The sequence below is a fragment of the Enterobacter sp. LM3 genome, assembly GCF_046622475.1.
GTDB classification, from domain to species: Bacteria; Pseudomonadota; Gammaproteobacteria; order Enterobacterales; family Enterobacteriaceae; genus Enterobacter; species Enterobacter cloacae_P.
In genome coordinates this window covers 239,761-296,402 of sequence record NZ_JBJURN010000003.1, presented here as the reverse complement: position 1 = coordinate 296,402, position 56,642 = coordinate 239,761, and the positions used below count along the sequence as shown (strand labels likewise).

58 protein-coding genes, 1 tRNA gene and 1 other RNA gene (1 of these 60 running past the window's edge) are annotated in these 56,642 nt (G+C 53.7%); 35 read left to right on the top strand and 25 right to left on the bottom strand.

The window, feature by feature from the left end; translation table 11 throughout:
- The 3 genes in view from trmB to ACJ9N4_RS05515 are tightly spaced (at most 53 nt apart) and all read left to right on the top strand, a layout consistent with a single transcriptional unit that may run on beyond the window.
- Positions 1-633 carry the 3' portion of a tRNA (guanosine(46)-N7)-methyltransferase TrmB gene (gene trmB, locus ACJ9N4_RS05525; RefSeq protein ID WP_182272595.1) on the top strand. Its footprint begins 87 nt before the window's first position, so the window shows 633 of its 720 coding nt (coding positions 88-720); its start codon lies beyond the left edge, outside the window; the stop codon is at positions 631-633.
- Complete coding sequence (locus ACJ9N4_RS05520) at positions 633-959, top strand: YggL family protein (RefSeq protein WP_182272594.1); 327 nt, start codon at positions 633-635, stop codon at positions 957-959. The genes trmB and ACJ9N4_RS05520 overlap by 1 nt, the downstream gene beginning before the upstream one ends.
- Positions 960-1,012: 53 nt before the next feature.
- Positions 1,013-1,732, top strand: coding sequence for a DUF2884 domain-containing protein (locus tag ACJ9N4_RS05515; protein WP_182918924.1), 720 nt, complete (start codon positions 1,013-1,015; stop codon positions 1,730-1,732).
- Positions 1,733-1,798: 66 nt separating this feature from the next.
- Here the strand turns inward: ACJ9N4_RS05515 and ACJ9N4_RS05510 are convergent, their stop codons facing one another.
- The 6 genes from ACJ9N4_RS05510 to ACJ9N4_RS05485 form a co-directional block, all read right to left on the bottom strand.
- Complete coding sequence (locus tag ACJ9N4_RS05510) at positions 1,799-2,137, bottom strand: endonuclease domain-containing protein (protein WP_411500313.1); 339 nt, start codon at positions 2,135-2,137, stop codon at positions 1,799-1,801.
- A 63-nt stretch (positions 2,138-2,200) separates the two neighbouring features.
- On the bottom strand, positions 2,201-3,343 hold the full coding sequence (hemW, locus tag ACJ9N4_RS05505) for a radical SAM family heme chaperone HemW (RefSeq protein WP_182918923.1): 1,143 nt from the start codon (positions 3,341-3,343) through the stop codon (positions 2,201-2,203).
- Positions 3,336-3,929 (bottom strand): XTP/dITP diphosphatase, encoded by a 594-nt coding sequence (locus tag ACJ9N4_RS05500; RefSeq protein ID WP_182272590.1) that lies wholly within the window; start codon positions 3,927-3,929, stop codon positions 3,336-3,338. Before ACJ9N4_RS05500 ends, hemW begins: the two co-directional genes overlap by 8 nt.
- A gap of 4 nt (positions 3,930-3,933) precedes the next feature.
- On the bottom strand, positions 3,934-4,230 hold the full coding sequence (yggU, locus tag ACJ9N4_RS05495; RefSeq protein ID WP_014885193.1) for a DUF167 family protein YggU: 297 nt from the start codon (positions 4,228-4,230) through the stop codon (positions 3,934-3,936).
- Entirely contained in the window at positions 4,227-4,793 is a 567-nt protein-coding gene (locus ACJ9N4_RS05490) for a YggT family protein (protein ID WP_182272589.1), read from the bottom strand. The genes yggU and ACJ9N4_RS05490 overlap by 4 nt, the downstream gene beginning before the upstream one ends.
- A 21-nt stretch (positions 4,794-4,814) precedes the next feature.
- The gene (locus ACJ9N4_RS05485) at positions 4,815-5,516 is read right to left on the bottom strand and encodes a YggS family pyridoxal phosphate-dependent enzyme (protein WP_411500312.1); all 702 of its coding nucleotides are present in this window, start codon (positions 5,514-5,516) and stop codon (positions 4,815-4,817) included.
- Positions 5,517-5,533: 17 nt separating this feature from the next.
- On the opposite strand from ACJ9N4_RS05485, the gene ACJ9N4_RS05480 reads away from it, so the two are divergent.
- Positions 5,534-6,517 (top strand): type IV pilus twitching motility protein PilT, encoded by a 984-nt coding sequence (locus tag ACJ9N4_RS05480; RefSeq protein ID WP_411500311.1) that lies wholly within the window; start codon positions 5,534-5,536, stop codon positions 6,515-6,517.
- A 55-nt stretch (positions 6,518-6,572) separates the two neighbouring features.
- Here ACJ9N4_RS05480 and ruvX read toward each other — a convergent pair whose 3' ends face one another.
- The 8 genes from ruvX to metK all read right to left on the bottom strand — a co-directional run bounded on the left by ruvX (position 6,573) and on the right by metK (position 13,741).
- Complete coding sequence (gene ruvX, locus ACJ9N4_RS05475) at positions 6,573-6,989, bottom strand: Holliday junction resolvase RuvX (RefSeq protein WP_182272587.1); 417 nt, start codon at positions 6,987-6,989, stop codon at positions 6,573-6,575.
- Positions 6,989-7,549, bottom strand: a complete 561-nt coding sequence (locus tag ACJ9N4_RS05470) for a YqgE/AlgH family protein (RefSeq protein ID WP_182272586.1) — start codon at positions 7,547-7,549, stop codon at positions 6,989-6,991. Before ACJ9N4_RS05470 ends, ruvX begins: the two co-directional genes overlap by 1 nt.
- An 83-nt stretch (positions 7,550-7,632) precedes the next feature.
- Positions 7,633-8,580, bottom strand: coding sequence for a glutathione synthase (gene gshB / locus ACJ9N4_RS05465; protein ID WP_182272585.1), 948 nt, complete (start codon positions 8,578-8,580; stop codon positions 7,633-7,635).
- Between the two features lie 31 nt (positions 8,581-8,611).
- Entirely contained in the window at positions 8,612-9,343 is a 732-nt protein-coding gene (gene rsmE, locus ACJ9N4_RS05460; RefSeq protein ID WP_182272584.1) for a 16S rRNA (uracil(1498)-N(3))-methyltransferase, read from the bottom strand.
- A 52-nt stretch (positions 9,344-9,395) separates the two neighbouring features.
- Positions 9,396-10,103 carry a deoxyribonuclease I gene (gene endA / locus ACJ9N4_RS05455; RefSeq protein WP_411500310.1) on the bottom strand — a complete coding sequence of 236 codons (708 nt, stop codon included), beginning with the start codon at positions 10,101-10,103 and terminating at the stop codon, positions 9,396-9,398.
- 94 nt (positions 10,104-10,197) lie between these two features.
- Positions 10,198-10,695, bottom strand: coding sequence for a SprT family zinc-dependent metalloprotease (locus ACJ9N4_RS05450; RefSeq protein ID WP_182272582.1), 498 nt, complete (start codon positions 10,693-10,695; stop codon positions 10,198-10,200).
- 58 nt (positions 10,696-10,753) lie between these two features.
- Positions 10,754-12,151, bottom strand: coding sequence for a galactose/proton symporter (galP, locus tag ACJ9N4_RS05445; protein WP_182918919.1), 1,398 nt, complete (start codon positions 12,149-12,151; stop codon positions 10,754-10,756).
- Positions 12,152-12,586: 435 nt separating this feature from the next.
- Positions 12,587-13,741, bottom strand: a complete 1,155-nt coding sequence (metK, locus tag ACJ9N4_RS05440) for a methionine adenosyltransferase (protein ID WP_182272580.1) — start codon at positions 13,739-13,741, stop codon at positions 12,587-12,589.
- Between the two features lie 662 nt (positions 13,742-14,403).
- Here metK and yqgB point away from each other — a divergent pair.
- From yqgB to speB, 3 genes are all read left to right on the top strand, one after another.
- A complete protein-coding gene (yqgB, locus tag ACJ9N4_RS05435) occupies positions 14,404-14,535 on the top strand; it encodes an acid stress response protein YqgB (RefSeq protein ID WP_182918918.1) in 132 nt (43 codons plus the stop codon).
- An 8-nt stretch (positions 14,536-14,543) separates the two neighbouring features.
- Positions 14,544-16,520 (top strand): biosynthetic arginine decarboxylase, encoded by a 1,977-nt coding sequence (gene speA, locus ACJ9N4_RS05430; RefSeq protein ID WP_182272577.1) that lies wholly within the window; start codon positions 14,544-14,546, stop codon positions 16,518-16,520.
- Positions 16,521-16,732: 212 nt separating this feature from the next.
- Complete coding sequence (gene speB / locus ACJ9N4_RS05425) at positions 16,733-17,653, top strand: agmatinase (RefSeq protein WP_182918917.1); 921 nt, start codon at positions 16,733-16,735, stop codon at positions 17,651-17,653.
- A gap of 76 nt (positions 17,654-17,729) precedes the next feature.
- Here the strand turns inward: speB and ACJ9N4_RS05420 are convergent, their stop codons facing one another.
- Positions 17,730-18,488, bottom strand: coding sequence for a M48 family metallopeptidase (locus ACJ9N4_RS05420; RefSeq protein ID WP_182918916.1), 759 nt, complete (start codon positions 18,486-18,488; stop codon positions 17,730-17,732).
- 272 nt (positions 18,489-18,760) lie between these two features.
- On the opposite strand from ACJ9N4_RS05420, the gene tkt reads away from it, so the two are divergent.
- From tkt to ACJ9N4_RS05385, 7 genes are all read left to right on the top strand, one after another.
- On the top strand, positions 18,761-20,752 hold the full coding sequence (tkt, locus tag ACJ9N4_RS05415; RefSeq protein ID WP_182272575.1) for a transketolase: 1,992 nt from the start codon (positions 18,761-18,763) through the stop codon (positions 20,750-20,752).
- A 387-nt stretch (positions 20,753-21,139) separates the two neighbouring features.
- Positions 21,140-22,159, top strand: a complete 1,020-nt coding sequence (gene epd / locus ACJ9N4_RS05410) for an erythrose-4-phosphate dehydrogenase (RefSeq protein ID WP_182272574.1) — start codon at positions 21,140-21,142, stop codon at positions 22,157-22,159.
- Between the two features lie 49 nt (positions 22,160-22,208).
- Positions 22,209-23,372 carry a phosphoglycerate kinase gene (pgk, locus tag ACJ9N4_RS05405; protein ID WP_134348805.1) on the top strand — a complete coding sequence of 388 codons (1,164 nt, stop codon included), beginning with the start codon at positions 22,209-22,211 and terminating at the stop codon, positions 23,370-23,372.
- A 92-nt stretch (positions 23,373-23,464) separates the two neighbouring features.
- Positions 23,465-24,544, top strand: a complete 1,080-nt coding sequence (fbaA, locus tag ACJ9N4_RS05400) for a class II fructose-bisphosphate aldolase (RefSeq protein ID WP_182272573.1) — start codon at positions 23,465-23,467, stop codon at positions 24,542-24,544.
- Between the two features lie 186 nt (positions 24,545-24,730).
- Positions 24,731-25,585 carry a small-conductance mechanosensitive channel MscS gene (gene mscS / locus ACJ9N4_RS05395; RefSeq protein ID WP_196390453.1) on the top strand — a complete coding sequence of 285 codons (855 nt, stop codon included), beginning with the start codon at positions 24,731-24,733 and terminating at the stop codon, positions 25,583-25,585.
- A 146-nt stretch (positions 25,586-25,731) separates the two neighbouring features.
- Positions 25,732-26,367, top strand: a complete 636-nt coding sequence (gene argO, locus ACJ9N4_RS05390; protein WP_395122976.1) for an arginine exporter ArgO — start codon at positions 25,732-25,734, stop codon at positions 26,365-26,367.
- Between the two features lie 92 nt (positions 26,368-26,459).
- Positions 26,460-27,191, top strand: a complete 732-nt coding sequence (locus ACJ9N4_RS05385) for an oxidative stress defense protein (protein ID WP_182272570.1) — start codon at positions 26,460-26,462, stop codon at positions 27,189-27,191.
- 42 nt (positions 27,192-27,233) lie between these two features.
- On the opposite strand, the gene argP is transcribed toward ACJ9N4_RS05385, so the two are convergent.
- Positions 27,234-28,127 carry a DNA-binding transcriptional regulator ArgP gene (argP, locus tag ACJ9N4_RS05380; RefSeq protein ID WP_008499727.1) on the bottom strand — a complete coding sequence of 298 codons (894 nt, stop codon included), beginning with the start codon at positions 28,125-28,127 and terminating at the stop codon, positions 27,234-27,236.
- Positions 28,128-28,253: 126 nt separating this feature from the next.
- On the opposite strand from argP, the gene rpiA reads away from it, so the two are divergent.
- Positions 28,254-28,913 (top strand): ribose-5-phosphate isomerase RpiA, encoded by a 660-nt coding sequence (rpiA, locus tag ACJ9N4_RS05375; RefSeq protein WP_047347933.1) that lies wholly within the window; start codon positions 28,254-28,256, stop codon positions 28,911-28,913.
- 265 nt (positions 28,914-29,178) lie between these two features.
- The gene (serA, locus tag ACJ9N4_RS05370; protein ID WP_182272568.1) at positions 29,179-30,411 is read left to right on the top strand and encodes a phosphoglycerate dehydrogenase; all 1,233 of its coding nucleotides are present in this window, start codon (positions 29,179-29,181) and stop codon (positions 30,409-30,411) included.
- A gap of 82 nt (positions 30,412-30,493) precedes the next feature.
- On the opposite strand, the gene ACJ9N4_RS05365 is transcribed toward serA, so the two are convergent.
- From ACJ9N4_RS05365 to zapA, 3 genes are all read right to left on the bottom strand, one after another.
- A complete protein-coding gene (locus ACJ9N4_RS05365) occupies positions 30,494-31,093 on the bottom strand; it encodes a 5-formyltetrahydrofolate cyclo-ligase (RefSeq protein WP_182918911.1) in 600 nt (199 codons plus the stop codon).
- A 24-nt stretch (positions 31,094-31,117) separates the two neighbouring features.
- A non-coding RNA gene (ssrS, locus tag ACJ9N4_RS05360) (6S RNA) lies at positions 31,118-31,301 on the bottom strand.
- Positions 31,302-31,342: 41 nt separating this feature from the next.
- Positions 31,343-31,672: a cell division protein ZapA gene (gene zapA / locus ACJ9N4_RS05355; RefSeq protein ID WP_006811891.1), complete on the bottom strand. Its 330-nt coding sequence runs from the start codon at positions 31,670-31,672 to the stop codon at positions 31,343-31,345.
- 168 nt (positions 31,673-31,840) lie between these two features.
- Here zapA and ACJ9N4_RS05350 point away from each other — a divergent pair, with 168 nt between their 5' ends.
- The 8 genes from ACJ9N4_RS05350 (at position 31,841) to ACJ9N4_RS05315 (ending at position 41,911) form a co-directional block, all read left to right on the top strand.
- On the top strand, positions 31,841-32,419 hold the full coding sequence (locus ACJ9N4_RS05350) for a YecA family protein (protein WP_028016963.1): 579 nt from the start codon (positions 31,841-31,843) through the stop codon (positions 32,417-32,419).
- A 31-nt stretch (positions 32,420-32,450) separates the two neighbouring features.
- A complete protein-coding gene (gene pepP, locus ACJ9N4_RS05345; RefSeq protein ID WP_182920064.1) occupies positions 32,451-33,764 on the top strand; it encodes a Xaa-Pro aminopeptidase in 1,314 nt (437 codons plus the stop codon).
- Positions 33,761-34,939, top strand: coding sequence for a 2-octaprenyl-6-methoxyphenyl hydroxylase (ubiH, locus tag ACJ9N4_RS05340; protein WP_182918910.1), 1,179 nt, complete (start codon positions 33,761-33,763; stop codon positions 34,937-34,939). The genes pepP and ubiH overlap by 4 nt, the downstream gene beginning before the upstream one ends.
- A gap of 12 nt (positions 34,940-34,951) precedes the next feature.
- On the top strand, positions 34,952-36,154 hold the full coding sequence (gene ubiI / locus ACJ9N4_RS05335; protein ID WP_411500309.1) for an FAD-dependent 2-octaprenylphenol hydroxylase: 1,203 nt from the start codon (positions 34,952-34,954) through the stop codon (positions 36,152-36,154).
- 436 nt (positions 36,155-36,590) lie between these two features.
- A complete protein-coding gene (gcvT, locus tag ACJ9N4_RS05330) occupies positions 36,591-37,685 on the top strand; it encodes a glycine cleavage system aminomethyltransferase GcvT (RefSeq protein ID WP_182272564.1) in 1,095 nt (364 codons plus the stop codon).
- 23 nt (positions 37,686-37,708) lie between these two features.
- The gene (gene gcvH / locus ACJ9N4_RS05325) at positions 37,709-38,098 is read left to right on the top strand and encodes a glycine cleavage system protein GcvH (RefSeq protein WP_182272563.1); all 390 of its coding nucleotides are present in this window, start codon (positions 37,709-37,711) and stop codon (positions 38,096-38,098) included.
- Positions 38,099-38,224: 126 nt separating this feature from the next.
- Entirely contained in the window at positions 38,225-41,098 is a 2,874-nt protein-coding gene (gene gcvP, locus ACJ9N4_RS05320; RefSeq protein WP_182918908.1) for an aminomethyl-transferring glycine dehydrogenase, read from the top strand.
- A gap of 69 nt (positions 41,099-41,167) precedes the next feature.
- A complete protein-coding gene (locus tag ACJ9N4_RS05315; RefSeq protein ID WP_182918907.1) occupies positions 41,168-41,911 on the top strand; it encodes an SDR family oxidoreductase in 744 nt (247 codons plus the stop codon).
- Between the two features lie 34 nt (positions 41,912-41,945).
- On the opposite strand, the gene ACJ9N4_RS05310 is transcribed toward ACJ9N4_RS05315, so the two are convergent.
- On the bottom strand, positions 41,946-43,379 hold the full coding sequence (locus ACJ9N4_RS05310; protein ID WP_182272560.1) for a 6-phospho-beta-glucosidase: 1,434 nt from the start codon (positions 43,377-43,379) through the stop codon (positions 41,946-41,948).
- A gap of 116 nt (positions 43,380-43,495) precedes the next feature.
- Entirely contained in the window at positions 43,496-44,227 is a 732-nt protein-coding gene (locus tag ACJ9N4_RS05305) for a MurR/RpiR family transcriptional regulator (protein ID WP_182274570.1), read from the bottom strand.
- Positions 44,228-44,278: 51 nt separating this feature from the next.
- Between ACJ9N4_RS05305 and yqfB the strand changes: the two genes are divergently transcribed.
- Entirely contained in the window at positions 44,279-44,590 is a 312-nt protein-coding gene (yqfB, locus tag ACJ9N4_RS05300; protein WP_182272559.1) for a N(4)-acetylcytidine aminohydrolase, read from the top strand.
- 165 nt (positions 44,591-44,755) lie between these two features.
- Positions 44,756-45,415 carry a PAQR family membrane homeostasis protein TrhA gene (gene trhA, locus ACJ9N4_RS05295; protein WP_182272558.1) on the top strand — a complete coding sequence of 220 codons (660 nt, stop codon included), beginning with the start codon at positions 44,756-44,758 and terminating at the stop codon, positions 45,413-45,415.
- Between the two features lie 107 nt (positions 45,416-45,522).
- On the opposite strand, the gene ygfZ is transcribed toward trhA, so the two are convergent.
- Positions 45,523-46,503, bottom strand: coding sequence for a tRNA-modifying protein YgfZ (ygfZ, locus tag ACJ9N4_RS05290; protein ID WP_182272557.1), 981 nt, complete (start codon positions 46,501-46,503; stop codon positions 45,523-45,525).
- A gap of 295 nt (positions 46,504-46,798) precedes the next feature.
- Between ygfZ and sdhE the strand changes: the two genes are divergently transcribed.
- Positions 46,799-47,065, top strand: a complete 267-nt coding sequence (gene sdhE, locus ACJ9N4_RS05285) for an FAD assembly factor SdhE (RefSeq protein WP_411500308.1) — start codon at positions 46,799-46,801, stop codon at positions 47,063-47,065.
- Positions 47,046-47,456 carry a protein YgfX gene (locus tag ACJ9N4_RS05280; RefSeq protein ID WP_182272555.1) on the top strand — a complete coding sequence of 137 codons (411 nt, stop codon included), beginning with the start codon at positions 47,046-47,048 and terminating at the stop codon, positions 47,454-47,456. Before sdhE ends, ACJ9N4_RS05280 begins: the two co-directional genes overlap by 20 nt.
- A 7-nt stretch (positions 47,457-47,463) precedes the next feature.
- On the opposite strand, the gene fldB is transcribed toward ACJ9N4_RS05280, so the two are convergent.
- Positions 47,464-47,985: a flavodoxin FldB gene (gene fldB / locus ACJ9N4_RS05275; protein WP_182918906.1), complete on the bottom strand. Its 522-nt coding sequence runs from the start codon at positions 47,983-47,985 to the stop codon at positions 47,464-47,466.
- Between the two features lie 101 nt (positions 47,986-48,086).
- Between fldB and xerD the strand changes: the two genes are divergently transcribed.
- The 5 genes from xerD to lysS all read left to right on the top strand — a co-directional run bounded on the left by xerD (position 48,087) and on the right by lysS (position 54,179).
- The gene (gene xerD / locus ACJ9N4_RS05270) at positions 48,087-48,983 is read left to right on the top strand and encodes a site-specific tyrosine recombinase XerD (protein WP_196390448.1); all 897 of its coding nucleotides are present in this window, start codon (positions 48,087-48,089) and stop codon (positions 48,981-48,983) included.
- A 28-nt stretch (positions 48,984-49,011) separates the two neighbouring features.
- Entirely contained in the window at positions 49,012-49,725 is a 714-nt protein-coding gene (gene dsbC, locus ACJ9N4_RS05265) for a bifunctional protein-disulfide isomerase/oxidoreductase DsbC (protein ID WP_182272552.1), read from the top strand.
- A 5-nt stretch (positions 49,726-49,730) separates the two neighbouring features.
- A complete protein-coding gene (gene recJ / locus ACJ9N4_RS05260; RefSeq protein WP_182272551.1) occupies positions 49,731-51,464 on the top strand; it encodes a single-stranded-DNA-specific exonuclease RecJ in 1,734 nt (577 codons plus the stop codon).
- Between the two features lie 89 nt (positions 51,465-51,553).
- Positions 51,554-52,652, top strand: a protein-coding gene (prfB, locus tag ACJ9N4_RS05255) for a peptide chain release factor 2 (RefSeq protein ID WP_182272550.1) whose coding sequence is annotated in 2 segments (ribosomal slippage) — positions 51,554-51,628 and positions 51,630-52,652 — 1,098 coding nt in all. Because the reading frame shifts where the segments join, the coding sequence is not laid out codon by codon here.
- Positions 52,653-52,661: 9 nt separating this feature from the next.
- Positions 52,662-54,179, top strand: a complete 1,518-nt coding sequence (lysS, locus tag ACJ9N4_RS05250) for a lysine--tRNA ligase (protein WP_182272549.1) — start codon at positions 52,662-52,664, stop codon at positions 54,177-54,179.
- Between the two features lie 38 nt (positions 54,180-54,217).
- Here the strand turns inward: lysS and idi are convergent, their stop codons facing one another.
- Positions 54,218-54,760, bottom strand: coding sequence for an isopentenyl-diphosphate Delta-isomerase (idi, locus tag ACJ9N4_RS05245; RefSeq protein ID WP_411500307.1), 543 nt, complete (start codon positions 54,758-54,760; stop codon positions 54,218-54,220).
- Positions 54,761-54,944: 184 nt separating this feature from the next.
- Here idi and actS point away from each other — a divergent pair, with 184 nt between their 5' ends.
- The gene (gene actS / locus ACJ9N4_RS05240) at positions 54,945-55,694 is read left to right on the top strand and encodes an amidase activator ActS (protein WP_411500306.1); all 750 of its coding nucleotides are present in this window, start codon (positions 54,945-54,947) and stop codon (positions 55,692-55,694) included.
- Positions 55,695-55,774: 80 nt separating this feature from the next.
- Positions 55,775-55,848: transfer RNA gene (locus ACJ9N4_RS05235), tRNA-Gly, on the top strand.
- Positions 55,849-56,055: 207 nt separating this feature from the next.
- Here ACJ9N4_RS05235 and ACJ9N4_RS05230 read toward each other — a convergent pair.
- Positions 56,056-56,472: a hypothetical protein gene (locus ACJ9N4_RS05230; RefSeq protein ID WP_182918903.1), complete on the bottom strand. Its 417-nt coding sequence runs from the start codon at positions 56,470-56,472 to the stop codon at positions 56,056-56,058.
- Between the last annotated feature and the right edge of the window lie 170 nt (positions 56,473-56,642).

The following is a 56,642-nucleotide window of genomic DNA, read 5'->3' as shown; positions in this document are numbered from 1 at the left end:
CTGACAAAAGGGCAGCAACACGCGCTGGATAACTACTGGCCGGTGATGGGCGTTGAGTTTACTGAACAGCCTGTTGACTTCACCGAGCTGTTTGGCCGCGATGCGCCTGTTACGCTGGAGATCGGCTTTGGTATGGGGTCGTCACTGGTCACGATGGCGAAAGCCCGCCCGGAACAAAATTTTCTCGGCATTGAAGTACACTCACCAGGCGTAGGTGCCTGCCTGGCAACGGCCCATGAAGAGGGCGTTGAGAACCTGCGCGTGATGTGTCACGACGCGGTAGAAGTGCTGCACAAAATGATTCCTGACAATTCTTTGAACATGGTTCAGCTCTTTTTCCCTGACCCGTGGCATAAAGCACGTCATAATAAACGCCGTATCGTTCAGGCTCCATTTGCAGAGTTGCTGAAAAGTAAGTTAAAACTGGGCGGTGTCTTCCACATGGCGACCGACTGGGAACCTTATGCGGAACATATGCTGGAAGTGATGTCGTCTCTGGATGGTTATAAAAACCAGTCTGCAAGCAACGACTATGTACCGCGTCCGGATTCACGTCCGTTAACGAAATTTGAACAGCGTGGTCATCGTCTTGGCCACGGTGTATGGGACTTAATGTTCGAGAGGGTGAAATAATGGCAAAGAATCGTAGCCGTCGTCTGCGTAAAAAAATGCATATTGAAGAATTCCAGGAAGTGGGTTTCTCCGTTGCATGGCGTTTTCCGGAAGGTACCAGTGTAGAACAGATCGACCAGGAGGTTGATGCGTTCATCAACGACGTTATCGAGCCAAACAAACTGGCCTTTGACGGCAGTGGATATCTGGCGTGGGAAGGTCTGATCTGCACGCAGGAAGTCGGTAAATGCACCGAAGAACATCAGGCTCTTGTGCGCAAATGGCTTGAAGACCACAAACTGGAAGATGTCCGCATCAGCGAACTTTTTGATGTTTGGTGGGACTAATAAAGAAGTCATGGGCCAGCATTAGCTGGCCCATTTTGTCTGAGGGAATGTTTATGATGCGCAAAACGTTGCTGGCTGTTGCACTAATGGCAACCGGATTCACCGCCCATGCGGACTATCAATGTAGTGTCACCCCGCGTGACGATGTGGTGTTAAACCCGCAAACTGTGCAGGTCAAAGGCGAGAACGGCAATCTGGTGATTACGCCAGAGGGTAACGTCACGTTTAACGGTAAACCGCAAAACCTGACTGCCGCGCAGCGTGAACAAGCGAAGGATTACCAGGCCGATTTGCGTGCCTCGCTGCCGTGGATTGATGAAGGTGCGCTAACCCGCGTCGAGAAGGGGCGTGTGGCGCTGGACAAGATCATCACCAAAGAGGTGGGTGAGAGCAGCAATATGCGTACCCGCCTGACTAAGCTGGATAAACAGCTGAAAGAGCAGATGAACCGTATTATTGAGCATCGCACCGACGGCCTGACGTTCCATTACAAGGCTATCGATCAGGTGCGGGCCGACGGCCAACAGCTGGTGAACCAGGCGATGGGCGGCATCCTGCAGGACAGCATCAACGAGATGGGGGCTAAAGCCGTGCTGAAAGGCGGCGGTAACCCACTGCAGGGGATATTAGGTAGCCTGGGCGGGCTGCAGACCTCGATTCAGAACGAGTGGAAGAATCAGGAAGATGATTTCCAGCAGTTCGGTAAAGACGTGTGTAAACGCGTGGTGACGCTGGAAGACAGCCGTAAGGCACTGGTGGGGACGCTTAAGTAAGATCTCCGCTCGCTGGGACCCTCTCCCACGGGAGAGGGAGTCAGCCTCCCCTCCCGTGGGAGAGGGTTAGGGTGAGGGCATCAGGCATCGCAGTCGTTGCAAAATAGCCATCAGCACGTTCTCTTCATTGGTCCTGAATTCATTATTCCAGAACCGCATAACTTCCCAGCCATTCACTTTCAGAAATTCAGAACGATGGGAATCATAGGCCTGTTTGTCCTGATGTTGTCCACCGTCCAGCTCAATGATTAGCTTCGCCTTAAAACAGGCAAAATCCACGATATACGCCCCAACTGGCATCTGGCGGCGAAACTTATATCCAAAGAAGCGGCGACCTCTGAGCAAATACCACAGACGTAATTCTTCGGGTGTCATTTCTTTGCAGAGTTGTTTTGATTTGTCCATCCCCACACTCTGCCAGCCTTTCCCTCAGCCGGCAGAACGGGATGCAAAATCCTGAAGCCGCCTTCAGAGATCTTCGGCGAGGAACAGCTCAAGAAGGGAGTTTAAGAACAGTTTGCCGTGCTCGGTGATCTGCCAGTATTCATCACACTCGGTGAGATATCCCTTCGCCAGCGCGTCGTCAATCTGTGGGCGAATCACTGACTCCGGCAGCCCGGTATACCGCGAGAACTCCGCACGCGGTGCGGCTTCAAGCAAACGAAAACGGTTCATAAAGAACTCAAACGGCTTATCCACCTCCTCGACATCATGCTGACGTTCAAGGTAGCGGCCTTCCATGTACCCACGCGGGTGGCGAGTTCTGGCGGTGCGCAGAATGCGCCCGTCCGGGAACGTTACTTTGCCGTGTGCGCCGCAGCCAATTCCCAGATAATCACCAAAGCGCCAGTAGTTCAGGTTGTGCTGACACTGGTACCCCGGCTTTGCATAGGCGGACGTTTCGTACTGCAGATAGCCTGCGGCGGTCAACAGCTGGTGACCTTGCTCAAAAATATCCCACAGCGCGTCGTCGTCCGGCAGTACCGGAGGGCGAGAACCAAACAGCGTGTTAGGCTCAATGGTCAGTTGGTACCAGGAGAGATGCGGCGGGTTTAGCTCAATCGCCTGGCGCAGGTCGTCCAGCGCCTCTTCCAGTGACTGATCCGGCAGGCCGTGCATCAAATCGAGGTTAAAGCTACGCAGACCCAACCCTGTCGCCAGATGCGCGGCGCGCTTTGCCTCTTCCGGGCCGTGAATACGTCCCAGACGCTTTAATTTCGGCTCGCTGAAGCTCTGCACGCCGATGGAGATACGGTTCACCCCCGCACGCTGATACTCGACGAAACGGTCAGCCTCAACGGTGCCAGGGTTGGCTTCCATTGTAATTTCTGCATCTGCTGCAAGAGTAAGGCGCGCCCGCACGCCATCCAGCAGCGTTTGCATCGCCGGGCCTGAGAGCAGGCTCGGCGTACCGCCACCAATAAAAATGGTCTTAACTTCACGTCCCTGTGCGTAAGGTACATCAACATCCAGGTCGGCCAGCAGATGCGCAACGTAATCATCGTGCGGCACTTCACCTTTCAGCGCGTGCGAGTTGAAATCGCAGTACGGGCATTTCTGCACGCACCACGGGATGTGAATATAAAGACTCAGAGGTGGCAAATTAGCCATTACGTAATGCTTCCAGTAACAGTTTCAGCGCACGTCCACGGTGGGAAATCGCGCTTTTCTCTTCGCGGGTGAGTTCCGCAGCAGTTTTGCCCTCAGACGGGACAAAGAAAATAGGGTCGTAGCCAAAGCCGCCGTTGCCTGCTGCCTCACGGGCAATCACACCCGGCCAGCTACCGTGGCAGACGACTGGCGTTGGGTCTTCTGCATGACGCAGATAGACCAGCACGCAGTGGAACTGTGCGGTGCGCTGGTCGTCGGGGGCATCTTCCAACGCGACAAGCAGCTTTTCCAGATTCTGCTGGTCGGTGGCGTCTACGCCGGAATAGCGTGCGGAGTAGATCCCCGGCGCACCACCAAGAAAATCCACGGCCAGGCCGGAGTCATCGGCTATCGCGGGCAGACCCGTGATCTGCGCGGCATGGCGCGCTTTCAGGATCGCGTTTTCGATAAACGTCAGCCCTGTCTCTTCGGCGGGATCCACGCCAAGATCGGTCTGGGCAACCACATCCAGCCCAAAATCATTTAATAACGAGGCCAGCTCGCGCACTTTACCGGCGTTACCGGTCGCGAGAACAACTTTCTGCATGGGTTTAGTCCTGTTCTGTCAGAGCCGCGACTTCCGTCGGGATGGATTGCGGGTTGAGGATTTTTACCTGTTTATGCCGCCCAAGTTCACCTTTTTCAATGATGACCTGGCTTTTGGCGACGCGAAACTGTTTTGCCAGATATTTGGTCAGATGTGCATTCGCCTGGCCATCAACCGGTGGGGCAGTGATGGCGACTTTTAATTCGTCGCCATGCAATCCAACAATACTGTCGCGGCTGGCTTTCGGCTGAATATACAGCCGTAAAACCAGCCCGTCGGCGCAGGTGCTTACTGCACTCATAACGCCATCCACAGCCCCGGCAGTAACATATCGCCAGTGGACTGTAACAGCTCAGCGATCCCCATATTGACGACGTACAGCAGCAGTACGAGGATCATCGGCGAGAAGTCGATACCGCCCATTGACGGGAGCAGGCTACGAATCGGGCGCAGCAGTGGTTCAGCTAACTGGATCAGCGCGTATTCCACCGGGCTACGACCCTGGCTAACCCAGCTCATCAGCGCCATGACCAGCAGCACCCAGAAAATCAGCGACCCGACGGTTTTAACCAGAATCAGGACGGCGGCGATCCAGATAATCGGCTGGAAGGTGATGACCATAAACAGCACGATCGCTTTGATAACGCTCAGAATAAACGCCACCAACAGAGACGAGCTATCAACAGGACCCATTGCCGGAATAATGCGACGCAGTGGTCCTACAACAGGTTGCGTGATTTTCACGACAAACTGTGAGAACGGATTGTAAAAATCACAACGAGCCCACTGCATCCAGACGCGCAGCAAAAGCGCCATCGTATACAGCTCAAGGACCGTTGAGAGCAGGAATGTCAACGTCTTCATGGCGTTCCTCAGGTTTCCTTATTATTTGGTGTAGTCGCGCGCACCGAAAATTGCCGTGCCGATGCGCACCATCGTGCTGCCTGCCGCGATTGCGGCTTCCATATCATCCGACATGCCCAGAGACAGTGTGTCTACCGTCGCATAGCGCGCTTTAAGCGCCTCAAATGCTACAGCCATTTGCTGTGCCACGGCAAACTGCCTTTCATAACTTGACTCAGGTGCCGGAATTGCCATTAAACCACGCAGGGTTAAACGTGGCAGCGCCGCCACGTCTGCCGCCAGCGCATCCAGTTCGCTCAGCGCAATACCGGACTTGCTGTTTTCGTCACTGATGTTGACCTGAATCAGCACGTTTAGAGCAGGTAATTCCGCTGGACGCTGTTCGTTCAGCCGTGTGGCAATACGCAGACGGTCAATGGTATGGCACCAGTCGAAGTGCTCTGCTACCAGACGGCTTTTGTTCGACTGCAATGGGCCAATAAAGTGCCATTGCAGACTGGTATTTCCCTGCTCCTGGAAGTGGCGAATTTTATCCACGCCTTCCTGCACGTAGTTTTCACCAAACGCACGATGGCCAGCGGCAATGGCTTCTGCGATGGCGCTCGCAGGCTTAGTTTTGCTGACTGCAAGTAACGTAATTTCTTCTGAAGCACGGCCGCAACGTGTTGCAGCGGCTGAGATTTTGTCCCGGACCTGTGCCAGGTTATGCGCAATGTCGTTCATTTTCCGAGGAGAGTTGTATGGTATTGGAAGAAATCGTGGCCCTTAGTGTAAAGCATAATGTCTCCGATCTACACCTGTGCAGTGATTCGCCACCGCGCTGGCGCAGGTTAGGTTACCTTGAACCTGCGCCATTTTCTTCTCCTGATGTTGAAGCCTTATTAAAAACCTGGCTTAGCGATGAGCAGCAAGGGGTGTGGTGGGCGAACGGGCAGGTGGATTTTGCCGTCACGCTTGCGGGAAATCAGCGTCTGCGTGGCAGCGCATTTACCCACATGAAAGGTATCTCGCTAACGCTACGGTTGCTGCCGCTTGCCTGTCCACAACTTGCCTCCCTGGGCGTGCCGAGAGCGATCCCGGAACTGTTGTCCAATGACAATGGGCTGATTCTGGTGACGGGCGCGACCGGCAGCGGAAAATCTACCACCCTCGCAGCGATGGTGAATTTTCTCAATCATCATACTGACGGACACATTCTGACACTCGAAGATCCGGTGGAACTTATCTACCAAAGTGAGCGCTGTCTGATCCATCAACGGGAGATAGGTCAGCACAGTCCGTCATTTGCCGAGGCGCTACGCAGTGCGTTACGTGAAGATCCGGATGTGATCCTGCTGGGTGAATTGCGTGACAGCGAAACGATCCGTCTGGCGCTGACGGCGGCAGAGACCGGACATCTGGTGCTGGCAACGCTGCATACGCGTGGTGCATCGCAGGCCATCGAGCGGCTGGTGGATACCTTCCCGGCCCGGGAGAAAGAGCCAGTACGCAATCAGCTGGCAGGCAGCCTGCGGGCTGTACTGGCGCAAAAACTCCGTCAGGATGTGCAGGGCGGGCGTGTGGCACTTTATGAGTTGCTGGTGAACACATCGGCGGCGGCAAATCTCATCCGCGAAGGGAAAACGTGGCAATTGCCCGGCATCATTCAAACCGGTCAACAGGCAGGTATGCAGAATTTTGAGCAGAGCCTGGCCGAGCGGCGGGCGCAGGGGCGGTTGTTATGACGCCGAAGTCGGGTAGCCGCCAATGGGCTACCGTCCGGTATCCGTCTGAAGAGGGTCAGTAACCCTGTTCGAAATAGCTTTCGAGGATAATCACGGCGGAGGCCGAGTCAATGCTGCCTTTATTAAGCGCCCTGAAACCACCGTGTTCAAACAGGCCTGCGCGTGCTTCTACAGTGCTCAGTCGTTCGTCGTGCAGTTTAACTGACACGCCAAAGCGGCCGTGGATTTTATTGGCAAACTTTCGCGCACGGGCGGTGAGCGGCTGTTCGGTGCCATCCATATTCAGCGGTAATCCAACGATTACGTCGTCCGGCTGCCACTCTTTGAGCAGGCGCTCTATCAGCGTCCAGTCTGGTGTGCCGTCGTTGGCTTTTAGTGCCGTGAGTGGGCGGGCGGTGCCGGTGATGCGTTGACCAACGGCGACGCCGATACTCTTCGTGCCAAAATCAAAGGCAAGCAGTGTTCCGCTCATTATGCGTGCCCCGCTACGCCAGGCATGGTCAGAATATCAATGCCAATCAGTTTCGCTGCCTCGCGCCAGCGTTCGGCGATAGGCGTTTTAAACAGGATGTTCATATCGGCAGGGGCCGTGAGCCAGGCATTATCCAGGATCTCTTGTTCGAGCTGGCCTTTTTCCCATGAGGAATAGCCCAGGGCAACCAGCACTTCAGAAGGTTGATTCGCGGTGCCCAGTGTTTCGAGTACGTCGCGAGACGTCGTGATAACGGTGTTATCAGAGATACGAATACTGGAAGAGAACGCCGGAGGCGTATGCAGGATAAAACCACGATCCTCTGCGAGTGGCCCGCCCAGCATCACCGGTTTATCAAGACGGATTTCCGGTAAACGCTCTTCAGCTTCGATTTTCAGCTTTTCCAGAATCCCTTCAACCTGCAGGTTTTCCAGAGGCTTGTTGATGATAATACCCATCGCGCCGTCTTCATTGTATTCACAGATATAAACTACGGAGCGACGGAAAATGGGATCCTGGAGAGCAGGCATGGCAATAAGAAAGTGATGCTGTAAATTCATTGTCAGAGGTTCTGTTTCCTGGTTTAAAAAGCGACAGCGTCCAGTATGCTGTAGAAACGATAACGCTGTCACTCATTGGGAAGTTAATTCTGTAAACGTTTTTCGATGGCGTCCATCAGCATTCCGGTGATCGAGACCGGGAACTCCGCTTCGATTTCACGAATACAGGTTGGACTGGTGACGTTCACTTCAGTCAGACGATCGCCGATGATATCCAGGCCGACAAAGATCAAGCCTTTGGCTTTCAGGGTAGGGCCCACGCGGCGGGCAATTTCCCAGTCGCTTTCGGTTAATGGACGCGGTTCGCCACGGCCACCGGCCGCCAGGTTACCACGGGTTTCGCCACCCTGAGGGATACGCGCCAGACAATAAGGTACCGGCTCGCCATCCACGACCAGAACGCGTTTGTCACCGTCTTTAATGGCTGGCAGATAGTTTTGTGCCATGCAATAACGTGTACCCAGCCCGGTCAGCGTTTCGGCAATCACCCCGATGTTCGGATCGCTCTCTTTCACGCGGAAAATAGACGCGCCACCCATACCGTCCAGCGGTTTCATAATGATATCGCCGTGCTTCTGCCAGAATGCTTTCAGCTGTGCCTTGTTGCGAGTCACCAGCGTTTCAGGCGTCAGGTCAGAGAACCATGCGGTGTAGAGCTTCTCGTTACAGTCGCGCAGGCTTTGCGGTTTGTTAACGATCAACGTTCCTTTCTCTTCTGCACGTTCAAGGATATAGGTGCAGTAGATGTATTCGGTGTCGAACGGCGGATCTTTACGCATCAGGACAACATTGAGGTCGGCAAGCGCGATATCCTGCTCGGTACCAAATTCATACCATTTGTCGTAGTTCTGCTCGACGTTAACGATGCGAGTGCGTGCGCGGGCTTCACCGTTGATCAGGTAGAGATCGTTCATCTCCATATAGTGAAGTTCATAGCCGCGACGCTGCGCTTCCAGCAGCATAGCGAAGCTGGAATCTTTCTTGATGTTAATGTTTGCGATGGGATCCATCACGATGCCGAGCTTGATCATGTTCTTCTCCGTTAATGGGTCAGGCTTTGCTTCAACCCAGATCGCCAAACCGTACCTGTAGCGCGGTAATGGCGGTGAGTGCCGTTGTCTCAGTGCGCAGAACGCGAGGTCCCAACAGAATATCAGTAAACGCATAACGTGCCGTCATGGCAATTTCGTCAGCTGACAGACCACCTTCCGGGCCAATCAGCAGGCGTACACGTTCAACGGGCAACGGTAGCGTATTGATGCTGGCACTGGCGCGCGGGTGAAGATTGAGCTTCAGCCCGGGTTCCTCTTCAGCACACCAGTCCTCCAGATCCATCGCTGGGCGGATCTCCGGAATACGGTTGCGGCCGCTCTGCTCACAGGCCGCAATGGCAATTTTCTGCCACTGCTGGATCTTTTTGTTCAGACGTTCCGCATCCAGTTTAACGCCACAACGTTCAGAAAAAAGTGGCGTAATGAGGCTTACACCCAGTTCAATGGATTTCTGAATCGTGAATTCCATCTTCTCACCGCGCGACATCACCTGGCCCAGATGAATGTGAAGGGGGGATTCACGATCATCGACTTCGCCACGCAGTATGTTCACGTGCACGCTTTTTTTATCGGCACGCGTAATTTCAGCGTCGAAAACCTGATTGGAGCCATCAAACAACTGAATCGCCTGGCCTGCACCCATACGCAGAACGCGGCCTACATGGTTAGCGGCTTCATCAGACAGGGCGATTTCGCGGCCTGCGGTAATCAGTTCAGGGTGGTAGATGCGAGGAATGCGCATAGTCAGAAATTCCGTGTGTAATACGATGTAAGCGAATTGCCGCTAGTGTAGGTTAGCTCTTTTGCGCCTGGCAAGCCCGCTGGACATAAGGGTTATGATTCCCCTGTACTTTGGCGATGCGTTCGTCGCGCTGGCATTCCCACTCCGTCACCGGATACTGCTTGTCCCAGGCATTAAATAGCTGCGTTTGCTGGCGGGAAATAGTGAGCTCGTAACGGTCGCGCATATAGAAATAGGTGCGGGCAATGCTGCCCCGTGCGCGGGCTGGCGGTTCGGCGACTTTCTCTTTGAAATCCACCTTCATGGTACACTGACCATACTGTCCTTCGCCCCCGTTCCACTGGCTGTACATAAAATTGCCGCGATCGCCATTTACTTCGCCAACCGCCGGTTGCAGGTTGTGCATATCGCTTTCCATCTGGCGGTATACTGGATCTTTGGTACAGTTTTTACGGCCACCGTCCTGCCAGCACTGACGCTGGTGACCAAACTGCCATGCCGGAACCACGTGTTCCCATTCGATTCGGCTGGCGCGGTTCTCATTTTTGCGAACTTTATAACCGCAGGACTCGAGATCAACGACCCCTTTTTTGCCCTGCCAGTTAATTTTACAGCCGCAGTAGAAATCGCCCGGCACGTCAGCGTTAACCTTAACGCCTGCGGTTTTGGCCTGAGAGAAACTGTTGATACCGTCGGCCAGAGCATGGCCGGAGAATGCCGTCGTCAGAAAGGCGACCGCGAAAGAGAAATTACGGGACATCTTACACTCCGTGTCAAAACGAGCCCGCAACGTAACGAATGTTGTTCCCGTATGCAATCAGTCTGGTCAGGAAAGTTCTTGATAGTTCAGTTGATTATTCCGCAACCAGCGGTTCTCCGCATTTAACACAGCGGTAGGTCGCCTCGCCGCGCACCACCCGGTTATGACGGCGAACGGTCAGCTGATGTTGCTGGCACTGGCAGCGGTAGGGGAAGGTATTGCGGCGCACCGATTCCAGCTCGAACTGATGGGTTCTGCTCGCCGGAACGCCGAGCACCGCCTCCATCATCCACTTCCACTCTTTACCGTGCGGTGCTACGCGGCCAAAGTGTTTCCATACCAACAGATGTGCCAGTTCGTGTGGAACAACCTCGTCGATAAACGCCTGTTGGTTTTCCAGCATCAATACCGGGTTCAGGCGGATTTCATAGGATTCCAGCCAGGCCGTACCGGCAGCTGTGCCGCGCTGCTGATAGACCAGTTTAGGTTCTGGATAAGTTCGGCCAAGCTTCAGGTTTGCCTGGGCGAGTTTTTCCCGCAGGCTGCGCATAACGGCTTGTTGAATGGCGATAGGGAGACGGGGAGCTTTCATAAGGGCAGAGCATAAAACGCGAAGCGGGGAGGTGCAAGGGGCACCTCCCGTCAGAGGATTAGTCGTGCGCGCCAATCTCGCGCAGCGGACGACCTTTCATCAGGTTACGTTCAATGTGTTCCAGCGACACGTGTTTGGTTTCTGGAACCAGCCAGACGGTCAGAATAATAAAGAACAGGTTCAGACCGGAGTAAACCCAGAAGGTGTTGGCATTACCCAGGCTGTTGAGCATGGTCAGGAATGTTGCGCCGACAATCATGTTGGCAATCCAGTTGGTTGCGGTAGAGCAGGTGATACCGAAATCACGCCCTTTCAGCGGCTGGATCTCAGAGCACAACACCCAAATCAGTGGGCCGGCGCTCATCGCAAAACCAACGATAAAGATCAGCAGCATGGCCACGGCAAAGTACTGTGCGCCTGGTGAGTGAATGCCTACATGCATCATGGTGCCGAGTACGCCCATACCAACGGCCATGACCAGGAAGCCCAGCGTGAGTGTCGGTTTACGGCCCCAGCGGTCTACCAGCCCGATGGCGATAAAGGTCGCCAGTACGTTGGTCAGTCCCACAATGACGGTGCCCCACATCTGCTCTGTGGTGTTGGTGTAACCGGCCAGTTCAAAGATTTTTGGTGCGTAGTACATGATGACGTTCATCCCGGTGAACTGCTGCATCACCTGCAGCAACACGCCCAGGAACACCGCACGGCGGAAGTTGCTGTTCTCTTTGAACAGTGCCCAGCCAGACTGTTTGACCTTCAGGCTTTCGCGGATCTCTTCCAGCTCGTTTTTTGCTTCTGCACGGGTATCACGCAGGCGCAGCAGCACGCGTTCGGCATCCACGAAGCGACGCTTCGCGGCAAACCAGCGCGGACTGTCTGGCAGGAAGAACACGCCAATCAACAGCAGAATAGCAGGGATGATGATGACGCCGAGCATCCAGCGCCATGCGCCGCTGTAGCTGAAAGCGGTATCGGAAAGATAAGCCCCCAGGATCCCGATGGTGATCATCAGTTGATACATCGAAATCATACTGCCGCGGATTTTCTCCGGCGCGATTTCGGAGAGGTAAAGCGGAGCGGTATAAGACGCAACACCGACGGCCAGACCGAGTAATACGCGAGACACCAGCAGTACTTCAACGTTGGGTGCCGCAGCAGAGAACAGTGAACCGGCAACGAACAGAATGGCACCAATCATCAGGCTCTTTTTGCGGCCCAGTCTGAAGGAGAGCCAGCCACTGCCGATAGCACCGACCGCCGCACCGAACATCATGGAGCTCACCACCCATTCCTGAGTGTGTGCGCTTATCTGAAACTCATCGGCGATGAAAGGTAATGCACCGGCAATCACGCCGATATCCAGACCAAAGAGTAATCCAGCCAGGGCGGCGAGGAAGCAGACGAAGAATGTCATCGCCTTGTTGGACGTACGCCCCTGTTTTTTATTGTCAGGCATTATGCCCTCCAGTTGGGTTATCAGTTTTATCAATGCAAAGGGTAGGTGAGTGAACCGTAAAAATATGAGATGCAAATCACATTAGTGTAATCGGTTACATTAGTGTGTTGATGTAAATTAAATTAACATATTGAAAATATAGAGATAAAAAAGCTTACGCGCATCCCTCTTGAGCTTATTTCAGACTTAACTCAAATTAAATGTAACAATGGGTGAGATGGCGTTGCTGAAGGGGGAGGAGATGAAGTAGATGCTTATTTATTATGGTGTAATCGGTTTCAATTGAGGTCATGCATTTTGCCGGGTGGCGGCTACACCTGACCAGGCCTACAAAACGGCAGAACCCGCAGGTTTGCGCAAGCGAAGCAGCGCTGCGCGCAAAAATGCAAAAGGCCAGCGCTAAGGCTGGCCTTTTCAAATGCAGATGGCAGTCGGTTATTTCAGACCGGCAGCTTCACGCAACTGAGCGGCTTTGTCGGTTTTTTCCCACGGGAAATGTTCACGACCAAAGTGACCGTATGCAGCGGTTTCTTTGTAGATTGGGTGCAGCAGATCCAGCATCTGAATCAGGCCATATGGGCGCAGGTCGAAGAACTCACGCACCAGCAGAGTCAGCTGCTCGGAAGGCACTTTTTCAGTACCGAAAGTTTCAACCATGATGGAAGTCGGTTCAGCCACGCCGATGGCGTAAGAAACCTGGATCTCACAACGGTCAGCCAGACCCGCAGCAACGATGTTTTTCGCAACATAGCGTGCAGCATACGCAGCAGAACGGTCAACTTTAGACGGATCTTTACCGGAGAATGCACCACCACCGTGACGTGCCATGCCGCCGTAGGTATCAACGATGATTTTACGACCGGTCAGACCGCAGTCACCCATTGGCCCGCCGATAACAAAGCGTCCGGTTGGGTTGATGAAGTATTTGGTGGACGCACTCAGCCACTCTGCTGGCAGAACCGGTTTGATGATCTCTTCCATCACGGCTTCCTGCAGGGATTTCTGATCAATCTCTTCAGAATGCTGAGTGGACAGAACCACGGCATCAATGCCGGCGATTTTGCCTTCGTCGTACTGGAAGGTCACCTGGCTTTTGGCATCCGGACGCAGCCACGGCAGGGTGCCATTTTTACGTACTTCGGCCTGACGCTGCATCAGACGGTGCGCGTAGGTGACAGGTGCTGGCATCAGCACGTCGGTTTCATTGGTTGCATAGCCGAACATCAGGCCCTGGTCGCCCGCACCCTGTTCCAGTGGATCGGCACGGTCAACGCCCTGGTTGATGTCCGGAGACTGTTTGCCAATTGCGCTCAGTACGGCGCAAGAGTTGGCATCAAAGCCCATATCAGAATGTACATAACCGATCTCACGAACCGTGTTACGGGTGATCTCTTCGATATCAACCCATGCGCTGGTGGTGATTTCACCGCCAACCAGAACCATGCCGGTTTTGACATAGGTTTCACACGCTACGCGCGCTTTTGGATCCTGGGTCAGGATCGCATCCAGCACCGCATCGGAGATTTGGTCAGCAATTTTATCAGGATGTCCTTCTGATACGGACTCGGACGTAAACAGGTGTTTTGCCATGTTTTATTTCACCTAAGGAGAATTTGGTTAGCTCGAACTGCTGTGTGGAATAGCCAAAGGAGAGTATTCTACCAAGGCCGGTTGCTTTTTGACACTGGCAGTCTGAGTGTTAATCGGTATGGATGGATTAACATCTGGATGGCTATTTTAGGTCACTTCTTCGCCCTATTTCCAGTTTTTTTTGACTAACCTCTCACTGCGTTGAATTCTCTGGTGGAAATTTTTCCTGACGGCGCTGGCAACGCGCGCATTTATCTTTTGCATTTTGGCTACCTTCTCGGTATAAAACGCGGCGCGCGGCTCATATAAAAAAGCGCTCGATGAACTCATCGTGTCGCCACTTCCAGCCGGGTTAAGCAGTGAACTATTAGCTTTGGCTTGTGGTCCGTTTCAGCAGGAGCGGCCGTGGAGGTGATACGAGATAATGAACCATCGTTTTCCGCTAATTCAGCGCAGCCGTTCTGGCGCGTATTTGATTCCCGCAACCCGCAAATCTAGTCTGCAAACCTGCCGATGTTATACCCATCTCGGCGCTTCTCAGGATCCCAGGGCTGGTCACGCCTTGTGAAAACTGAACAAGGGCGCTCTTGTTAATACAAGAGTTTTCTCGTGGTTTCGCCGAACCTTGTCATACAGAGTTCGGATACGTGTTTTACAATGATATGAATAAGAAACCGGTCGCACGGTCTGAATTTCAGCATACTCTGCTGGGAGACAGGGTCGTTTATGGGTTGTTATCGCCGTGTAACGCTGCGATAGTAGTCAACTGTTTTACACTTAATACAAAGAGTTGAGGTTCGCTATGTCTGACGACATGTCTTCGGTTTCGCCTTCGTCAGCAGGCGAACAGGGTGTACTACGTTCTATGCAGGAGGTTGCGATGAACTCCCAGGAAGCCAGCAAGATGCTGCGCACTTACAATATTGCCTGGTGGGGCAATAACTACTACGACGTCAACGAACTGGGCCACATCAGTGTTTGCCCGGATCCAGACGTTCCTGAAGCGCGCGTGGATCTCGCCAGACTGGTGAAAGCACGCGAAGCGCAGGGCCAGCGTTTACCTGCACTGTTCTGCTTCCCGCAGATCCTGCAACACCGCCTGCGTTCGATTAACGCCGCGTTCAAACGCGCACGTGAATCTTACGGTTATAAAGGCGACTATTTCCTGGTTTACCCCATCAAGGTGAACCAGCATCGCCGCGTGATTGAATCCCTGATCCACTCCGGCGAACCGCTGGGCCTGGAAGCAGGTTCGAAAGCGGAACTGATGGCCGTTCTGGCGCACGCGGGCATGACCCGGTCAGTGATCGTCTGTAACGGTTATAAAGACCGTGAATACATTCGTCTGGCGCTGATTGGCGAGAAGATGGGACACAAGGTCTATCTGGTTATCGAGAAGATGACCGAGATTGCTATCGTGCTGGAAGAGGCCGAGCGTCTGAACGTGGTACCGCGCCTCGGTGTGCGTGCGCGTCTGGCGTCGCAGGGTTCCGGTAAATGGCAGTCCTCCGGTGGCGAAAAATCTAAATTCGGCCTCGCGGCAAACCAGGTGCTGCAACTGGTAGAAATTCTGCGTGAGCGTGGTCGTCTGGACAGCATTCAGTTGCTGCACTTCCACCTCGGTTCACAGATGGCCAATATTCGCGATATCGCTACTGGCGTGCGTGAGTCGGCCCGTTTCTACGTTGAGCTGCACAAGCTGGGTGTCAACATTCAGTGCTTCGACGTGGGCGGTGGCCTGGGCGTGGACTATGAAGGCACGCGTTCGCAGTCTGACTGCTCCGTCAACTACGGCCTGAACGAGTATGCCAATAACATCATCTGGGCGATTGGTGATGCCTGTGAAGAAAACGGCCTGCCGCACCCAACGGTGATCACTGAATCCGGTCGCGCGGTGACCGCGCACCATACCGTGCTGGTTTCTAACATCATCGGCGTTGAGCGTAGCGAAAATACCGCAGCCACACCTCCGGCAGACGATGCCCCGCGCGCGCTGCAAAGCATGTGGGAAACCTGGCAGGAGATGCACGAGCCGGGTACGCGTCGTTCTCTGCGCGAATGGCTGCATGACAGCCAGATGGATCTGCATGACATTCACGTCGGTTATTCCTCAGGCACCTTCAGCCTGCAGGAGCGCGCGTGGGCAGAGCAGCTTTATCTGAACATGTGCCATGAAGTGCAGAAGCAGCTCGACCCGAGCAACCGGGCACACCGTCCGATTATCGACGAGCTGCAGGAACGTATGGCGGATAAGATTTACGTCAACTTCTCGCTGTTCCAGTCGATGCCGGATGCCTGGGGTATCGACCAGCTGTTCCCGGTACTGCCGCTGGAAGGGTTGAACCATGCTCCGGAACGTCGTGCGGTGTTGCTGGACATCACCTGTGACTCCGACGGTGCTATCGACCACTACGTTGATGGTGACGGCATCGCAACGACCATGCCAATGCCGGAATATGACCCGGAGAACCCGCCAATGTTGGGCTTCTTTATGGTCGGCGCGTACCAGGAGATCCTCGGTAACATGCACAACCTGTTCGGGGATACCGAAGCGGTTGATGTGTTTGTCTTCCCTGACGGCAGCGTGGAAGTGGAGTTGTCCGACGAAGGGGACACCGTGGCAGACATGCTGGAATACGTGCAGCTGGATCCGAAAACTCTTCTGACCCAGTTCCGCGACCAGGTGAAAAACACCGGTCTGGACGATGCCCTGCAGCAGCAGTTCCTGGAAGAGTTTGAAGCGGGTCTGTACGGTTACACCTACCTGGAAGATGAGTAATTCCTTTTCCCTCTTCCCTCTGGGGAGAGGGTTAGGGTGAGGGGCAAAGACCGCACAATCCCCTATACTCACTTGAACCCGTATGAATTAACGGCGATAATTCGTCCCAATTAGCGATTTACGAATCAATCCCTTCCTCGTCGGGTTTAACGACGCGGAGGGGATTTTTTTTCATCTGTTTTTAATGTATCGACTTTAAAAGAGGTCAGGACATGAGCACTTTAGGTCATCAGTACGATAACTCTCTGGTATCTAACGCGTTTGGTTTTTTACGTCTCCCGATGAACTTCCAGCCATACGACAGCAATGCTGACTGGGTGATCACTGGTGTTCCGTTTGACATGGCAACCTCCGGCCGTGCCGGTGGCCGTCATGGCCCGGCAGCGATCCGCCAGGTGTCGACTAACCTGGCCTGGGAGCATAACCGCTTCCCGTGGAACTTCGACATGCGTGAACGTCTGAACGTAGTGGACTGTGGTGACCTGGTTTACGCGTTTGGTGATGCGCGTGACATGAGCGAAAAACTGCAGGCCCATGCCGAGAAACTGCTGGCAGCAGGTAAGCGTATGCTCTCTTTCGGTGGTGACCACTTTGTCACTCTGCCGCTGTTGCGCGCCCACGCCAAACACTTCGGTAAAATGGCGTTGGTACACTTTGATGCGCATACCGACACTTACGCGAACGGCTGTGAATTTGACCACGGTACGATGTTCTTTACCGCACCGAACGAAGGCCTGATCGATCCAAACCATTCAGTACAGATTGGTATCCGTACAGAATTCGACAAAGACAACGGTTTTACCGTACTGGATGCAGGCCAGGTGAACGATCGCGGCGTGGACGATATTCTGGCTCAGGTTAAGCAGATCGTCGGTGATATGCCTGTGTACCTGACCTTCGACATTGACTGCCTGGATCCGGCGTTTGCACCGGGTACCGGAACTCCTGTGATCGGCGGCCTGACGTCCGATCGCGCCATCAAACTGGTTCGTGGTCTGAAATATCTGAACATCGTTGGTATGGATGTGGTGGAAGTGGCTCCGGCTTATGATCAGTCAGAGATCACGGCGCTGGCAGCGGCTACTCTGGGGCTGGAAATGCTTTACCTCCAGGCCGCGAAAAAAGGCGAGTAAGTTGTCAGCCGGGTAGGGCGAAGCCGCCACCCGACTTTCGTCTATAAAAAAGGAGGCAAATATGCCTCCTTTTACATTATTTGATTCCGTCAGCGGCCATGCGATCGCGAATATGTTGCGCACGCTCTTCTGAGGCTGGGTGGTCGTCAAACATGGAGCTTTGGCGTCCTGCTTCCTGCTTTGCCAGTTTCTCGAAGCTGGTGGCTAAACCTGATGGGTTAATCCCGCGTTTGCGCAACAAATCGTAAGAGTAGTCATCCGCTTCAGATTCCTGGCGTTGGGAGAACTGGGAGTTGACCAGTTTTTCACCGACGTCGCCAAGCTGAGACTGGGAAAGGCTGCCTACGATCCCACCAGCAGAGGCTGCCGCCGCGCGGATCGCGTTAGTGCCCAGCGCAACCTGCATTCCTTTCTTCACGTGGCCCAGTGCAACGTGGCCCATTTCATGGCCGATCACCGCTTCGACTTCGTTGTCGTTCATCATGTCCATCAGCCCGCTATACACACGGATGCAGCCGTTTGCCATCGCGAAGGCGTTCACATCCTTCGCCATGTAGACCTTATAGTTTACCGGCTGTCCGTTGATGTTATCGCCCAGAGCGGACGCAATCTTATTCAGACGCTGCGTGTAGGTACTATTGTCCGGGGCAATGGTGGCTTTTCCATCCATATCTTTACAGGACTGGTCGCTCAGCGCTTTAACCTGTGCGTCGCTCAGGGAATACGCCTGAAAAGCTTCTGCGCCTGAGGTCATCAGACCGTTAGAGTCCATATTCTGACAGCCGCTCAGCAGGAGCGTTGTACCCAGGGCCAGCACTATTGCACGCATTTTCATGATGTTGCTTCCGTACTCGTTAATCTGAATAAAATCTTAAAAGTATACCGCCAGCGAAGCCGGGGGCTGGCTAAGTATAAGGAATATCAACAGGGCCGGGCGAGCAGATTGCGCAACATGCGAGCATGATCCAGAGATTTCTTAAGCTGCAAAAGAATGCTCCATGTACATGCCTTGCTGCTTGGGTTACATTGTTGGCACTTTTTTCCGGCGTAGCCCAAAACGCGCTGTCGTCAAGGGCATGGCCTTTAACAGTCCGATCTGGAGTTAAAATGTCCTCACGTAAAGAGCTTGCTAATGCTATTCGTGCGCTGAGCATGGACGCAGTACAGAAAGCCAAATCCGGCCACCCGGGAGCCCCTATGGGTATGGCTGATATTGCCGAAGTCTTGTGGCGTGATTTCCTGAACCACAACCCGCAGAACCCGGCATGGGCTGACCGCGACCGTTTCGTCCTGTCTAACGGCCACGGCTCTATGCTGATCTACAGCCTGTTGCACCTCACTGGCTATGATCTGCCAATTGAAGAGCTGAAAAACTTCCGTCAGCTGCACTCCAAAACTCCAGGTCACCCGGAAGTGGGTTACACCGCTGGCGTAGAAACGACCACCGGCCCACTGGGTCAGGGTATTGCTAACGCAGTGGGTATGGCGATTGCCGAGAAGACCATGGCGGCGCAGTTCAACCGTCCTGGCCACGATATTGTTGACCACTTCACTTACGCGTTCATGGGCGACGGCTGCATGATGGAAGGCATTTCTCACGAAGTGTGCTCCCTGGCAGGTACCCTGAAGCTGGGTAAACTGGTTGCGTTCTATGACGATAACGGTATCTCCATCGACGGTCATGTTGAAGGCTGGTTCACTGATGACACCGCTAAACGTTTCGAAGCCTACGGCTGGCACGTTGTGCGTGGTGTTGATGGCCACGATGCTGACTCGATTAAACGCGCAGTAGAAGAAGCACGCGCCGTGACGGACAAACCGTCCCTGCTGATGTGCAAAACCATCATCGGCTTCGGTTCTCCGAACAAAGCGGGTACGCACGATTCCCACGGTGCACCACTGGGTGACGCGGAAATTGCACTGACTCGTGAAGCACTGGGCTGGAAACACCCTGCGTTCGAAATCCCATCTGACATCTACGCGCAGTGGGATGCAAAAGAAGCAGGTCAGGTTAAAGAAGCGGCCTGGAACGAGAAGTTCGCTGCCTATGCGAAAGCCTTCCCACAGGAAGCAGCTGAATTCACCCGTCGTATGAAAGGTGATATGCCATCTGATTTCGACGCGAAAGCGAACGAATTCATCGCTAAACTGCAGGCGAATCCATCTAAAATTGCCAGCCGTAAAGCATCTCAGAACGCTATCGAAGCGTTCGGTCCACTGCTTCCAGAATTCCTGGGTGGCTCTGCGGACCTCGCACCATCCAACCTGACCCTGTGGTCTGGTTCTAAAGCGATCAACGAAGATACCGCCGGTAACTACATCCATTACGGTGTACGTGAATTCGGTATGACTGCTATCGCGAACGGTATCTCCCTGCACGGTGGTTTCCTGCCGTACACCTCTACCTTCCTGATGTTCGTCGAGTATGCACGTAACGCCGTGCGTATGGCTGCGCTGATGAAACAGCGTCAGGTGATGGTCTACACCCACGACTCTATCGGTCTGGGTGAAGATGGCCCAACTCACCAGCCGGTAGAGCAGGTCGCATCTCTGCGCGTGACCCCGAACATGAGCACATGGCGTCCATGTGACCAGGTTGAATCCGCGGTAGCGTGGAAATACGGTGTTGAGCGTCAGGACGGCCCGACCGCGCTGATCCTCTCCCGTCAGAACCTGGCACAGCAGGAGCGTACTGCAGAGCAGCTGGCGAACATCGCTCGCGGTGGTTACGTACTGAAAGATTGCGCGGGTCAGCCTGAGCTTATCTTCATTGCAACCGGTTCTGAGGTTGAGCTGGCTGTTGCGGCATGGGACAAACTGTCTGCCGAAGGCGTTAAAGCGCGCGTGGTTTCCATGCCGTCTACCGATGCATTCGACAAGCAGGATGCAGCATACCGTGAATCCGTACTGCCGAAAGCTGTCTCTGCACGCGTTGCAGTGGAAGCAGGTATTGCAGACTACTGGTTCAAATACGTAGGTCTGAACGGCGCTATCGTCGGTATGACCACCTTCGGTGAATCTGCTCCGGCAGAACTGCTGTTCGAAGAGTTCGGCTTCACCGTTGAGAACGTTGTCGCGAAAGCGAAAGAACTGCTGTAATTGCTAGTTGGGTGCGGGCTGGTGCCCTCACCCCGACCCTCTCCCACGGGAGAGGGTGCCAACACTAAAAACGGTAACCCTGGGGTTACCGTTTTGCTTTCACCACGCCACCCGGTTTTTTTGTATCTGCTATTCCTGATCCTTGTAACGCCGCTGTAAATTATTCCATTGAAAATGTGACGCAAGTCATATAGCTGTCTTATTGCTCTGGACAGACATTCCTTTTATTCCCTGATTCGCTTATTCTAGCTGAAGCGTTTCAGTCGATTAAATGTTCGACAATTGACCAATCAGTCGCAGTTTGTGACAGGCAAGGATTCCCCTTCGGGCGTAGCTGGATTACTCTTTCAGCCACCTCAAATTCAGGGATAGCTTTGCAGGAGATCTATGACCGTACGCGTAGCGATTAATGGCTTCGGTCGCATCGGGCGTAACGTGGTTCGTGCTTTATATGAATCCGGGCGTCGTGCGGAAATGACCGTGGTGGCAATCAATGAACTGGCTGATGCTGAGGGCATGGCGCATTTGTTGAAATATGACACCAGCCACGGGCGCTTTGCCTGGGATGTTCGCCAGGAAGGGGATCAGCTGTTTGTCGGTGATGATGCCATTCGCGTGCTGCACGAGAGAAGCATTGCCGGGTTGCCGTGGCGTGAACTGAGGGTGGATGTGGTGCTTGACTGTACCGGTGTGTACGGCAGCCGCGAACACGGTGAAGCGCATCTGGCGGCAGGTGCGAAAAAAGTCCTGTTCTCCCATCCCGGCAGTAACGACCTCGACGCCACCGTCGTCTTTGGCGTGAACCAGCATGAGCTGAAAGCCGAACATCGCATTGTTTCCAATGCTTCCTGCACCACCAACTGCATTATTCCGGTCATTAAACTGTTAGACGATGCATATGGCATTGAATCCGGCACCGTGACCACGATCCACTCAGCCATGCACGATCAGCAGGTGATCGATGCCTATCATCCGGATCTACGCCGCACGCGTGCGGCGAGTCAGTCAATCATTCCGGTTGATACAAAGCTTGCTGCAGGGATCACCCGTATTTTCCCGCAGTTTAACGACCGTTTTGAAGCGATTGCTGTACGTGTACCGACTATCAACGTTACGGCAATTGACCTCAGCGTCACGGTGAAAAAACCGGTAAAAGCCTGTGAAGTCAACCTGTTGCTGCAAAAAGCGGCACAGGGTACATTTCATGGTATAGTTGACTATACGGAATTACCGTTGGTCTCAGTAGATTTTAACCACGACCCGCACAGTGCCATCGTTGATGGTACACAAACGCGCGTCAGTGGTTCACACCTTATCAAGACGCTGGTCTGGTGCGATAACGAATGGGGCTTTGCTAACCGAATGCTCGACACCACGTTAGCAATGGCCGCTCAAGGTTTCAGGTAAGACGCATCGTGCGTCTGCAAAACTTTAAGAATCAACGAGAGGATTCACCATGTCTGTAATTAAGATGACCGATCTGGATCTGGCAGGTAAACGCGTTTTCATCCGTGCCGACCTGAACGTACCGGTTAAAGATGGCAAAGTGACCAGCGACGCGCGTATTCGTGCATCTCTGCCAACCATCGAGCTGGCCCTGAAGCAGGGTGCAAAAGTGATGGTAACCTCCCACCTGGGTCGTCCAACTGAAGGCGAGTACAACGAAGAGTTCTCTCTGCTGCCAGTTGTTAATTACCTGAAAGACAAACTGTCCAACCCGGTTCGTCTGGTTAAAGATTACCTGGACGGCGTTGAAGTTGCTGCCGGTGAACTGGTTGTTCTGGAAAACGTTCGCTTTAACAAAGGCGAAAAGAAAGACGACGAAGCGCTGTCCAAAAAATATGCTGCACTGTGCGACGTATTCGTAATGGATGCATTCGGTACTGCTCACCGTGCGCAGGCATCTACCCACGGTATCGGTAAATTCGCAGACGTAGCGTGTGCTGGTCCTCTGCTGGCTGACGAACTGGAAGCGCTGGGTAAAGCACTGAAAGAACCTGCTCGTCCAATGGTTGCTATCGTTGGCGGTTCTAAAGTGTCTACCAAACTGACTGTTCTGGATTCCCTGTCCAAAATCGCTGACCAGCTGATCGTTGGCGGTGGTATTGCGAACACCTTCGTTGCTGCTCAAGGCCACAACGTGGGTAAATCTCTGTACGAAGCAGACCTGGTTGACGAAGCTAAACGCCTGCTGACGACCTGCGATATCCCGGTTCCAACTGACGTTCGCGTAGCAACTGAGTTCTCTGAAACGGCGACCGCGACCCTGAAATCTGTAAACGACATCAAAGATGAAGAGCAGATCCTGGACCTGGGCGACGTTTCTGCACAGAAACTGGCTGAAATCCTGAAAAACGCAAAAACTATCCTGTGGAACGGCCCTGTTGGCGTGTTCGAATTCCCGAACTTCCGCAAAGGTACTGAAATCGTTGCTAACGCTATCGCAGACAGCGAAGCGTTCTCTATCGCAGGTGGCGGCGACACTCTGGCAGCTATCGACCTGTTCGGTATCGCTGACAAGATTTCCTACATCTCCACTGGTGGTGGCGCATTCCTCGAATTCGTGGAAGGCAAAGTGCTGCCAGCAGTAGCAATGCTCGAAGAGCGCGCTAAGAAGTAAGCCATTCAAGGGCAGGGAAACCTGCCCAATTTTCAGCGCGCTTTTAAGAGCTCGCACCTTTTCTAACGGCCGAAGATACAGGACTAAGCAACATGTCTAAAATTTTTGATTTCGTAAAACCTGGCGTGATCACTGGTGATGACGTACAGAAAGTGTTCCAGGTAGCTAAAGAAAACAACTTTGCTCTGCCAGCAGTTAACTGCGTGGGTACTGACTCCATTAACGCCGTACTGGAAACCGCTGCAAAAGTTAAAGCGCCGGTTATCGTACAGTTCTCTAACGGCGGCGCTGCGTTCATCGCAGGTAAAGGCGTGAAAACTGACGTTCCTCAGGGTGCTGCAATCCTGGGTGCTATCTCTGGTGCGCACCATGTACACCAGATGGCTGAACACTACGGTGTTCCTGTCATTCTGCACACTGACCACTGCGCGAAGAAACTGCTGCCGTGGATCGACGGTCTGCTGGACGCAGGTGAAAAACACTTCGCGGCTACCGGTAAGCCACTGTTCTCTTCTCACATGATCGACCTGTCTGAAGAGTCTCTGCACGAAAACATCGAAATCTGCTCCAAATACCTGGCGCGTATGTCCAAAATGGACATGACCCTGGAAATCGAACTGGGTTGCACCGGTGGTGAAGAAGACGGCGTGGACAACAGCCACATGGACGCTTCTGCACTGTACACCCAGCCAGAAGACGTTGATTACGCGTTCACCGAGCTGAGCAAAATCAGCCCACGCTTCACCATTGCAGCGTCCTTCGGTAACGTACACGGCGTTTACAAACCAGGTAACGTTGTTCTGACCCCAACCATCCTGCGTGATTCTCAGGAATATGTTTCTAAGAAACACAACCTGCCGCACAATAGCCTGAACTTCGTCTTCCACGGCGGTTCCGGTTCTTCTGCTCAGGAAATCAAAGACTCCGTAAGCTACGGCGTAGTGAAAATGAACATCGATACCGACACCCAATGGGCAACCTGGGACGGTATCCTGCAATACTACAAAACCAACGAAGCTTACCTGCAGGGTCAGCTGGGCAACCCGAAAGGCGAAGACCAGCCGAACAAGAAATACTACGATCCACGCGTATGGCTGCGTGCAGCACAGACCTCTATGGTGACGCGTCTGGAGCAGGCATTCAAAGAACTGAACGCGATCGACGTTCTGTAATTTGAGCTGCTAACAGCATCGGAGGCCCGCAAATGCGGGCCTTTTTTTTGGGCTTTTCAACAGCCTGCCCATCACCGTTTTGTGATCTGTTTGGCAATATCTGCGCTTTTTGTTTACCCTTTACGGATCTGCCTGTTTCCACGGGGGATGGATTTTTGTGTTTGGGTTTATCAAAAGGAAGAGTAAATGGAACAGTTTGATGTCGTTGACAGCATCAATAACGCCGGTACCTGGCTTGAGCGCAACCAGGAATTATTGCTGAGTTATGCCGTAAACATCGTTGCGGCTATTGCCATCATCATTATCGGGATGATCGCGGCGCGAATCATATCGAATACCGTTAACCGGGTGATGCTGGCACGTCATATCGATGCCACGGTTGCGGACTTCCTTTCTGCGCTGGTGCGCTATGGCATCGTCGCCTTTACCTTGATTGCCGCACTGGGACGTGTAGGTGTACAGACCGCATCGGTGATCGCGGTGCTCGGTGCAGCCGGTCTGGCTATTGGTCTGGCGCTGCAGGGTTCGCTCTCGAACCTGGCGGCAGGTGTGCTGCTGGTCACCTTCCGTCCGTTCCGCTCAGGTGAGTATGTTGATCTGGGGGGCATTGCCGGAACTGTACTGCAGGTGCAGATTTTCTCAACGACCTTGCGTACCGTCGATGGCCGTATTGTGGTAGTGCCGAACGGGAAAATTATCGCGGGTAACATTATCAATTTTTCCCGCGAGCCAGCGCGCCGTAATGAGCTGATTATCAGCGTGGCATACGACTCCGACATCGATCAGGTAAAATCGCTTATCGCGGGTATCATCGCTTCTGACGATCGCATTCTGAAAGATAAAGAGCAGATCGTCCGTCTGAACGAACTGGGCGCGTCATCCATTAACTTTGTGGTGCGTATCTGGAGCAAAAGCAGCGATCTGCAAAACGTTTACTGGGACGTGCTGGAACGCATCAAACGTGAGTTCGATGCTAACGGCATCAGCTTCCCGTATCCACAGATGGATGTGAACGTCAAAAAGGTGAAAGAGACCGAGTAATCCTCTTTCGCCGTAGGCCCGGTAAGCGCTAACGCCACCGGGCTTTTTTATTAGCGTGACTAATCCCCGATTAATATTATCAATTTCCTCTAATGTCACTCTCGCAGTATAGTCAGCTCCCAGGACAACTCTGTGAGAATCTCGTCATGTTATCTTATTATTTTCAAGGTCTTGCGTTAGGCGCGGCCATGATCCTGCCCCTCGGCCCGCAGAATGCGTTTGTGATGAACCAGGGTATTCGCCGCCAGTATCACCTGATGATTGCGCTACTGTGCGCGGTCAGTGATTTGCTTCTGATTTGCGCCGGGATATTTGGCGGCAGTGCTTTACTGATGCAGTCTCCGTGGCTACTGACGCTGGTCACCTGGGGCGGGGTGGCATTCCTGTTGTGGTACGGCTTTGGCGCATTGAAAACGGCACTGAGCAGCAATCTTGAACTGGCGAGTGCGGAAGTGATGAAGCAGGGGCGCTGGAAGATTATCGTCACCATGCTGGCGGTTACCTGGCTTAATCCGCATGTCTATCTTGATACCTTTGTGGTGCTGGGTAGCCTGGGTGGACAACTGGATGTTGAACCGAAGCGCTGGTTCGCGCTGGGTACGGTTAGCGCATCATTCCTCTGGTTCTTTGGTCTTGCCATGCTGGCGGCGTGGCTGGCACCGCGTTTGCGCACCGCCAAAGCACAACGCATCATCAATACGCTGGTGGGAATAGTGATGTGGTTTATCGCTTTTCAACTGGCGAAAGAGGGTGTTCATCACGTTCAGGGATTACTCAACTAAGTGTTGTCTTATGGACAACTGAGCAAGACCCGCTAAGCTTGCTGGCATGTGCCCTGTTTATGGGGCACTCTTCGCAACATGGAGGAATGACAGTGAAGTTTAAAGTGATGGCCCTGGCGGCATTAGTGAGTTTAGGTGCGGTGTCGGTACAGGCGAATGAGTTGCCTGCCGGTCCGCACATTGTCACTTCAGGCACGGCGAGCGTGGATGCGGTACCGGATGTCGCGACCCTGGCAATTGAAGTGAATGTGTCTGCAAAAGATGCTGCTTCAGCCAAGAAGCAGGCTGACGATCGTGTTGCGCAATATCTCTCTTTCCTGGAACAGAATGGTGTCGTTAAAAAAGATATCAATTCTGCCAACCTGCGTACCCAGCCGGATTATGACTACCAGAACGGCAAAAGTATCCTGAAAGGTTACCGTGCCGTGCGTACCGTCGAAGTGACTGTGCGCCAGCTTGATAAGCTGAATTCGCTGCTGGATGGCGCGCTGAAGGCGGGGCTGAACGAAATTCGTTCCGTTTCACTGGGCGTTGCGCAACCGGAGAAATACAAAGACGAAGCACGTAAAGCGGCGATTAATGATGCAGTCCATCAGGCGCAACAACTGGCTTCCGGCTTTAACAGTAAGCTTGGCCCGGTGTATAGCGTGCGCTATCACGTCTCCAATTATCAGCCAGGCCCGATGGTTCGTATGATGAAGGCCGATGCTGCGCCAGTTTCCGCTCAGGAAACCTATGAGCAGCCGACGATCCAGTTTGACGATCAGGTTGATGTCGTGTTCCAGCTGGAGCCTGCTGCAGCAGAGCAGAAACCCGCTCAGTAACCTGTAGGCCGGGTAAGGCGTTGCCTTCACCCGGCTTATTTTTTAATCCTGTCTCAACACCTTATGCCCGTAAGCCAGCAGTGCGTCGGTGACGTTGCGCATCATACGGCTTTCCGGTGCAAAACGGTGCCAGTAGAGCATCCGGCGCTGATATAATCCCGGCGTCAGGTCAATCAGCTCACCGCTTTTCAACTCTTTTTCAATCTGCAGATGCGGGATCATGCAGCAGGTGGTTCCCTGACGGGCAAGCTGCACAAAGGCTTCGGATGAGTTCACGATATGACACGGTACGCTGCCTGGCGGCAGGTCGAAGTTTTGCTGCAGGAAAGCCTGATGCATATCATCCAGATGGTCGAATGCGACGGCTGGGGCCTTAAGCAGCGCGGCGCGGGTAACGCCATTCGGGAAATAACGCTCAGCAAAGGCTTTTGAACCGACAAACAGATAATCCAGCGCACCCAGTTGATCCACCAGGCAACTTGGCAGTGCCTGAGGCTGGATACTCACCGCCCCGACTACTTCACCACGACGCAGGCGCTCCTGGGTACGCGTTTCATCTTCAACCTGCAGATTCAGGCGGATAGGGGAGTCGGCAAGCACCGGCGCAAGCGCGGGCAGCAGCCAGGTTGCCAGACTGTCGGCGTTCACCGCCAGCGACAGCAACAGCGGCGTGGAACCTGTCTGTTCATCACCCAGCCACTCGTCTTCCAGCAGTTCAACCTGACGCAGCAGGGCAAGCAGTTTTTGTCCTTGCTCTGTGGGACGTGGTGGCACGGTACGCACCAGCAGTGGTTGCCCGAACATGTTTTCAAGCTGCTTGATACGCTGTGACACGGCGGACTGAGTAATGCACAACTTCTGCGCTGCGCGCTCAAAACCGCGTTCACGAATAACAGCATCAAGTGCCTGTAGTGTTCTGTAGTCCGGACGTTTCATTGCTATAGCTGGCTCCTGAATTTTGCTTATTCTGCACTATGACACAATTTTCCTTTTGTGGCAGACGAATTCCACCTGACGTGTTCTATAATGCGCCCTAAGTTTTCATACCACAGGCAAACGATCATGACGCAGGATGAACTGAAAAAAGCAGTAGGATGGGCCGCTCTCCAGTACGTGCAACCCGGTACCATTGTCGGTGTTGGCACTGGATCGACGGCGGCACACTTTATCGATGCGCTGGGCACGATGAAGGGGCAAATCGAGGGCGCGGTTTCCAGCTCTGATGCGTCCACGGAAAAGCTGAAAAGCCTCGGCATTACCGTTTTCGACCTGAACGAAGTGGACCGTCTGGGGATTTACGTTGATGGTGCGGATGAAATCAACGGCCATATGCAGATGATCAAGGGCGGTGGCGCAGCGCTGACGCGTGAAAAGATCATCGCCTCCGTTGCAGACAAATTTATCTGTATTGCCGATGCGTCCAAGCAGGTGGATATTCTGGGTAACTTCCCGCTGCCGGTCGAAGTGATCCCAATGGCACGCAGTGCCGTCGCACGTGAACTGGTGAAACTGGGTGGTCGTCCGGAATACCGCCAGGGTGTTGTGACCGACAATGGTAACGTGATCCTCGACGTTCACGGTCTGGAAATTCTGGACGCTATCGCGCTGGAAAATGCCATCAACGGCATTCCGGGCGTAGTGACCGTAGGGCTATTTGCCAACCGTGGCGCGGATGTGGCGCTGATCGGCACGGCTGACGGCGTGAAAACCATCGTAAAATGATCTGACGGGGGGAGACTCCCCCCGCTAAAAAATTTTTGAAAAGCTAAATTCGGTGACTTGTGTCACGTTTTTGTGCCTCTTTTGCCGATCCTGCCGTATTCGTAAAATTCCGTAGCATTTTCCTCTGTCATTTTGCTCTGTATGACTTTTCTTCAGGGAGCCGACGCAAACGTTCATATTGCTGCAATAGTTTTTTTTGATATGTTGACTACAGCGGATTTAAATCCAGCACAACATCAGTTCAGACAAAAACAGGGTCGGGTAAATGGCAAAGGTATCACTGGAGAAAGACAAGATTAAATTCCTGCTTGTAGAAGGCGTGCATCAGAAAGCACTCGATAACCTTCGTGCGGCAGGTTACACCAACATCGAATTTCACAAAGGCGCGCTGGACACAGAAGAGCTGAAAGCGTCCATCCGTGATGCCCACTTCATTGGCCTGCGATCCCGTACTCACCTGACTGAAGATGTTATTGCTGCGGCGGAAAAGTTGGTTGCTATTGGCTGTTTCTGCATCGGCACCAACCAGGTAGACCTGAGTGCAGCGGCAAAACGCGGTATTCCTGTCTTTAACGCCCCGTTCTCCAACACCCGTTCCGTGGCGGAGTTAGTGATTGGCGAACTGCTGCTGCTGCTGCGCGGTATTCCCGAGGCGAACGCCAAAGCGCACCGCGGTGTGTGGAACAAACTGGCTTCAGGTTCCTTTGAAGCGCGTGGCAAAAAACTGGGTATCATCGGTTACGGCCACATTGGTACACAGCTGGGTATTCTGGCTGAATCGCTGGGGATGCATGTTTTCTTCTACGACATTGAAAGCAAGCTACCGCTGGGTAACGCGACTCAGGTTCAACATTTGTCCGACCTGCTGAACATGAGTGACGTTGTCAGCCTGCACGTTCCGGAAAATGCGTCCACCAAAAACATGATGGGAGCGGGAGAGCTGGCGCTGATGAAGCCGGGTTCACTGCTGATCAACGCGGCACGCGGTACGGTTGTTGACATCCCGGCGCTGTGTGATGCGCTGAAGCGTAAACATCTGGCAGGTGCGGCCATTGACGTATTCCCGACTGAGCCGGCAACCAACAGCGATCCGTTTAACTCTCCGCTGTGCGAGTTTGACAACGTGATCCTGACGCCACACATCGGTGGTTCAACGCAGGAAGCGCAGGAGAACATCGGTCTGGAAGTTGCGGGTAAACTGAGCAAATATTCCGACAACGGTTCTACGCTTTCTGCGGTGAACTTCCCGGAAGTGTCTCTGCCGTTGCACGGTGGTCGTCGTCTGTTGCATATTCACGAAAACCGCCCGGGCGTGCTGACCGCCATCAACAAAATCTTTGCTGAGCAGGGCGTGAACATTGCCGCGCAGTACCTGCAAACGAACTCTCAGATGGGTTACGTGGTTATTGATATTGAAGCGGATGACGACGTTGCCGAGAAAGCGCTGCTGAGTATGAAGGCGCTTCCGGGGACGATTCGCGCGCGTCTGCTTTATTGAGATGATTGCCGCCTGATGCCCTCTCCCCTGTCGGTGAGGGGGCAAGCACTACAAACGGTAACGGCTGTTACCGTTTTTGCTTTTATCTCCACTCCCACAGTTTCGATGGCGTCACCACCGCAGGCAGTGGAATATCCCATTTCTCCACCGGCAGCGCTTCTACGCCCTGACAGTCATGCGCGTATCCTACCGGTTGTAGCCTGTGCTGCCGCCAGTTTTGCAGCGTTCTGTCGTAAAAACCGCCCCCCATTCCTAAGCGCTGACCTTGCTGGTCAAACGCCACGAGCGGCGTGATCAACACATCCAGCGCGGCAAGCGGCAGTACGTCCCGGACGTCGAGTTTGGGTTCGGTGATTTTCAGTCGATTCACCACCAGCTCGCTGTGAGGATGGTAGTGCAGAAACAACAGGTTTCCTTCGCTAAACGGATGTAACACTGGCAGGTAAACTTTCTTCCCGGCGCGCCAGAGCTGTTCGATGAGCGGCTGAGTATCCAGCTCGCCATCAAACGAGAGAAACAGGGCGACCGTGTGCGCCATCACTACAGGCGGATACGCCATCATTCGGGCGGCGGCATGCTGCGCAAAATGCACTTGCTGTTCGGGGGTTAACGCGCGACGACGTTTACGGATTAACTGACGGATGTCCTGGCGTGAGGCAGAAACTTCAGAAAGTAGAGTCATGGTAGTTGGTAGAAGAAGAAAGAGGGAATCTCCGAGATGCCGCCGCAGGCTGTAACCCTTGAACCCTTGGTTCAAGGTGAATGTGTCGTCATAGTTTTAAGGCTTCTCGGACGAACCGAGCATGCTCACCAACCACGGAGCGCCACATTCTTGTGGTATGAAATATCGGCTCAGGGGACTGGCCCGCTTGCGAACATCTCAGAGAAATTTTGTCTTCACAGTTACTCTACCATAGTCAACTGCAAAGTGTTATTCAAACTTGGGTCCCGGTCTTTCGGGATTGCGACCTTGATCAAGCAATGCCTGTTCAATGGTCTGCTGAAGCATCTTAATGCGCTGCTCCATGCTTGCCGCGTAGTCGCGGGTTTTCGCCTTTTCCTGAGTCAGCTCATAGCTGATGTTCAACGCGGCAATAAAGACCAGCTGCTCAGTATTTGTGACTCTAGTGCGTTCTTTAAGATCTTGCAACCGCTGATTCAAATCGTCCGCAGCCTGATTCAAAGCATCCCTTTGTTCAGGTGGACAATTCACTCGCAGTGAACGGCCAAAAATCTGGAGATCGACGGGTTGTGCAGACATGCCACCTTCCTGCTGATTGACTGCGCTGCCTTCGCTTACTGCCCCGGGGGCTGCGAAGGGGCGACACTATAGCTACCCTGATGTGAAGATACAAGCCCTTTTCTGGTATCACCAGGGTCCAAAGTGGTAGCATATCATGAATATTCCTCCCTTTGATGACGAATGCGTATGTCTATACAGAACGAAATGCCTGGTTACAACGATTTAAACCAGTTACTGAACCAGCAGGGAGTGGGTTTAACCCCTGCCGAAATGCACGGTCTGATCAGTGGCATGCTGTGCGGCGGAAACAGCGACAGCTCCTGGCAGCCGCTGATCCACGACCTGACGAACGAGGGGCTGGCGTTTGGTCACGAACTGGCGGAAGCGCTGCGTAAAATGCACGCGGCAATCAGCGATTCGCTGGAAGATGATGGCTTCCTTTTTCAGCTTTATCTGCCTGAAGGGGACGACGTCAGCGTGTTCGATCGCGCCGATGCGCTTGCAGGTTGGGTAAACCACTACCTGCTGGGGCTGGGCGTGACTCAGCCTAAGCTCGATAAAGTGACCGGCGAAGCGGGTGAAGCAATCGACGATCTGCGTAACATTGCGCAGCTCGGCTACGACGAAGATGAAGATCAGGAAGAGCTGGAAATGTCCCTCGAAGAGATCATCGAGTACGTCCGCGTTGCCGCACTGCTGTGCCACGACAACTTTACGCGCTCGCAGCCAACCGCGCCGGAAGTACGCAAGCCAACCTTACATTAAGAAAAACAACGCACAGGAGGGTGTCATGGTTATCTCGAATCAAGAGTATTCTCGCCGTCGTCAGGCGCTGTTGGCTAAAATGCAGCCGGGAAGCGCCGCGCTGATTTTTGCCGCCCCTGAGGTGACGCGCAGTGCCGACAGTGAATACCCCTATCGTCAGAGCAGCGATTTCTGGTATTTCACCGGGTTTAACGAGCCGGAAGCGGTACTGGTACTGATCAAGAGCAATGACACCCACAACCACAGCGTGATTTTCAACCGCGTACGCGATCTGGCTGCCGAAATCTGGTTTGGCCGCCGTCTGGGGCAAGAGGCCGCACCGGCGAAGCTGGGTGTTGACCGTGCGCTGGCGTTTAGCGAAATCAATCAGCAGCTCTATCAACTGCTCAACGGCCTTGATGTGCTTTATCACGCGCAGGGCGAATATGCGTATGCTGATGAGATTGTCTTTACCGCGCTGGATAAGCTGCGTAAAGGCTCGCGTCAGAACCTGTCTGCCCCCGCTACGCTGACGGACTGGCGTCCGGTGGTACACGAAATGCGTCTGTTCAAGTCCGAAGAAGAACTTAACACGATGCGTCGCGCGGGTGAAATCAGCGCACTGGCGCATACCCGTGCGATGGAAAAATGCCGTCCCGGTATCTTCGAATATCAACTTGAAGGCGAAATTCAGCATGAATTTAATCGCCACGGCGCGCGTTTTCCTTCCTATAACACCATTGTGGGCGGTGGGGAAAATGGCTGTATCCTGCATTACACCGAAAACGAAAGTGAACTGCGCGACGGCGATCTGGTACTGATTGACGCGGGTTGTGAATATCAGGGCTACGCGGGTGACATTACCCGTACGTTCCCGGTGAACGGTAAATTCTCCCCGGCTCAGCGCGCGGTCTATGACATTGTGCTCGAATCCCTGGAAACGGCGCTGACCCTGTATCGTCCGGGGATCTCCATTCAGGAAGTCACCGGTGAAGTCGTGCGCATCATGATTACCGGTCTGGTTAAACTTGGCATTCTGAAAGGCGATGTGGATACCCTGATTACGGAGAATGCCCATCGCCCGTACTTTATGCACGGCCTGAGCCACTGGCTGGGGCTGGATGTGCATGATGTGGGGGCTTATGGCCCTGAACGCTCACGTGTGCTGGAGCCGGGTATGGTTCTGACCGTCGAACCGGGGCTGTACATCGCACCGGATGCTGACGTGCCAGAAGCATACCGCGGGATTGGCATTCGTATTGAAGACGACATCGTCATCACTGAAACCGGTAACGAAAACCTGACCGCGGGCGTCGTGAAAAAAGCTGACGACATTGAGGCGCTGATGGCAGCGGCACGCGTATGAGCGTGATCATCGTTGGCGGTGGTATGACCGGGGCCACTCTGGCGCTGGCAATCTCGCATCTGACACAAGGGCAACTTCCGGTGCATCTGGTGGAGGCCGTTGCAGCACAGGCATCAGATCACCCCGGTTTTGATGCCCGCGCCATTGCGCTGGCGCAGGGAACATGTCAGCAGCTCTCGCGTATTGGCATCTGGCAGGCGATTGCAGACTGTGCGACGGCGATTAACACTGTTCATGTTAGCGATCGCGGCCATGCTGGTTTTGTGACCCTGGACGCGCATGATTACCGTATTGATGCCCTGGGTCATGTAGTTGAATTGCACGATGTTGGGTTACGTCTGTTCCGGTTGTTACAGGATGCCCCGGGCGTGACGTTGCACTGTCCGGCGCGTGTTGCCAGCTTTAGTCGCAGTGAAGATGCGGTTCGCGTCACGCTGGAAAATGGCACAACTCTTGACGGCCAGCTTCTGGTCGCGGCGGATGGTTCGCGCTCTGCACTGGGTACTCAGTGTGGCGTGGAGTGGCGGCAACAGTCTTATGGTCAGGTGGCGGTCATTGCGAATGTCTCAACGGCAGGCCCACACAATGGCCGGGCATTTGAGCGGTTTACGCAGTATGGCCCGCTGGCGATGTTACCGATGTCGAACGGGCGTTGCTCGCTGGTGTGGTGCCATCCACAGGAGAAGGCGGACGACGTGCTCTCCTGGTCCGACGAACGTTTTTGTACCGAGCTGCAAAAAGCCTTCGGCTGGCGGCTGGGGCGAATTACCCATGCGGGAAAACGGACGGTTTACCCGCTGTCACTGACGACGGCATCTCAGTCCATCTCTCATCGCGTGGCGCTGGTGGGCAACGCCGCGCAGACGCTACACCCCATTGCGGGGCAGGGGTTTAATCTTGGGCTGCGCGATGTCATGAGCCTGGCGGAAACGCTTTCTCAGGCGTGGGACGAGCAAAAAGATTGTGGTGCGTATTCGGTGCTAAGCCATTACCAGAAACGACGCCAGGCTGATAAAGAGGCGACTATCGGTGTCACCGATGGTCTGGTGCATCTGTTTGCCAATCGCTGGGCTCCGTTGGTTGCGGGTCGCAACCTTGGGCTGATGGCGATGGAATTATTCATTCCGGCACGTGACGTGCTGGCGCAGCGGACTCTTGGTTGGGTCGCGCGTTAAGGAGTTATCACCGTGCAAAATGTTGATGTCGCCATTGTTGGCGGCGGAATGGTAGGACTGGCGCTGGCCTGTGGGTTACAGGGAAGCGGCCTGCGTGTGGCCGTGCTGGAACAAAAGCAGCCGCAGCCCGTAGCACCTGATGCGCCGCCGGAACTCCGCGTGTCGGCAATCAATGCTGCCAGCGAAAAGCTCCTGACGCGCATTGGCGTCTGGTCAGGTATCGTCGCGCAGCGTGCCAGCTGCTATCACGGTATGGAAGTGTGGGACAAAGACAGTTTTGGTCATATTGCGTTTGATGACGAAAGCATGGGCTATAGCCATCTGGGCCATATCATCGAAAATGCCGTGATCCACCATGCATTGTGGCAAAAAGCACAGTCCTGCAGCGATGTTACGCTGATGGCACCCGCGCAAATCCAGCAGGTGGCGTGGGGTGAAAACGAGGCGTTTATCACCCTGCAAAGTGGCGACATGTTGACCGCGCGTCTGGTGGTGGGTGCTGATGGCGCTAACTCCTGGCTGCGTAACAAGGCAGACATTCCGCTGACTTTCTGGGATTACCGCCACCATGCGCTGGTGGCGACGATCCGCACTGAAGAACCGCACGGCGGTGTCGCACGTCAGATTTTCCACAACGACGGCATTCTGGCGTTCCTGCCGTTGAGCGATCCGCATCTGTGCTCCATTGTCTGGTCTTTAGTGCCTGAAAAAGCGCAGCTCATGCAGGAAGCCACACCGGAGGCATTTAACCAGGCGCTGTGCATGGCGTTTGATAATCGTCTGGGTCTGTGTTCGCTTGAGAGCGAGCGCCAGGTATTTCCGCTAACCGGTCGTTACGCGCGTCAGTTCGCGGCGCACCGTCTGGCGCTGGTGGGGGATGCGGCGCATACCATTCATCCGCTGGCCGGACAGGGTGTTAATCTCGGCTTTATGGATGCGGCTGAACTGGTTGAAGAGCTGCGTCGTCTGCATCGTGAAGGCAAAGACATTGGTCAGCATCTCTATCTGCGTCGCTACGAGCGTAGCCGTAAGCACAGTGCGGCGATGATGCTGGCGGGCATGCAGGGTTTCCGCGAGCTGTTTGCCGGGGCTAACCCGGCGAAAAAACTGCTGCGCGATATCGGTCTGAAACTTGCCGACACCCTCCCTGGCGTCAAACCTCAACTCCTTCGTCAGGCGATGGGTCTTAACGATCTTCCTGACTGGTTACGTTAAACGCTAATATTGACCCCCATCACACTTTATTTTCCCGGCCTCTGTGCCGGGGAAATTCGCTCGTTTGAAATATTCTAATTTTACGTCATTTTTCGCATTAGATTATCTAATCTGGCTATTTTTCTGATACGGAAATTTTGTCCGTTTTTCCGCATGAAATATCACCATGTGCTAAATCCTGTTAGAGCAATGTTAATTTTATGCGGGTTTAATCGCATTTTCACAGTGAATAACTCTGTAGGCTTTTCAGCGTTTTTTGGTCATAAGCTAATGTGATGACCTGTTTTACCTTATGGTTAATCGCCGGTTTCGGTGGTAAGTTCAGGTAAAAGAGAACGTTTGCGTCGATGCTCACAAGCGAGGTCGACGCCGGGTTTCGCGGCAGTTTTTATGCGTGCGAAATGCAAGATAGCCCTGCTTATTCAACGAGGAAAAGATGGCTCAACAGACTCCTTTGTACGAACAACACGTGTTATGCGGCGCACGCATGGTGGACTTCCACGGCTGGATGATGCCGCTGCACTACGGCTCACAAATTGATGAGCACCACGCGGTGCGCACCGATGCCGGTATGTTCGACGTGTCCCACATGACCATTGTCGATCTGCGCGGTAGCCGCACCCGGGAGTTTCTGCGTTATCTGCTGGCAAACGACGTCGCAAAGCTGAAAGTGCCAGGTAAAGCGCTCTACACCGGCATGCTAAATGCCTCCGCTGGCGTGATTGATGACCTTATCGTCTATTACTTCACTGAAGATTTCTTCCGCCTCGTTGTAAACTCCGCCACCCGCGAAAAAGACCTCTCCTGGATTTCCCAACACGCCGAACCGTTCTCTGTCGATATCACTGTCCGTGACGATCTGTCGTTGATCGCCGTACAGGGGCCGAACGCGCAGGCGAAAGCGGCCTCTCTGTTCAGCGATGAACAGCGTAAAGCCACTGCCGGGATGAAGCCGTTCTTTGGCGTACAGGCAGGCGATCTGTTTATCGCGACCACGGGTTATACCGGTGAAGCGGGATATGAAATTGCCATGCCGAATGAGAAGGCCGCTGATTTCTGGCGTGCGCTGGTGGAAGCGGGCGTTAAGCCAGCCGGTCTGGGCGCACGCGATACGCTGCGTCTGGAAGCAGGCATGAACCTCTACGGTCAGGAGATGGATGAAAGCGTTTCTCCGCTGGCGGCCAACATGGGCTGGACCATCGCGTGGGAACCTGTTGACCGTAAATTTATTGGTCGTGAAGCGCTGGAAATGCAGCGTGAAAAAGGTACGGAACAGCTGGTTGGCCTGGTGATGACCGAGAAAGGCGTGCTGCGCGGTGAGCTGCCGGTGCGTTTTACGGATACCGACGGTAACCACCTCGAAGGCGTGATCACCAGCGGTACCTTCTCCCCGACGCTGGGTTACAGTATTGCACTGGCACGTGTTCCGGCAGGTATTGGCGAAACGGCAGTGGTGCAAATCCGCAATCGTGAAATGCCGGTCAACGTGACCAAACCTATTTTTGTTCGCGCCGGTAAGCCGGTCGCCTAATCATTTTTATCAGGAGAACTTCAATGAGCAATGTGCCAGCAGAACTGAAATACAGCAAAGAACACGAGTGGCTGCGCAAAGAGGCGGACGGCACTTACACCGTAGGGATCACCGAGCATGCGCAAGAGCTGCTGGGCGACATGGTGTTTGTTGACCTGCCTGAAGTGGGCACAACCGTAAGCGCCGGTGATGACTGTGCTGTGGCGGAGTCCGTAAAAGCGGCCTCTGACATCTATGCCCCGATTAGCGGTGAAGTTGTTGCCGTGAATGACGCGCTGAGCGACTCCCCGGAGCTGGTGAACAGCGAGCCATATGAAGGTGGCTGGATCTTCAAGATCAAAGCCAGCGACGAATCGCAGGTTGCCGCATTACTGGATGCAACCGCGTACGAAGCCCTGTTAGAAGACGAGTAAGCCATTATCCCTCTCCCCTTTGGGGAGAGGGTAGGGTGAGGGGAACAGACGACACCCTCACCCCAGCCCTCTCCCTAAGGGAGAGGGAGAAAACACATTCACTGCACGTTTCAGGAACCATCGCTCATGACACAGACTTTAAGCCAGCTTGAAAACCGTGGCGCTTTCATTGAACGTCACATTGGGCCGGATGCTCAGCAACAGCAGGAGATGCTGAATACAGTTGGCGCGGATTCACTCAATGCACTGATTGGCCAGATCGTGCCAAAAGACATCCAGCTTGCAACGCCACCTCAGGTTGGTGACGCGACCACTGAATTCGCCGCACTCGCGGAGCTGAAGGCGATTGCCAGCCTCAACAAGCGCTATAAGTCTTACATTGGCATGGGTTACACCAACGTGCAGTTACCGCCGGTGATCCTGCGCAATATGCTGGAAAACCCAGGCTGGTACACCGCGTATACCCCATATCAGCCGGAAGTATCTCAGGGCCGTCTGGAAGCGCTGCTGAACTTCCAGCAGGTGACGCTGGATCTGACCAGCATGGACATTGCTTCCGCCTCCCTGTTAGATGAAGCGACTGCTGCTGCCGAAGCGATGGCAATGGCGAAGCGTGTGAGCAAGCTGAAAAATGCTAACCGTTTCTTCGTGGCGGCAGATGTACACCCGCAGACGCTGGATGTGGTTCGCACCCGTGCAGAAACCTTCGGTTTTGAGGTGATTGTTGATGATGCCGATAAAGTGCTGGATCACCAGGATGTCTTTGGTGTGCTGCTGCAGCAGGTGGGCACTACCGGTGAAGTACACGACTACAGCGCACTGATTACCGAACTTAAATCCCGCAAAGTGGTTGTGAGCGTAGCCGCTGATTTTATGGCGCTGGTACTGTTGACCGCACCAGGTAAACAGGGTGCGGATATCGTCTTCGGCTCTGCACAACGCTTCGGCGTGCCAATGGGTTACGGCGGCCCACACGCTGCGTTTTTCGCTGCAAAAGATGAATTCAAACGCTCTATGCCAGGCCGTATTATCGGTGTCTCAAAAGATGCCGCCGGTAACACCGCGCTGCGCATGGCGATGCAGACTCGTGAGCAGCATATCCGCCGCGAGAAAGCGAACTCCAACATCTGTACCTCACAGGTGCTGCTGGCGAACATCGCCAGCCTGTATGCCGTATTCCACGGCCCGGTCGGCCTGAAACGCATTGCCAGCCGCATTCACCGCCTGACCGATATTCTGGCCTGCGGTCTGCAACAGAAAGGTCTTAAGCTGCGTCACGCGCACTACTTCGATACCCTGTGTGTGGAAGTGGCTGATAAAGCGGCTGTTCTGGCTCGCGCCGATGCGGCAGAAATCAACCTGCGTAGCGATATCCACAATGCAGTGGGCATTACGCTGGATGAAAGCACCACCCGTGAAGACATCCTGCACCTGTTTAACGTGTTACTGGGCGATTCACATGGCCTGGGCATTGATACGCTCGACAAAGAAGTCGCGCTCGACAGCCGCTCCATTCAGGTAAGCATGCTGCGTGACGACGCGATTCTGACGCACCCGGTCTTCAACCGCTATCACAGCGAAACCGAGATGATGCGTTATATGCACTCTCTGGAACGTAAAGATTTGGCGCTGAACCAGGCGATGATCCCGCTGGGCTCCTGCACCATGAAGCTGAACGCCGCGGCAGAGATGATCCCAATCACCTGGCCTGAGTTTTCTGAACTGCACCCGTTCTGCCCGGCTGAGCAGGCGGAAGGTTATCACCTGATGATTAACCAGCTCTCCGACTGGCTGGTGAAACTGACCGGCTATGACGCGCTCTGCATGCAGCCAAACTCCGGCGCGCAGGGTGAATACGCGGGCCTGCTGGCGATCCGCCATTATCACGAAAGCCGCAATGAAGGGCATCGTGATATCTGCCTGATCCCAAGCTCCGCGCACGGCACCAACCCGGCCTCTGCACAGATGGCGGGGATGGAAGTGGTGGTGGTTGCCTGCGATAAGAACGGAAACATCGATCTGGCCGATCTGCGTGCCAAAGCCGAACAGGCGGGCGATAAGCTCTCCTGCATCATGGTGACCTACCCGTCCACCCACGGTGTGTACGAAGAGACGATCCGTGAAGTGTGTGAAGTGGTGCATCAGTTTGGCGGCCAGGTGTATCTTGATGGCGCAAACATGAATGCTCAGGTGGGGATCACCTCTCCGGGCTTTATTGGCGCGGACGTTTCGCACCTGAACCTGCACAAAACCTTCTGCATTCCGCACGGCGGTGGCGGCCCGGGTATGGGGCCAATCGGCGTGAAAGCACACCTGGCACCGTTTGTTCCGGGTCACAGCGTGGTGCAGATTGAAGGGATGCTGACCCGTCAGGGTGCGGTTTCTGCGGCACCGTTTGGTAGTGCTTCTATCCTGCCAATCAGCTGGATGTATATCCGCATGATGGGTGCGGAAGGGCTGAAGCAGGCAAGCCAGGTGGCGATCCTGAACGCCAACTACATTGCTACCCGCCTGAAGTCTGCCTTCCCGGTGCTCTATACTGGCCGCGATGGTCGCGTGGCGCACGAGTGCATCCTCGATATTCGTCCGCTGAAAGAGCAAACTGGTATCAGTGAACTGGATATTGCCAAGCGCCTGATCGACTACGGTTTCCACGCGCCAACCATGTCATTCCCGGTCGCGGGTACGTTGATGGTGGAGCCAACGGAATCTGAGAGTAAAGCCGAGCTGGACCGCTTTATCGACGCGATGCTGGCCATTCGTATGGAGATCGATCGCGTGCAGGACGGCGAGTGGACGCTGGAAGATAACCCACTGGTCAATGCGCCACACACGCAGAACGAGCTGGTGGCAGAGTGGACTCACGGTTACTCCCGTGAACTGGCTGTCTTCCCGGCCGGTGTGGCAAACAAATACTGGCCGACGGTGAAGCGTCTTGATGACGTTTACGGTGACCGTAACTTGTTCTGCTCCTGTGTACCAATGAGCGAATACCAGTAAATATTTCGCTGTAGTAATGTAGGCCGGGTAGGCGTTAGCGCCACCCGGCTTTTTTATTGGGAGAATACGATGGCAATTGCTCTTGTGACGGGTGCCAGCCGCGGTATTGGTAAAGCTACCGCACTGCAACTGGCCCGGGAAGGTTACACTGTGGCGGTGAACTATCACCACAACATTAAGGCGGCAACGGACGTGATTAATCAGATCGTTGACGCAGGTGGTAAAGCGTTTGCCGTGCGCGCGGATATCAGCGATGAAGCGCAGGTACTGGCGATGTTCGACAGCATTGACCGCGAAGGTGAGCCACTCACCGCGCTGGTGAATAACGCCGGGATTTTGTTCGAACAATCCACCATTGAAAGCCTGTCAGCCGAGCGGATCAATCGTGTGTTGTCCACCAACGTGACGGGGTATTTCCTCTGCTGTCGTGAAGCGGTTAAACGGATGTCGTTTAAACACGGGGGTAAGGGTGGGGCGATTGTGAATGTTTCATCTGCAGCGGCACGCCTTGGCTCACCTGGTGAATACGTTGATTACGCGGCATCGAAAGGGGCTGTGGATACGTTGACCACCGGACTTTCTCTGGAAGTCGCGGCACAGGGTATTCGGGTAAATGGCGTGCGTCCTGGCTTTATCTATACCGATATGCATGCGTCTGGTGGTGAACCGGGTCGTGTCGATAGGGTTAAATCAATATTGCCGATGCAGCGCGGTGGCCAGCCGGAAGAGGTGGCCCAGGCGATTGCCTGGCTACTGAGTGAGAAAGCTTCATATGTGACGGGGAGTTTTCTTGAGTTAGCGGGCGGGAAGTAAACGCCCGGTAAGCACAGCGCCACCGGGCAAAAAATCACAGCGTCTCGCCGTTGCTGGCAATCACACCTTTATACCACTCGAAGCTCTTCTTACGGGAACGGGACATGTCACCGGTGCCGTCGTCGTGTTTGTTCACGTAGATAAAACCGTAGCGCTTGCTGTACTGGCCGGTAGTGAAAGAGACGCAGTCGATACAGCCCCACGGTGTGTAACCCATCAGATCCACGCCGTCATAGGTGACTGCTTTCATCATCTCTTCCACGTGGGCGCGCAGGTAGTCGATGCGGTAGTCATCATTGATACTGCCGTCGGCTTCCACTTTATCGTAAGCGCCAAAACCGTTTTCCACGATGAACAGCGGCTTCTGATAACGTTCGTATAGCTCACACAGAGAATAACGCAGACCCACCGGGTCAATCTGCCAGCCCCAGTCGGATGCTTTCACGTGTGGGTTTGGTACGCTGCCTTCAAAGCCAGAAATGGCATCGCCGGTACCGCCTTCCGCTTTTACCGCGTTGGTCATGTAGTAGCTGAAGCCTAAATAATCGCAGGTGCCTTCGCGCAGAATTTGCTCGTCACCGGCCTCCATTTTGATGGAGAAACCACGGCGTTCCCACTCGTTCAGCACATACGTTGGGTAGTAACCCCGCAGCTGAACGTCGGTAAACACATAGCGCTCGCGCATGGATTCCTGAGCGAACATTACGTCTTCTGGTTTGCAGGAGAATGGGTATAGCGCAACCATCGCCAGCATGCAGCCGACTTTCATGTCCGGGTTAATACGGCGTGCCGCTTTCACCGCCAGTGCGCTGGCCACGAACTGGTGGTGTAGCACCTGATACATGGTCTCTTCCGGGTTGTCATGCCCGGTATAAACCACGCCGGAGCAGCAGTAGCCAAACAGTGGCGCACGCCAGTTACGCTGGTTGTTGATTTCGTTGAAGGTCATCCAGTATTTGACCTTGCTCTTGTAGCGCTCGAAGACCACCTCTGAGAAGTGTACAAAGAAATCAACCACTTTGCGGTTGGTCCAGCCGCCGTATTCCTGCACCAGGTGCAGCGGCATTTCGAAGTGGGAGAGGGTGATCACTGGCTCGATGTTGTACTTCAGCAGTTCATCGAACATGTCGTCGTAGAACTTCAGCCCTTCTTCATTTGGCTGGGTTTCATCGCCTTTCGGGAAGATGCGGGTCCAGGCGATAGAGGTGCGAAAACATTTGAAGCCCATCTCAGCAAACAGCTTAATGTCTTCTTTGTAATGGCCGTGGAAGTCGATGGCTTCATGGTTCGGATAGTATTTACCCGGCACCACTTCCTGCGTGATTTCGCGTGGTACGCCGTGGGCTCCACCGGTCAACACGTCACAAATGCTCGGCCCTTTGCCGCCTTTGTTCCAGCCGCCTTCAACCTGGTGAGCGGCAACCGCGCCACCCCATAAAAAGTCTTTTGGTAAGGTGAGTTTTTTCATTATTGCTATTCCCAATAAATGGCTTATTGGTATCGAGTCTAGCAAAGCGAAATTAAATGTCACGATATAACAATTTACGGGAAATGTGATTTGTTACATCGAAAAAACAGGGTGTTTTATTCCGTTAATTTCTTCGCCAGCTTACGCCCCAGCGACTCCAGAATATAGATGACGGGGATCTGGGTGGTAATATCGTAAACACCCGCAATACGCATTTGTGGAACATGCCAGGAGAGGTTAAAGTCCGCCAGTTTTGCCAGACGGGAGTGTTCGTGGCTGGTAATGGAGAGCACCTTACAGTGGTGCAGGCTGAACTGGCTGGCGAAACGCAGGATCTCTTCCGTTTCACCGGAGACAGACAGTACAATCGCCAGCGCATTTTTAGCCATATCATTAGTGACCGGGAAATACGGGTCATCGATATGATTGCTGAATTTACCAATATTTGAAAAGAAGCGTGCGCCATATTTTGCCAGTGAACCAGACGTACCTGCGCCGACAAATATAATTCGTTCAGATGATAAAATAATATCTACCGCGTCATCCAGTAACGCATCGAACTCTTCATTGTTAACACTTTTAAAGAAGCTGATAATTTCACTGGCACCGAAATTCGCCTGCTGGGGTTCGTTCTGCTCTAAATAGAGTTTAAAGCGTACGCGGAATTCAGAGTAACCTTCACAGTTGAGCTTGCGGCAAAAGCGTAAGATCGTGGTGGTTGAGACGCCAGCCGCATCCGCCAGCTCGCGGATGGTCATGTACGTCACTTTGTCACGATTTTTAATGACATAGTTGTAGACCATCATCTCCAGGTTATTGAGACTGGCAACGGCGGAATGGGAGAACATGCTCACAATGGCTACACTCACTCATCAGACTTTTCTTCAGGGAATAATAACATGCAGTCAAACGACATCACTTTTTTTCAGCGTTTTCAGGATGACATTCTGGCCGGGCGTAAAACTATTACCATTCGGGACGCAAGCGAATCACATTTCAAAAAAGGTGATGTTTTGCGCGTCGGGCGTTATGAGGATGACGGTTATTTTTGCACCATTGAAGTGAGGGCAGTCTCCACCGTCACGCTGGATACACTCACGGAAAAACACGCTCAGCAGGAGAACATGCCCCTTGAGACACTCAGGAGTGTGATAGTTGAAATCTATCCAGATCAGACTCAGTTTTATGTGATTGATTTTAAATGCGTTTAATGTAATGTGGAACATGTGTTAGCTGAAATGAAAATGTAATTATATGATTGTAAATTGGAAATGTTACTTTTAACTTTATTTTAGCTAACAGGTGTTCACTGGAATCATTCTCAGTTAGCATAGTCAGGCGATGAATAATCATCTTTAGTTTTCCCGGAGTTACTTATGGTGAGCAAGCCATTAATCGCACAGGGATATTCGCTGGCTGAGGAAATAGCCAACAGCATTAGCCACGGCATTGGCCTGGTTTTTGGGATTGTCGGTTTAGTGTTACTACTGGTACAGGCTGTGGATACCAACGCCAGCGCGATGGCGATCACCAGTTACAGCCTGTATGGCGGGAGTATGATCCTGCTGTTTCTGGCGTCGACGCTGTACCACGCTATTCCGCATCAACGGGCTAAGATCTGGCTCAAGAAATTCGACCACTGCGCTATCTATCTTCTTATTGCAGGCACTTACACGCCTTTCCTGCTGGTGGGGTTAAACTCGCCGCTGTCGCGTGGCCTGATGATTGTAATCTGGAGCCTGGCCCTGCTGGGGATCCTGTTTAAGTTAACTATTGCACACCGGTTTAAGGTGCTGTCGCTGGTGACCTATCTGACGATGGGGTGGTTGTCGCTGATTGTGGTTTATCAGCTGGCGATTAAGCTGGCGGTAGGGGGCGTGACGCTTCTGGCGGTGGGGGGTGTGGTTTATTCGCTGGGCGTAATTTTCTACGTCTGCAAGCGTATTCCGTACAACCACGCCATCTGGCACGGCTTTGTGCTGGGCGGCAGCGTGTGCCACTTCCTGGCGATTTATTTGTACGTAGGGCAGGTGTAGTTTAATGCGGCCTGATACCCTTTCCCACGGGAAGAGGGTGCAAAAATAAAAAACGGTAACCTTTTGGTTACCGTTTTATTTTTATCTCACCACCGGGCGATACCGCATCACTCTTCCAGTGAATATGGCAGTGGCTCGATGCTCAGGGTATTGGCATCGTCACGCACGCGGAACACGCTGTCGGCTTCCATATCGTTATTCATCACGGCCTGAACCAGAAGACGGCCATCATCCAACTGCACGGCGGCTAAAACGGTGCCGGTACGACGCCAGTTGTCACCCATCTTCAGCTCTAAATCTTCGCCCGCTTCCGGGACGCGACTGGCGTGGCCCGCCAGCGTCCATAATGCACGCTTGTTTGCTCCGCGGAATTTCGCACGCGCCACCATCTCCTGACCGGTATAGCAGCCTTTCTTAAAGCTGATGCCTCCCAGCGCCTGCAGGTTGGTTGCTTGCGGAATAAACTGCGCGCTGTTCGCCGCGTCAATCACCGGCAATCCTGCTTCAATGTTCAGCGCCAGCCACTGCTGGCTGTTGTTGAACTGTGCTTCACCGCGAAGCGCCTCGGTGACGCGTTCGGCAGTGGCGGCATCCGTCACCAGCAGGAAACGCTCCGCCGGGTGTTCAAACCACAGGATGGATGTTGCGCCCTCGCTGACCAGCTGTTTTTCCGCATCCGGCAGCTCGCTGAACAGATTTTTCAGCGCCGCGCGTGCCTGGAAGCCTGCCACACCGAGCAGGACATGCTCATCGTCCGGTGCAATAGTGACTTTGGAAAAGACTGCGTATTTTTTCAGTTCGGTCAGTTGGGCATCGCGCAGGCTGCGGCGCTCAATAAAGGCAAACCCGTCCTGACGACGGAACAGACGCAGGTTGCTCCACATTTTGCCTTTTGGATCACAGTGCGCGGCCAGCAGATGCTGGTGTTCGTTCATCAGGCTGACGTCAGCGGTCACCTGGCCCTGCAGATACTTTTCGCTGTCGGCACCGGTGAGTGTCGCCAGCGCCCAGTCATCAAGAGAAATAAGCGTCAGCGGCAAACGCGCAGAGGCGGCGGGCTGGCGAGGAGAGAATGGAATAAAAGCCATAGTGATATCCTGAATTGCTTAACGCTTTGATAATGCCTAATGGTAAAAGAGACTGTAATCATTGCAAGCGCTTTCAGCAGGCCATTCGTGCCATAACGCAGATATGCGTAGCGCCACGCAAAACAGAGTAATCCACTATCCTGGTAGGGTTTTTTTCTGGAATCCTGCTTCAGGTTCGTAATATTCCAGTAAAGAAACGGTCGAAAACACGTTACACTAGTTTGTGTCCCCGCAGAGAAATAAAGAACACTGGACGGGGTGCCAACTGTGCCAAACGTAATGCAGGAAACAGAACATGGATATTAACAACAAGGCCCGTATTCACTGGGCGTGTCGACGTGGTATGCGTGAACTTGATATTTCTATCATGCCTTTCTTCGAGTATGAGTATGACAGCCTGAGCGATGACGATAAGCGTCAGTTTGTACGCCTGCTTGAGTCTGACGATCCTGATTTATTCAACTGGCTGATGAATCACGGTCAACCCGCCGACACCGGGTTGCAACGGATGGTGGAATTAATTCAAACACGGAATCGGGAACGTGGTCCTGTGGCAATCTGATCTTCGCGTCTCGTGGCGCTCACAGTGGATGTCGTTATTACTCCACGGCCTGGTTGCGGCATTTATTTTACTGATGCCGTGGCCGCTTAGCTATACACCTTTGTGGCTGCTGTTGCTGTCATTTGTGGTTTTTGACAGCGTGCGCAGCCAACGCCGAATTAACGCCTGTCAGGGTGAAATCAAATTACTGATGGACTCTCGCCTGCGCTGGCAGGGTAAAGACTGGGATATTATTGGTATGCCCTGGATGCTCAATTCCGGCATGATGCTACGGTTGCGCAAGGTAGATGGCGGGCGTCGCCAACATCTGTGGTTGTCAGCAGACAGCATGGACACTGCAGAGTGGCGAGATCTGCGCCGGATGATATTGCAGCAGCCGACGCAGGAATAAGTGCTCGTCAGCTAAACTTTTCTGCCATCTCACCCAGAATCTGTTCGCACCAGTTTTGCAGGCGTTCGTCGCTAAGATCGTACTGGTTGGTTTCATCCAGCGCGAGCCCGACAAACAGCTGGCCGTCTGCGATAATCGGCTTTTTGCTGGTGAACTCGTACCCTTCGGTTGGCCAGTAGCCGATAAACGTAACGCCTTTCGGTGCCAGTTTGTCGTGCAGCATGCCGAGCGCATCCAGGAACCACTCACCGTAACCCAACTGATCGCCCATGCCGTACATGGCAATGATTTTGCCGTCGAGGTTGAGCGTATCGAGCTGTTCCCAGATGGCTTCCCAGTCTTCTTGTATTTCGCCGAAGTCCCAGGTTGGGATACCGAGGATCAGCACGTCGTACTGTTCCATCAGCGTGAGTGCGTCATCTTTCAGGTTATGCAACGTCACCAGTTCCGGGCCAATGATGTCGCGAATTTTTTCTGCCGCCATTTCGGTGTAGCAGGTGCTGGAACCATAGAACAGACCAATATTCATCGCGTAACTATCTCAATTCTTGCGTTGACTTTGCGCGTAGTGTACCAGAAACCGGTAACAATCAGGCATAATGCCCGTATTGCTGAATTAAAGGGGCCGCTGTGGAAAAGGATCTCGCACTCATCGAACAGTTTCTCGATGCGCTTTGGCTGGAGAAAAACCTGGCCGAGAATACGCTCAGTGCCTACCGGCGCGATCTTTCCATGCTGGTGGAATGGCTGGCACACAGGGAACTGTCGCTTGAGAGCGTACAACATGACGATCTGCAGACATTACTCGGCGAGCGTATGGACGGGGGCTACAAAGCAACCAGCTCCGCACGCCTGCTAAGCGCTATGCGTCGGCTGTTTCAGCACCTTTACCGTGAGAAAGTTCGCGCGGACGACCCCAGCGCACTTCTGGCCTCACCTAAACTCCCCCAGCGGTTGCCGAAAGATCTCAGCGAAGCACAAGTTGAGAGATTATTACAGTCGCCTGCAGTTGACCTGCCGCTGGAGTTACGCGATAAAGCCATGCTTGAACTATTGTATGCTACCGGCCTGCGTGTTTCTGAGTTAGTAGGGCTAACGATGAGCGACATCAGCCTGCGTCAGGGCGTGGTTCGCGTGATAGGTAAAGGGAACAAGGAACGGCTGGTACCGCTGGGCGAAGAGGCAGTCTACTGGCTGGAAACGTATCTGGAGCACGGTCGTCCGTGGCTGCTTAATGGCGTTTCGATTGATGTCTTGTTCCCCAGCCAGCGTGCGCAGCAGATGACGCGGCAAACGTTCTGGCATCGCATCAAGCATTACGCCACACTGGCTGGCATCGACAGTGAAAAACTGTCACCGCACGTTCTGCGTCATGCGTTTGCGACGCATCTGTTAAACCACGGCGCTGATTTACGCGTGGTACAGATGTTGCTGGGACACAGCGATCTTTCAACGACGCAGATTTACACCCATGTCGCGACGGAACGCCTGCGGCAGCTACACCAACAGCACCACCCACGTGCGTGAGTGCCGACGAATTGTAACAGGATCAACTATGAAAAAGTCTTTTGCGCTGTTCACCCTGCTGGCAGCTTCATTTACCGGTTTTGCCCATGCGGATGACGCCGCCATTAAACAGTCTCTGACGAAACTGGGTGTCACCAGCAGCGATGTTCAGGCTGCGCCAGTTGCAGGTATGAAAACCGTATTAACTGACAACGGCGTGCTGTACGTGACCGAAGACGGGAAGCACATTATTCAGGGGCCAATGTACGATGTGAGCGGCGCGCAGCCCGTGAACGTGACTAATCAGCTGCTGATGAAAAAACTGAACGCGCTCGACAAAGAGATGATCGTCTATAAAGCGGCGCAGGAAAAACACGTCATTACCGTCTTCACCGACATCACCTGCGGCTATTGCCACAAGCTGCATGAAGAGATGAAAGACTACAACGCGCTGGGGATCACAGTGCGTTACCTGGCCTTCCCGCGAGCGGGCGTACAGAGCCAGCCTGAGCAGGATATGAAAGCTATCTGGTGTGCGAAAGACCGTAACAAAGCCTTTGATGACGCGATGAACGGCAAAGGCGTACAGCCAGCTTCCTGTGATATCAATATTGCCAACCACTATGCGCTGGGCGTGCAGTTTGGTGTGAACGGTACACCCGCGATTGTGCTGAGCAATGGCTATGTTGTACCGGGTTATCAGGGACCAAAAGAGATGAAAGAGTTCCTCGACGCGCACCAGAAACAGTTTGGTGGTAAATAATCCGCGTGAAAGCCCCGATAAAACTGCGCCGCCGTGAAGCGGTTGAAACGGCTGATTTACCCGCCGATCTTTCTCCGCTGTTAAAGCGGCTCTACGCGAGCCGTGGTGTGCGTACGGCGGAAGATCTTGAACGTGGCGTCAAAGGGATGCTGCCCTGGCAGCAGCTTAACGGTGTCGAAAAAGCCACTGAAATGCTCTACAACGCGTTCCGTGATGGGACGCGGATTGTGGTGGTGGGGGATTTCGATGCCGATGGTGCAACCAGCACTGCGCTGAGTGTGCTCAGCCTGCGCGCACTGGGCTGCGATAACGTCACCTATCTGGTGCCAAACCGGTTTGAAGATGGCTACGGTCTTAGCCCGGAAGTGGTCGAGCAGGCACACGCGCGCGGTGCACAGATGATCATGACCGTGGATAACGGTATTTCCTCTCATGCAGGCGTTGAGCGTTCGCACCAGTTGGGGATCCCGGTGCTCGTGACCGATCATCACCTGCCGGGAGAGACTCTCCCTGCCGCCGAAGCCATTATTAACCCGAACCTGCGCGACTGCGATTTCCCGTCGAAATCGCTGGCGGGAGTAGGGGTAGCGTTTTATCTGATGCTGGCGCTACGCACGCTGCTGCGTGATAAGGGCTGGTTTGAATCCCGTGGGATCGCCGTGCCGAACCTGGCCGAGTACCTCGATTTGGTGGCGCTTGGTACCGTGGCAGACGTGGTGCCGCTGGATACCAACAACCGCATTTTGACCTGGCAGGGCTTAAGCCGTATTCGGGCGGGCAAGTGCCGTCCGGGAATTAAAGCGCTGCTGGAGATTTCCAACCGTGACCCGCTCAGGCTGGCGGCAAGTGATTTAGGTTTTGCCCTCGGGCCGCGTCTGAACGCTGCCGGAAGGCTGGACGATATGTCCGTTGGCGTTGCGTTGCTGCTGTGCGACAACATTGGTGAAGCGCGCGTGCTGGCCAACGAACTGGATGCGCTGAATCAAACCCGCAAAGAGATTGAGCAGGGAATGCAGGCTGAAGCGCTGACCCTGTGCGAAAAGCTGGAGCGTAGCGGTGATACGCTGCCGGGCGGCCTGGCAATGTATCATCCCGAGTGGCATCAGGGTGTGGTGGGCATTCTGGCGTCGCGCATTAAAGAGCGTTTCCACCGCCCGGTGATTGCTTTTGCCCCGGCGGGCGACGGCACGCTGAAAGGTTCTGGTCGCTCAATTCAGGGGCTGCACATGCGTGATGCGCTGGAGCGTCTGGATACGCTTTATCCTGGCCTGATGATCAAGTTCGGCGGCCACGCGATGGCAGCCGGTTTGTCGCTGGAGGAAGCGAAGTTTGATGAGTTCCAGCGCCTGTTCGGTGAGCTGGTGACCGACTGGATTGACCCGGCTCTGCTGCAGGGCGAAGTGGTTTCCGACGGCGCACTGTCAGCGGCAGAAATGACGATGGACGTGGCACAGATGCTGCGCGATGCAGGCCCATGGGGGCAGATGTTCCCTGAACCGTTGTTCGATGGCCGTTTCCGTCTGTTGCAACAGCGCATTGTGGGCGAACGCCATTTGAAAGTGATGGTTGAACCGGTTGGCGGAGGCCCACTGCTGGACGGCATTGCTTTTAACATCGATACCGCCATCTGGCCGGACAACGGCGTGCGCGAGGTGGAACTGGCCTACAAGCTTGATATTAACGAGTTTCGCGGTAACCGCTCCCTTCAGATCATCATCGACAATATCTGGCCAATTTAGCGTCAGTAAAGCTACAAAAAAGGGCGTGGATTCGGTACAATCCCGCTCTTATCACCGCATTTTGACAAGTCCATAAAAGAAAACAGACCATGTTTGAAATTAATCCGGTAAAAAACCGTATTCAGGACCTCACGGAGCGCTCTGACGTTCTTAGGGGGTATCTTTGACTACGATGCCAAGAAAGAGCGCCTTGAAGAAGTAAATGCCGAGCTGGAACAGCCGGACGTCTGGAACGAACCTGAACGCGCTCAGGCGCTGGGTAAAGAGCGTTCCTCTCTCGAAGCTATCGTTGATACCCTCGACCAAATGTCTCAGGGGCTGGAAGATGTTTCCGGTCTGCTGGAGCTGGCTGTAGAAGCCGACGACGAAGAAACCTTTAACGAAGCCGTGGCAGAACTCGACGGTCTGGAAGAGAAGCTGGCACAGCTTGAATTCCGTCGCATGTTCTCTGGCGAGTATGACAGCGCTGACTGCTATCTGGATATCCAGGCCGGTTCTGGCGGTACTGAAGCGCAGGACTGGGCAAGCATGCTGACGCGTATGTATCTGCGTTGGGCAGAAGCGCGCGGCTTCAAAACCGAAATCATCGAAGAGTCTGAAGGTGAAGTCGCGGGTCTGAAATCCGTCACCATCAAGATTATCGGCGATTACGCCTATGGCTGGTTGCGTACTGAAACTGGCGTTCACCGCCTGGTGCGTAAGAGCCCGTTCGACTCCGGTGGTCGTCGCCATACCTCCTTCAGCTCCGCGTTTGTCTACCCGGAAGTGGAAGACGATATCGATATCGACATCAACCCGGCCGATCTGCGTATTGACGTTTATCGCGCATCTGGTGCGGGTGGTCAGCACGTTAACCGTACGGAATCTGCGGTGCGTATTACCCACATTCCAACCGGGCTGGTAACGCAATGCCAGAACGACCGTTCCCAGCATAAGAACAAAGACCAGGCCATGAAGCAGATGAAAGCGAAGCTTTATGAGCTCGAAATGCAGAAGAAAAATGCTGAGAAACAGGCGATGGAAGATAACAAGTCTGACATTGGCTGGGGCAGCCAGATCCGTTCTTACGTCCTCGATGACTCCCGCATCAAAGACCTGCGTACCGGGGTTGAAACCCGTAATACGCAGGCGGTGCTGGACGGCAGCCTGGACCAATTTATCGAAGCAAGTTTGAAAGCAGGGTTATGAGGAACCAAAATGTCTGAACAACAAGCACAGGGCGCTGACGTAGTAGTTGATCTTAACAACGAACTGAAAACCCGCCGCGAGAAGCTGGCTGCACTGCGTGAGCAGGGCGTGCCGTTCCCGAACGATTTTCGTCGTGACCACACCTCAGACCAATTGCACGCAGATTTCGGCAGTAAAGAGAACGAAGAGCTGGAAGCACTGAACGTTGAAGTGTCCGTGGCTGGCCGTATGATGACCCGTCGTATCATGGGTAAAGCCTCTTTCGTCACGCTGCAGGACGTGGGTGGCCGTATTCAGCTGTACGTGTCCCGTGACGACCTGCCGGAAGGCGTCTACAACGAGCAGTTCAAGAAATGGGACCTGGGCGATATCCTGGGTGCGAAAGGTAAGCTGTTCAAAACCAAGACCGGTGAACTGTCTATCCACTGCACCGAGCTGCGTTTGCTGACCAAAGCGCTGCGCCCGCTGCCGGACAAATTCCACGGTCTGCAGGATCAGGAAGCACGCTACCGTCAGCGTTACCTGGATCTCATCTCTAACGATGAATCCCGCAAGACCTTCAAAATTCGCTCCCAGATTATGGCGGGTATCCGTCAGTTCATGGTTAACCGCGATTTTATGGAAGTAGAAACCCCGATGATGCAGGTGATCCCTGGCGGCGCGTCTGCGCGTCCGTTTATCACCCATCACAACGCCCTGGACCTGGACATGTACCTGCGTATCGCGCCGGAACTGTACCTGAAGCGTCTGGTTGTGGGTGGTTTCGACCGCGTATTTGAAATCAACCGTAACTTCCGTAACGAAGGCATCTCCGTTCGCCATAACCCAGAGTTCACCATGATGGAACTCTATATGGCGTATGCAGATTACAAAGATCTGATCGAGCTGACCGAATCCCTGTTCCGTACCCTGGCGCAGGACGTTCTGGGTACCACTGAAGTGCCTTACGGTGAAGAGGTCTTCGATTTCGGTAAGCCGTTCGTCAAACTGACCATGCGCGAAGCGATCAAGAAATACCGTCCAGAAACCGACATGGCTGACCTGGATAACTTCGGTTCTGCGAAAGCGATCGCCGAAAGCATCGGTATCAAAGTTGAGAAGAGCTGGGGTCTGGGCCGTATCGTGACCGAGATCTTCGAAGAAGTGGCAGAAGCACACCTGATTCAGCCAACCTTCATCACCGAATACCCGGCTGAAGTCTCTCCGCTGGCGCGTCGTAATGACGTGAACCCGGAAATTACCGATCGCTTTGAATTCTTCATCGGTGGCCGCGAAATCGGCAACGGCTTTAGCGAGCTGAACGATGCAGAAGATCAGGCGCAGCGTTTCCAGGACCAGGTTGATGCGAAAGCGGCAGGGGACGACGAAGCGATGTTCTTCGACGAAGACTACGTGACCGCGCTGGAGCACGGTCTGCCGCCAACAGCAGGTCTGGGTATTGGTATCGACCGTATGGTTATGCTGTTCACCAACAGCCATACCATTCGTGATGTGATCCTGTTCCCGGCGATGCGTCCGGTGAAATAAGTCGTTAAGATGTCAAAAAAGCCCCGAAAGGGGCTTTTTTATTGCGCAGCGAAGGCTCTGAGCGCCTCGCGGGCGGTTGTGGCTTCCATGACCATCCACGGGCTAAAGGCCCACGGAGTGGCATCCAGCGCGCGGAACAACGCTTCCAGCTCAACCCACTGATATTCCATCACCTCATCGCGATTTATTGTCACATTGTTCGTGATGCGGGCTGCGAATACCGGGCAAATCTCGTTTTCAACGATCCCGGATGGATCAGATTCCCGATAACGAAACTCCGGTGCGACGGGGGTGATATCTGTGATTTCTGCGCCCACTTCAAAGCGGCTGCGACGGATAACCGCCTGTGTTGTTTCTTCGCCGGACTGCGGGTGACCACAGACGGAGTTTGTCCAGACGCCCGGCCAGGCTTTCTTGCTTAATGCGCGGCGGGTGATCAGACATTCACCTTTGGCATTAAACAGCCAGGAGGAGAAAGCCAGATGCAGCGGGGTATGCGAGGTGTGTGCGGCGTATTTTTCCTGAGTGCCAAGCACCAGTCCCTGGTCATCTACCAAAATAACGTGTTCTTGAATACTCATTCTTGCTCCAGTACAAGGACCGCCGGGTAGTGCTGCACTTATTCAGACCCGCACTACCATCAGCGGCATTATTATACTGCATTCTTAATACGAACACTTTGACCCGCAGAGCGGAAAAGGGAATGACCCATATCAGTTTCGGCTGCTATCATAGTGCGCCATTCACGCTGACCGAGGATCTGTTTTGTTTGCAGGAAGCCTGACTCGAAACCCCATCACTGCCGTTTTCTGCCTGACGCTGGCGCTACTTCTGGCGGGATGCTCGGGAAGTAAATCTTCGGATATGGGCAGCTATTCCGGAGCGGTGTATACCGTGAAGCGTGGTGATACGCTGTACCGTATTTCGCGTATGACGGGCACCAGCGTGAAAGATATTGCGCGGATGAACAATATCCCGGCACCGTACACCCTCGAAGTGGGGCAACAGCTCAGGGTTAACGGTAGTTCTTCCTCTTCAGCCAAAAAATCAACCACCTCAAAAGGTAAGACCGCCAAAGTCACGCCATCCTATGCAGTACCGCAGTCCTCCTGGCCACCGGTCGGGCAGCGCTGCTGGATCTGGCCTGCCAGTGGCAAAGTGGTGGTGCCATACTCATTGTCTGAAGGTGGTAACAAAGGTATTGATATCGCGGCAGCGCGCGGTACGCCGGTCTACGCATCCGGCGCGGGAAAGGTGGTCTACGTTGGTAACCAGCTGCGCGGGTACGGTAATCTGATCATGATTAAACATGGTGAAGATTACATCACTGCTTATGCCCACAACGATACGATGCTGGTCAATAATGGGCAGAACGTGAAGGCAGGGCAGAAGATTGCGACAATGGGGAGTACCGGTACAGACTCGGTGAAGCTGCACTTCCAGATTCGCTATAAGGCGACGGCCATCGATCCACTGCGTTATCTTCCTGCGCCCGGCAGTAAACCGAAGTGCTAAGTGATTATTTAATCGCCACTTAGTTATGCAGAGGCTTGTCTGAAGACGCGTAAGGTCTATAATGCTTTACGCACCTCAAAGCGGGCGTAGTTCAATGGTAGAACGAGAGCTTCCCAAGCTCTATACGAGGGTTCGATTCCCTTCGCCCGCTCCAGAATTCCCCTAACTTTATTTTCCCATTCGCCCAGGAACAAAAAACGATACAATTTCGGTGCAACTGGCGCGGTATCTTTGTTTCGCGAAAGAGCTTCCCGTCTGCTTTGCTCATAGCTTGAAGTTATTGTATTTCGACCATTTTTAATCTTCCGCAGGCATTGGGCGAGCAGACCATGCTGATTCCATTGACAATCCTTTACTGGCGTTAATAGTTTTGCGTATCTTGCCCGCCGAAAATATTCGCGCGACTAGTTGAGGGCTTACCGTTGCTGTAGTGAGTATCCTGACCATTAAAAATATTGGCCCGACTGCTAGACTGGGTGCCGTCGTTGTAATGGGTATCCTGACCGCCAAAAATATTGGCTCTACTGCTGGATTTTTTGCCATCGCTGTAATTCGTATCCTGTCCACCAAAGATATTCGCTCTGCTGGTTGCCTTCCTTCCGTCGCTGTAAGTGATATCCTGTCCGCCGAAAATATTGGCCCGACTGCTGGATGTTGTGCCATCGTCATAGCGACAGTCCTGCCCATCAAAAATATTGGCTCGGCAACTATCCGCCATAGCAGTATTCAACGAACCCGCAAAAATAATAAATACTAAAACCCACGTCTTAGCGTTCATGGCTATTCTCTGAAAATGAATGGGAGCAACGGTAGCTATACTATGCCTGATAGTGTAACGCGGGAGGTTATGTTGTCCTAATTTTCGCAACAAAATGTGGGCACTACATCGGTGAGGCTTTGTTGAATAAATAAGATTCCGTGCGAACGTCCTTGTTGCGGGTCGGATTA

Coding starts and splice junctions, on each gene's coding strand:
- ACJ9N4_RS05520 (WP_182272594.1), top strand. CDS start 633: ATGGCAAAGAATCGTAGCCGTCGTCTGCGTAAAAAAATGCATATTGAA.
- ACJ9N4_RS05515 (WP_182918924.1), top strand. CDS start 1,013: ATGATGCGCAAAACGTTGCTGGCTGTTGCACTAATGGCAACCGGATTC.
- ACJ9N4_RS05510 (WP_411500313.1), bottom strand. CDS start 2,137: ATGGACAAATCAAAACAACTCTGCAAAGAAATGACACCCGAAGAATTA.
- hemW (WP_182918923.1), bottom strand. CDS start 3,343: ATGGCTAATTTGCCACCTCTGAGTCTTTATATTCACATCCCGTGGTGC.
- ACJ9N4_RS05500 (WP_182272590.1), bottom strand. CDS start 3,929: ATGCAGAAAGTTGTTCTCGCGACCGGTAACGCCGGTAAAGTGCGCGAG.
- yggU (WP_014885193.1), bottom strand. CDS start 4,230: ATGAGTGCAGTAAGCACCTGCGCCGACGGGCTGGTTTTACGGCTGTAT.
- ACJ9N4_RS05490 (WP_182272589.1), bottom strand. CDS start 4,793: ATGAAGACGTTGACATTCCTGCTCTCAACGGTCCTTGAGCTGTATACG.
- ACJ9N4_RS05485 (WP_411500312.1), bottom strand. CDS start 5,516: ATGAACGACATTGCGCATAACCTGGCACAGGTCCGGGACAAAATCTCA.
- ACJ9N4_RS05480 (WP_411500311.1), top strand. CDS start 5,534: ATGGTATTGGAAGAAATCGTGGCCCTTAGTGTAAAGCATAATGTCTCC.
- ruvX (WP_182272587.1), bottom strand. CDS start 6,989: ATGAGCGGAACACTGCTTGCCTTTGATTTTGGCACGAAGAGTATCGGC.
- ACJ9N4_RS05470 (WP_182272586.1), bottom strand. CDS start 7,549: ATGAATTTACAGCATCACTTTCTTATTGCCATGCCTGCTCTCCAGGAT.
- gshB (WP_182272585.1), bottom strand. CDS start 8,580: ATGATCAAGCTCGGCATCGTGATGGATCCCATCGCAAACATTAACATC.
- rsmE (WP_182272584.1), bottom strand. CDS start 9,343: ATGCGCATTCCTCGCATCTACCACCCTGAACTGATTACCGCAGGCCGC.
- endA (WP_411500310.1), bottom strand. CDS start 10,103: ATGTCCCGTAATTTCTCTTTCGCGGTCGCCTTTCTGACGACGGCATTC.
- ACJ9N4_RS05450 (WP_182272582.1), bottom strand. CDS start 10,695: ATGAAAGCTCCCCGTCTCCCTATCGCCATTCAACAAGCCGTTATGCGC.
- galP (WP_182918919.1), bottom strand. CDS start 12,151: ATGCCTGACAATAAAAAACAGGGGCGTACGTCCAACAAGGCGATGACA.
- metK (WP_182272580.1), bottom strand. CDS start 13,741: ATGGCAAAACACCTGTTTACGTCCGAGTCCGTATCAGAAGGACATCCT.
- yqgB (WP_182918918.1), top strand. CDS start 14,404: ATGAATAAGAAACCGGTCGCACGGTCTGAATTTCAGCATACTCTGCTG.
- speA (WP_182272577.1), top strand. CDS start 14,544: ATGTCTGACGACATGTCTTCGGTTTCGCCTTCGTCAGCAGGCGAACAG.
- speB (WP_182918917.1), top strand. CDS start 16,733: ATGAGCACTTTAGGTCATCAGTACGATAACTCTCTGGTATCTAACGCG.
- ACJ9N4_RS05420 (WP_182918916.1), bottom strand. CDS start 18,488: ATGAAAATGCGTGCAATAGTGCTGGCCCTGGGTACAACGCTCCTGCTG.
- tkt (WP_182272575.1), top strand. CDS start 18,761: ATGTCCTCACGTAAAGAGCTTGCTAATGCTATTCGTGCGCTGAGCATG.
- epd (WP_182272574.1), top strand. CDS start 21,140: ATGACCGTACGCGTAGCGATTAATGGCTTCGGTCGCATCGGGCGTAAC.
- pgk (WP_134348805.1), top strand. CDS start 22,209: ATGTCTGTAATTAAGATGACCGATCTGGATCTGGCAGGTAAACGCGTT.
- fbaA (WP_182272573.1), top strand. CDS start 23,465: ATGTCTAAAATTTTTGATTTCGTAAAACCTGGCGTGATCACTGGTGAT.
- mscS (WP_196390453.1), top strand. CDS start 24,731: ATGGAACAGTTTGATGTCGTTGACAGCATCAATAACGCCGGTACCTGG.
- argO (WP_395122976.1), top strand. CDS start 25,732: ATGTTATCTTATTATTTTCAAGGTCTTGCGTTAGGCGCGGCCATGATC.
- argP (WP_008499727.1), bottom strand. CDS start 28,127: ATGAAACGTCCGGACTACAGAACACTACAGGCACTTGATGCTGTTATT.
- rpiA (WP_047347933.1), top strand. CDS start 28,254: ATGACGCAGGATGAACTGAAAAAAGCAGTAGGATGGGCCGCTCTCCAG.
- serA (WP_182272568.1), top strand. CDS start 29,179: ATGGCAAAGGTATCACTGGAGAAAGACAAGATTAAATTCCTGCTTGTA.
- ACJ9N4_RS05365 (WP_182918911.1), bottom strand. CDS start 31,093: ATGACTCTACTTTCTGAAGTTTCTGCCTCACGCCAGGACATCCGTCAG.
- zapA (WP_006811891.1), bottom strand. CDS start 31,672: ATGTCTGCACAACCCGTCGATCTCCAGATTTTTGGCCGTTCACTGCGA.
- ACJ9N4_RS05350 (WP_028016963.1), top strand. CDS start 31,841: ATGTCTATACAGAACGAAATGCCTGGTTACAACGATTTAAACCAGTTA.
- ubiH (WP_182918910.1), top strand. CDS start 33,761: ATGAGCGTGATCATCGTTGGCGGTGGTATGACCGGGGCCACTCTGGCG.
- gcvT (WP_182272564.1), top strand. CDS start 36,591: ATGGCTCAACAGACTCCTTTGTACGAACAACACGTGTTATGCGGCGCA.
- gcvH (WP_182272563.1), top strand. CDS start 37,709: ATGAGCAATGTGCCAGCAGAACTGAAATACAGCAAAGAACACGAGTGG.
- gcvP (WP_182918908.1), top strand. CDS start 38,225: ATGACACAGACTTTAAGCCAGCTTGAAAACCGTGGCGCTTTCATTGAA.
- ACJ9N4_RS05315 (WP_182918907.1), top strand. CDS start 41,168: ATGGCAATTGCTCTTGTGACGGGTGCCAGCCGCGGTATTGGTAAAGCT.
- ACJ9N4_RS05310 (WP_182272560.1), bottom strand. CDS start 43,379: ATGAAAAAACTCACCTTACCAAAAGACTTTTTATGGGGTGGCGCGGTT.
- ACJ9N4_RS05305 (WP_182274570.1), bottom strand. CDS start 44,227: ATGTTCTCCCATTCCGCCGTTGCCAGTCTCAATAACCTGGAGATGATG.
- yqfB (WP_182272559.1), top strand. CDS start 44,279: ATGCAGTCAAACGACATCACTTTTTTTCAGCGTTTTCAGGATGACATT.
- trhA (WP_182272558.1), top strand. CDS start 44,756: ATGGTGAGCAAGCCATTAATCGCACAGGGATATTCGCTGGCTGAGGAA.
- ygfZ (WP_182272557.1), bottom strand. CDS start 46,503: ATGGCTTTTATTCCATTCTCTCCTCGCCAGCCCGCCGCCTCTGCGCGT.
- sdhE (WP_411500308.1), top strand. CDS start 46,799: ATGGATATTAACAACAAGGCCCGTATTCACTGGGCGTGTCGACGTGGT.
- fldB (WP_182918906.1), bottom strand. CDS start 47,985: ATGAATATTGGTCTGTTCTATGGTTCCAGCACCTGCTACACCGAAATG.
- dsbC (WP_182272552.1), top strand. CDS start 49,012: ATGAAAAAGTCTTTTGCGCTGTTCACCCTGCTGGCAGCTTCATTTACC.
- lysS (WP_182272549.1), top strand. CDS start 52,662: ATGTCTGAACAACAAGCACAGGGCGCTGACGTAGTAGTTGATCTTAAC.
- idi (WP_411500307.1), bottom strand. CDS start 54,760: ATGAGTATTCAAGAACACGTTATTTTGGTAGATGACCAGGGACTGGTG.
- ACJ9N4_RS05230 (WP_182918903.1), bottom strand. CDS start 56,472: ATGAACGCTAAGACGTGGGTTTTAGTATTTATTATTTTTGCGGGTTCG.